Here is a 56867-nt window from a genome sequence, read left to right on the forward strand (position 1 = left end):
AGGAACCAGGCCGACTGCTCGCCGTTGTCCTCGTCGCCGTGGTAGCCCTGTCCGATCTCGCTGCCGACGTACAGCCGGGACAGCACCTCGCGGACGTTCTTCTGCGCCTTCCAGGGCTGCCCTGCGGCGTTGTACATGTAGTTCGCGTGGTGGGCGACCTGGTTGGAGTGGCCGTACATGCCCATCCGGACGTCCCGCGCCTCCGTCATCTCGTGGATGACGCCGCCGTAGGAACCGACGAAGTCGGGCGAGGCCGTCTCCGGGGTGGCGAAGTACTCGTCGAGCTTGTCCCCGAGGCCGCTACGGCCGCCGTAGAGGTTGGCCAGGCCCCGGCTGTCCTGCGGGGCGGTGAAGGCATAGCCCCAGCCGTTCGTCTCGGTGTAGTCGTAGCCCCACACGCGCGGGTCGAACTTGGAGGACTCGACGCGCCAGTCGCCCTTCTCGTCGCGGCCCTGGAAGAAGCCGGCCTTGGAGTCGAAGAGGTTGACATAGTCCTGGGCGCGGTTGAGGAAGTACTCGGACTCCTCCTTGTAGCGCTTGTCGCCGGTCTTCTTGTACAGGGCCTGGCCCATCTTCGCGATGCCGTAGTCGTTGAGGTAGCCCTCCAGCGCCCACGACAGGCCCTCGTGCGTCTCGGTGCTCGTGTACCCGAGGAAGGGCGAGGTCGCCATGCCCTTGCGGCCGACACCGGACGACGGGGGTACGACGGTCGCGTTCTTCACGGCCGCGTCGTACGCCGACTTCGCGTCGAAGCCGACCCCCTTCACGTACGCGTCCGCGAAGGCCACGTCCGAGGACGTGCCGGTCATCAGGTCCGCGTAGCCGGGGGAGGACCAGCGGGACGTCCAGCCGCCGTCCTTGTACTGCTGCACGAAGCCGTCGACCATCTCACCCGCCTGGCTCGGCGTGAGGAGCGAGTACGCCGGCCAGGTCGTCCGGTAGGTGTCCCAGAAGCCGTTGTTGACGTACACCTTGCCGTCCACGATCTTCGCGCCGGTGTGCGTCGGGGTGTCCGGATTCGGCATCGGGGAGAACGGCGACGCGTACTGGTACTTCGAGCCGACCTTCTCGAAGCCGGAGTTGGGGTACAGGTACAGCCGGTACAGGCTGGAGTACAGCGTGGTCAGCTGGTCCTGGGTCGCGCCCTCCACCTCGACCTTGCCGAGGAGCTTGTCCCACTGGCGCTGGGCGCGTGACTTCACCGTCTCGAAGGAGGCGCCGTCGACCTCCTGGCGCAGGTTGTCCTTCGCCTGGTCGACGCTGATCAGCGAGGTGGCGAGGCGGAGGGTCACGGTGCGGTCGTCACCGGCGTCGAAGCGCAGATGCCCCTTCACGCCGCTGGAGGACCCCTCGGTGACGGGCTTGTCGAACACGCCGTGGATGAAGAGGCGGGTGGCGCCCGTGGACAGCCCGGACTTCACGTCCGAGTAGCCGCTGAAGGTCCCGCTCTCCTTGTCGAGCGTGAGCCCCGCCTGGTCCGTCACGTTGTCGAAGAGGACGCTCGCGTCGTCGCCCGGGTAGGTGAAGCGCAGCACCGCCGCATGGTCGGTCGGCGCCATCTCCGCCTTGAGCCCGTTCTCGAACCGCACCCCGTAGTAGTACGGCCGCGCGGTCTCGTTCTCGTGCCGGAAGGCCAGCTCGCGCGCCTCGCGTCCGGTGTCCGGGGTGCCGGAGGCGGCCGACGGCATCACCTGGAACGTCTGCCGGTCACCCATCCAGGGGCTGGGCTCATGGCTGGCGCTGAACGCCTGGATCGTCGGCAGGTTGTCGTCGTTGTTCGCGCGGGCGTAGTCGTACAGCCAGCTCAGCGAGCCTGCGTTCGTCACCGGCGTCCAGAAGTTGAAGCCGTGCGGGACCGCGGTCGCCGGGAAGTTGTTGCCGCGCGAGAAGCCGCCGCTGGAGAGGGTGCCGCGGGTGGTGAGCGCGTAGTCCGACTTGTGGGCCTTCGGCTTCTCCGGCGCGACGGACTTCAGGGTGATGTCGTCCAGCCAGCCCCGGAACTTCGCCGGGCCCTTGGGGGAGTCGTACGCCACGAGTATCCGGTCGACCGTCCTGCCCGCCGCGACCGACCCGATCCGTGAGGCGACGGCGTTCCACTGGTTGACGTACAGCACCTTGGCCGCGCCCTGTCCGCGCGGGGAGAGCGGGAAGCCGTGCTGGTCGGTGGCGCCGAGCTCGCTGAGGTGGCTGCCGTCGGTGAAGACCAGGTCGACCGAGACGTTCGTGGCGTCGTAGTCGCGGTCGCCGTCCGCCATCGACGGGAAGACGCGGTACGACAGCCGGGTGTCGCGGCCGACCGCCACGTTCACGTCGTAGACCTTGTTGTACGAGTACGCCCGCCCGTCCGCCGTGTGCCGGCCGGCGTAGCGCAGCGCCCGCTTGCCGGTGAAGCCGGCGCCCGCCTTCGCGGTCGGGGAGCCGCTCGGGCCGCGGTCGACGAGCGAGAGCATGTCCTGCGGGACGGGACCGTCGCTGCCGCCCGTGGAGAACTGGACGTCGGCGAGCTGGAGGATGTCGGAGGCGCCGTTGTTCTGGGTGATTTCCAGCCGGAAGTGCTGGTATTCGGCCGGTTCCGAGAGGTCGTAGGTCTTTGTCTGGAACCGCTCGTTGAACGTCTCGCCGGAGCGGGTGTCGAGGGTCTTCCAGTCCTTGCCGTCCGTGGAGCCCTTCAGGGTCCAGTCCCGCGGGTCCCGTTCGGCGTAGTCGTTGGCCGAGGTGAGCGCGTATTTCGCGATTTTTATCGGTTTGTCAAGGTCGAATTCCACCCATCCGGTGGATTCGAAGACCAGCCACTTACTGCTCGACTCCCCGTCGGAGAGGTTCTCCTTGACCTCGCCGCCACCGGTGTTCTCGCCGCTGGCCCGGACATCGGTGACGTGGTCGGTCACATTGCCCGGAATGCCACTGCTGTAGCCGCCGTCGACGCCCGAGGCGCGCTTGTCGCCGTCCGGGGTGGTGTCGACGGTATTGAGCCAGTCGGGTGCCGGATCGTCCGCCTCGAACGAGGAGGCGAAACTCCGGTCGGCCGTCGCGGGGGCCTCGGGCAGGGCGACCGCCACGCCCTGCGAGCCCACGGTCAAAGCAAAGGCGGTCGCCGACACGACCGCCGTACCCCATCTGTGCCGAGCTCTCTGCTGCATAAGCCGGTACCCTCCCTGCGCACGGGACAACGTTGTCAACTTCGCTGCGCAAGGATCAGTTGTGGCTCAAGTGCCGGGTATTGTCAAGGGTGTTGGGTGCGGCATACGGGGCCTATGTCGCGGATTATTCCGGGCAACCTGCGCACAGGCCGCTCATATTTCTGCGAGGTCTCAACTCGGAAAAGACCATCGGCCAACCTTGCATTCGATCTTGCTCCGCTGGCGGGAAGTGGACTATACCTGTCGGCACTTCACATGATTCCGCACTTCCTGCACAACCCAGCGTGACCCGACCGCGGTGCCGGGGAGGATCCGGTTCACCGCCTGAGTCCTGGAGAAGGCGAGGACTTGAGCATGGGATCCACTTCCGGCGAGAACCCTGAGAACAACGGCTCCGCAAGCGTGGGGCGTCGCGATCTGATCAGGCGGTCCGCCGCCCTCGGTCTGATCTCCGTACCGACCATGAGTTTCCTCTCCGCGTGTGCCACCGGCGGTGGCGGCAGCGACGAGGAGAGCAAGGCCCCGGGCGGCGCGAAGTCCGCCACCAACCCCCTGGGGGTCAAGGAGGGCACCGCGCTGGAGGCGTTCATCTTCAAGGGCGGCCTGGGCGACCAGTACGCCAAGGACGCCGAGGCCGACTACAAGGCCAAGTACAAGGCCGAGGTCAAGCACACCGGCACCCAGCAGGTCGGCCCGAAGCTGACCCCGCGCTTCGCCGGCGGCAACCCGCCGGACGTCATCGACAACTCCGGCGCCGACCACCTGGACATGAACAAGCTGTCCACGCAGGGCCAGCTCCAGGACCTCAAGGCGCTGCTGGACGCGCCCTCGCTGGACGACGCGAGCAAGAAGATCTCGGACGTCATCCACCCGAGCACCATCGAGAAGGGCAAGCACGGCGAGACCTTCGACGTGCTCTACTACGCCTTCACCATCTACGGCACCTGGTACTCACAGAAGGCCCTCGACGACAACGGCTGGGAGTACCCCAAGACCCTCGACGAGATGGTCAAGCTCTGCGGCGAGATCAAGAAGAAGGGCATCGCGCCCTGGACGTACGCCGGAAAGTATCCGTACTACGTCCACTTCAACCTGTTCGCGCAGATCGCGAAGATCGGTGGCATGGAGGGCTGGATCGCCATCGACAACCTGGAGCCGAACGCCTGGACCAGCAACGACGCGGTCAAGCAGGTCGTCGAGCACTACGAGGAGCTGGCCGCCAAGAAGTACTTCCTCCAGGGCAGCCAGGGCCTGACGCACATTCAGTCGCAGACCGCCTGGAACAAGGGCAAGGCCGTCTTCATCCCCAACGGCTCCTGGGTGGAGAACGAGGCCGCTCCGACCACGCCCAAGGACTTCGGGATGTCCGTCGGCGCCCTGTTCGACGGCTCCGCCGGCGACAAGCTGCCGAACGGCACCCTGCGCGCCGAGCCCAGCGAGCCGTACATCGTGTCCGCCAAGGGCAAGAACCCGGCCGGCGGCATGGAGCTGCTGCGCATCATGCTCTCCAAGAAGCACGCGCAGAACTTCGCCACCAAGGTCAAGTCGCTCACCTGTGTGGTCGACGCGACCGAGGGCATGACTCTCTCGCCGGGCCTCGCCTCGGCGAGCAAGGCGTTCAAGGACGCCGGCGACAACATCATCAGTCTCCAGCTCCAGGAGTGGTACCCCTCGCTCACCGACGAGAAGATCGGCGGTCTCACCGGGCAGCTGCTCACCGGTGAGCTGAAGGCGGCCGACTGGATCAAGAAGACGCAGGAATACGCCGACGCCGTCCGGAAGGACGACTCGGTGAAGAAGTTCAAGCGCGAGAGTTAAGAGTCCGGTCCGGCACAGCGGCACTCGAAGGGGAAGGGGCCGGGAAGCTCCATGCAACACGGCAAATACCGATTCATCGTGGGCTTCCTGGCCCTGCCCGTCATCGTGTACGCGGTCTTTGTGATCTCACCGTTCGTCCAGGCGTTCCAGATCTCGCTGACCGACTGGTCGGGCCTGGTCGGCACGGCGAAGTTCGTCGGCCTCGAGAACTTCGAAAAGCTCTGGCACAACGAGGACTTCTGGAACGCGCTGTGGCACAACGTCTACATGCTGATCGCGGTGCCGATCGTGACGCTGGCACTCGGCCTGTTCTTCGCCTTCATGCTGAATGTCGGCGGAAAGCGGCGTAAGAACGAAGTCATCACCGGTGTCGCCGGATCGAAGTTCTACCGTTTCGTCTTCTTCTTCCCGCAGGTCATCTCCATCACCATCATCGCCGTCATCTGGTTCAACATCTACAACCCGGACCCGCAGGACGGCATGCTCAACTCCCTGCTGGGCGCGGTCGGTCTGGACGGCTGGCAGAACGCCTGGCTGGGCGAGAAGAGCCTCGCCCTGCTGTGCATCATGGCGGTGATGATCTGGTCCCACGTCGGCTTCTACGTCGTGCTGTTCTCGGCGGCGATGGCCTCCATCCCGCGGGACATCTACGAGGCGGCGCTGCTCGACGGCGCGGGCCGCTTCCCCACCTTCTTCAGGATCACCCTGCCGCTGCTGTGGGACACCGTGCAGACCGGCTGGGTGTACATGGGCATCATCGCGCTGGACGGCTTCGCCCTGGTGCAGATCATGTCGGTCAACATGGGCGGCCCCGACGGCGCCACGGACGTCATGCCGCTGCGCCTGTATCTGACGGCGTTCCGCGACAGCCAGTTCGGCTACGCGTCCGCGATGGGCGTCGCGATGCTCATCGTCACCATGACGTTCGCAGTGCTCACCCTGCGCTTCGCGCGGCGTGAGCGGATCGAGTTCTAGGGGTACGGGGCGATGACGACCGACACGAACACCGGCACGGTCACCAAGACGGACGAGGCGGACCGTCCGAGCCTCACCAAGAAGCTCGGCGCGACCGACGGCCGCAGCTCCGAGGGCGGCATCCTGCACGTCTTCTCGCACGGCATGCTCGTCCTGTGGGCGCTGATGGTCGGCGTGCCGCTGCTGTGGGTGCTGTGGAGCTCCTTCAAGACGAGCAACGGCATCCTGTCGGACCCGTGGGGGCTGCCGACCTCGTTGCACTTCGAGAACTGGGCCAACGCCTGGAACAAGGCGAACATGGGCCAGTACTTCCTCAACACCGCGATCGTGGTGGGCGGTTCGGTGGTCGGCACCATGGTGCTGGGTTCGATGGCCGCCTATGTGCTGGCCCGCTTCACCTTCCCGGGCAACCGGTTCATCTACTTCATGTTCGTGGCCGGCATGTCCTTCCCGGTGTTCATGCTGGTCATCCCGCTGTTCTTCGTGCTGCGGGACTTCCCCGGCAGCTCGCTGCTGGCGACGTACCACGGGCTGATCCTCGTCTACATCGCCTATTCGCTGCCGTTCACGGTCTTCTTCATGACCGCGTTCTTCCGCACCCTGCCGACCTCGGTCGCGGAGGCGGCGCTGATCGACGGGGCATCGCACACGCGAACGTTCTTCCAGGTGATGCTGCCGATGGCCAAGCCGGGTCTGATCAGCATCGGCATCTTCAACTTCCTGGGGCAGTGGAACCAGTACCTGCTGCCGATGGTCCTCAACCAGAACGAGGACAAGTACGTGCTCACCCAGGGCCTGGCCATGATCGCGCTGCAGCAGGGCTACGAGAACGACTGGGGCGCCCTGATGGCCGGCATGATGATCGCGATGCTGCCGGTGCTGATCGTCTACTTCATCTTCCAACGACAGGTGCAGGCGGGCCTGACGGCCGGTGCGCTGAAGTAAACGCTCTCTGTTGGCCCCACCGTAAGCACCACATCACCCCACGTCACACGTGAGCCGTCCCACACCGGGGCGGCTCGCGCGTGCGTGTGCACATTCCCGGATCCGGTTCAACCTCTTGACGGGAGGCAACCCGAACGGCTCAGCTTAGAGTTCACTAGTTGGACACGGACGGGGCCTCATCGAAGCGGTCCCGCGCGCAGGAGGTCGTCGTGGAGACTCCGGGGTCGCAGTCGTCGCTGCACCGAGCCAACCTGGAGCGGGTCGTCCGGGCCGTCCGGCTTGCCGGATCGCTCACCCAGGCGGAGATCGCCAGGACCACGGGTCTGTCGGCGGCGACGGTCTCCAATATCGTCCGCGAGCTCAAGGACGGCGGCACGGTCGAGGTCACACCCACCTCGGCGGGCGGCCGACGGGCCCGCAGCGTCTCCCTGAGCGGGGATGCCGGGATCGTCATAGGAGTCGACTTCGGGCATACGCATTTGCGCGTCGCGGTCGGGAACCTCGCCCACCAGGTGCTGGCCGAGGAGGCCGAGCCGCTGGACGTCGACGCCTCCTCGACGCAGGGCTTCGACCGGGCCGAGCAGCTGGTCAACCGGCTGATCGCGGCGACCGGCGTCGACCGGTCCAAGATCGCCGGGGTGGGTCTCGGCGTGCCCGGCCCGATCGACGTGGAGTCCGGCACCCTCGGCTCGACCGCCATCCTGCCCGGCTGGACCGGCACCAAGCCCGCCGAGGAGCTGCGCGGCCGGCTCGGCGTGCCTGTGCACGTGGACAACGACGCCAACCTGGGCGCCCTGGGCGAGCTGGTCTGGGGCAGCGGACGGGGCGTGCGGGACCTGGCGTACATCAAGGTCGCCAGCGGTGTCGGCGCGGGCCTTGTGATCAGCGGCAAGATCTACCGGGGCCCGGGCGGCACAGCGGGTGAAATCGGGCATATTACTCTGGATGAATCCGGCCCGGTCTGCCGCTGCGGAAACCGGGGCTGCCTGGAGACCTTCGCGGCCGCGCGCTACGTGCTTCCGCTGCTCCAGTCCAGCCACGGCACCGACCTCACCATGGAGGGCGTCGTACGGCTGGCCAGGGACGGAGACCCGGGCTGCCGCCGCGTGATCGCCGACGTCGGCCGTCATATCGGCAGTGGAGTCGCGAATCTCTGCAACCTCCTGAACCCGAGCCGCGTGGTCCTCGGCGGTGATCTCGCCGAGGCCGGTGAGCTGGTCCTGGGGCCGATCCGGGAGTCCGTCGGCCGCTACGCCATTCCCAGCGCCGCGCGCCAACTGTCCGTTCTCCCCGGGGCACTTGGCGGTCGTGCGGAAGTGCTGGGAGCCCTCGCGCTCGCGCTCAGCGAGATGGGGGATTCAACCCTTTTGGACAGCACGCTGCATGCGGCCACGCCTGCCTTCACTTAGAGAACGTATGGCACCGTTGCCAACCCGTTAAGGATTTACTTCTTGACGTCGCACGTGTGGCCGAGTTGACTTCCAGCCACCTCGGCCGCAATGTCGCGGCCTCGTCAGGGAGGTTTCTGAAGTGAACACGCGTATGCGTCGTGCCGCCGTTGCCATTGCCGCTGGTGCGATGGCCATCTCGCTGGCTGCCTGTGGCAGCGCCGAGGAAGCCGGCGGCGACAACGACTCCACCGCCTCCGCCGCCAAGGGCGACGACATCAAGGTCGGTCTCCTGCTCCCGGAGAACCAGACCGCGCGCTACGAGAAGTTCGACCGGCCCCTGATCCAGCAGAAGATCAAGGAGCTGACGAACGGCAAGGCCACCGTCGACTACAACAACGCCAAGCAGGACGCCAACCTGCAGGCCCAGCAGGTCGACACCATGATCACCAACAAGGTGGACGTCCTCATCCTGGACGCCGTCGACGCCAAGGCGATCAAGAACTCCGTGCAGAAGGCCGTCGACGCCGGCATCAAGGTCGTCGCCTACGACCGCCTGGCCGAGGGCCCGATCAGCGCCTACACCTCGTTCGACAACGTGGCTGTCGGCAAGACCCAGGGCGAGGCCCTGCTGACGGCGCTGGGTGACAAGGCGACCAAGGACTCCAAGGTCGTCATGATCAACGGCTCGGTCACCGACCCGAACGCCGCGCAGTTCAAGGAAGGCGCCCACTCCGCGCTCGACGGCAAGGTCACCATCGCCAAGGAGTACGACACCAAGGAGTGGAAGCCGGAGAACGCCAACTCCGAGATGGAGGCGGCGATCTCGGCGGTCGGCAAGAACAACATCGCCGGCGTCTACTCCGCCAACGACGGCATGGCCGGCGGTATCATCACCGCGCTCAAGGCCGCGGGCATCAACGTCCCGGTCACCGGTCAGGACGCCGAGCTGGCCGCCGTGCAGCGCATCGTCGTCGACGAGCAGTACATGAGCGTCTACAAGCCGTACGCCCCCGAGGCCAACGCCGCAGCCGAGATGGCCGTCGCGCTCGCCCAGGGCAAGTCGCTCGACTCCATCGCCAAGGACAAGGTCGACAGCGGCAGCGAGAAGGGCATCCCGTCCGTGCTCGTGCCCGTCACCTCGCTGACGAAGGAGAACATCAACGACACCGTCATCAAGGACGGCGTCTACACCGCCGCCGAGATCTGCACCGGCAAGTACAAGGCCGCCTGCGACAAGCTCGGCATCAAGTAAGCAGCCTCAGGTCCCTTTCCAGGTGCGGGAATTCGTCCTTGAATTCCCGCACGGGACATGACTGCTCCAGACTCCTCCGGCGCCCCGCGTATACGTCAGCCCCGCAAGCTCGGCGCGGGGCGCCGGACGGAACCCCCCAAAACTCTTCTCTGTACAACCCTTCCGCCGGGTCAGGCGGCGAAGGAGATGGTTCACGTGTCCGCTACGCCCGTGCTGGCGTTGCGCGGGGTCTCCAAGCGGTTCGGTGCCGTTCAGGCGCTCACCGACGTAGAGCTTGAGGTCCACGCCGGTGAAGTGGTCGCCCTGGTGGGCGACAACGGCGCCGGAAAGTCCACGCTGGTCAAGACGATCGCCGGCGTGCACCCCATCGATGAGGGCGTCATCGAGTGGGACGGCAAGGCCGTCTCGATCAACCGGCCGCACGACGCCCAGAGCCTGGGCATCGCGACGGTCTACCAGGACCTCGCGCTGTGCGACAACATCGACGTCGTCGGCAACCTCTTCCTGGGCCGCGAGCTGAAGAAGCGCGGTGTCCTCGACGAGGTCGAGATGGAGCGCCGCTCGCTCGAGCTGCTCCAGACGCTGTCGATCCGCATTCCCAGCGTGCGTATCCCGATCGCCTCGCTCTCCGGCGGTCAGCGCCAGACCGTGGCCATCGCCCGCTCCATGCTCGGCGAGCCCAAGCTGGTCATCCTCGACGAGCCCACCGCCGCCCTCGGCGTCGAGCAGACCGCCCAGGTCCTCGACCTGGTCGAGCGGCTGCGCGAGCGCGGGCACGCCGTGATCCTCATCAGCCACAACATGGCCGACGTCAAGGCCGTCGCGGACAAGGTCGCCGTGCTGCGGCTCGGCCGCAACAACGGCGTCTTCGAGGTCAAGACGACCTCGCAGGAGGAGATCATCTCCGCCATCACCGGCGCCACCGAGAACGCCGTGACCCGCCGTGCGGCGCGCACGAACGGGGAGGTTTCCAAGTGAGCATCGACAAGACCTCCACGACGTCGCAGGACCACGAGGTCCTCAACACCGAGGCCGCCGCGGCCGCGGTGACCGCCGTCGACCCCCGCCTGCTGGTGCAGGAGCAGGGTCTGGCCGGCTACCTCACCGAGTTCCGGCGCAAGCTGAAGGCCGGTGAGCTGGGCTCCCTGCCGGTCATCCTCGGCCTGGTCGCCATCTGCGTGATCTTCCAGAGCCTCAACTCGGCCTTCCTGTCGGCTCAGAACATCAGCGACATCACCGTCACGATGGTCGGCACCGGCATGATCTCCGTCGGCATCGTCTTCGTGCTGCTGCTCGGCGAGATCGACCTGTCCGTCGGCTCGGTCAGCGGCGCGTCCAGCGCCCTCGCGGCCGTCCTCGCGGTCAACCAGGGCTGGCCCGAGTGGGCGGCCGTGCTCTTCGCCGTCGCGGCGGGTGCCGTCATCGGCGCGGCGCACGGTTTCTTCTTCGCGGTGCTGGGCGCCCCGGCGTTCGCCGTCACGCTGGCGGGTCTGCTGTTCTGGCTCGGCTTCATGCTCCAGACACTGGGCGAGAACGGCACGATCAACCTCGACAGCGACGGTCTGATCGGCAAGCTGACGACGTACTTCTTCACGGACGTGGCGGCCGCGTACGGCCTGGCGGCCGTGGTGACCGCGGTGTTCTTCATCACCTCGTTCCTGGGCAACCGCCGCCGTCAGGCCGCGGGCATCCCGTTCCGCCCGATGAGCGACACGATCATGCGGACGGTACTGCTGGGCATCGTGTCCTTCGCCGCGGCGGTCATGTACAACCAGTACAAGGGCCTGCCGCTGGCCACGGTGATCTTCCTGGTGTTCCTGGTGGGCACGGACTTCCTGCTGCGGCGTACCTCGTACGGCCGGAAGGTCTTCGCGCTCGGTGGCAGCGTCGAGGCCTCGCGTCGTGCGGGCATCAACGTCACCATGGTGCGGATCACCGTGTTCGCGATCTCGGGCGGCTTCGCCGCGATCGGTGGTCTGTTCCTGGCCTCGAAGATCGCCTCCGCCAACCAGAGCGCCGGTACCGGTGACCTGCTGATGAACGCCATCGCGGCGGCCGTCATCGGTGGTACGTCCCTGTTCGGTGGACGTGGCCGCACCTGGAACGCGCTGCTCGGTGTGCTGGTGATCGTCTCGATCCAGTACGGCCTGCAGCTGGAGTCCATCGCCGAGCCGGTGAAGTACATGATCACCGCCGGTGTCCTGCTCACGACGGTCGTGATCGACTCGATCACCCGTAAGACGCAGAAGACCGCGGGTCGCGCGTAGCACCCCGCGCGCACAGGTCCTGTGCCCGGCACCAATGGCGGTGCCGGGCACAGTCATGTCGTAGGAACGGCACAAATTGGGTACAGCCGATCGCATGACCCGCGACGGGTGGGCCGGGAACCTTCCGCCTGAGCGGAACATTAGACTCGACAAGCCCGGCAACAGCTCTACTGCAAGGAGGCACGGGTGCCGCTGCTGACCCGCATCACGGGACCGCGCGATCTGGACCGGCTCAGCCCTGAGCAGCTGGACCAGCTGGCCGAGGAGATCCGGACCTTCCTCGTCGAGGCGGTTTCCAAGACCGGCGGCCACCTCGGCCCCAACCTCGGTGTGGTGGAGCTGACCATCGCCCTGCACCGGGTCTTCGACTCGCCCAAGGACAAGGTGCTCTGGGACACCGGCCACCAGTCCTACGTCCACAAGCTGCTCACCGGCCGTCAGGACTTCAGCCGGCTGAAGATGAAGGGCGGCCTGTCCGGCTACCCCTCGCAGGCCGAGTCCGAGCACGACGTCATCGAGAACAGCCACGCGTCCACGGTCCTCGGCTGGGCCGACGGCCTCGCCAAAGCCAACCAGCTGCGCAAACGCGACGACCATGTCGTCGCCGTCATCGGTGACGGCGCGCTGACCGGCGGTATGGCCTGGGAGGCGCTGAACAACATCGCCGAGGCCAAGGACCGTCCCCTCGTCATCGTCGTCAACGACAACGAGCGGTCGTACGCGCCCACCATCGGCGGCCTCGCGAACCACCTGGCGACCCTGCGCACGACCGACGGCTACGAGCGCTTCCTGACCCGCACCAAGGAGATCCTCGACCGCACCCCGGTCGTCGGCAGGCCCCTCTACGAGACCCTGCACGGGGCCAAGAAGGGCCTCAAGGACTTCATCGCGCCGCAGGGCATGTTCGAGGACCTCGGGCTGAAGTACGTCGGGCCGATCGACGGACACGACATCGAGGCGCTGGAGTCGGCTCTCGCGCGCGCCAAGCGCTTCGGCGGGCCGGTCATCGTGCACTGCCTCACCGAGAAGGGCCGCGGCTACCAGCCCGCCCTCCAGGACGAGGCAGACCGCTTCCACGGCATCGGTCCGATCCACCCCGACACCGGCCTGCCCGTCAAGGCCTCCGGCGCCGACTGGACGTCGGTCTTCGGCGACGAGATGGTCGAGCTCGGCAAGGAGCGCGAGGACATCGTCGCCATCACGGCCGCGATGCTGCAGCCCGTCGGTCTGAAGAAGTTCGCGGACACCTTCCCGGACCGCATCTACGACGTCGGCATCGCCGAGCAGCACGGCGCCGTCTCCGCGGCGGGCCTGGCGACGGGCGGCGTCCACCCCGTCTTCGCCGTCTACGCCACCTTCCTCAACCGCGCCTTCGACCAGGTCCTGATGGACGTCGCGCTGCACAAGTGCGGGGTCACCTTCGTGCTCGACCGGGCCGGCGTGACCGGCACCGACGGCGCCTCCCACAACGGCATGTGGGACATGTCGATCCTTCAGGTCGTGCCCGGGCTGCGGCTCGCCGCCCCGCGCGACGCCGACCAGGTGCGCGCGCAGCTGCGCGAGGCCGTCCAGGTCAAGGACGCGCCGACCGTGGTCCGCTTCTCCAAGGGCGCCGTCGGCCCCGCCGTACCCGCCGTGGGGCGCGTGGGAGGCATGGACGTGCTGCGCGAGCCCGGCACCGACACCCCGGACGTGCTGCTCGTCTCCGTCGGCGCCCTCGCGCCGATGTGCCTGGAGATCGCCGGCCTGCTCGACAAGCAGGGCATCTCCACCACCGTGGTCGACCCGCGCTGGGTCAAGCCCGTCGACGAGGCCATGGCCCCGCTCGCCGAGCGGCACCGCGTGGTCGTCACCGTGGAGGACAACTCCCGCGTCGGCGGCGTCGGCTCGGCCGTCGCGCAGGCCCTTCGCGACGCGGGCGTCGACGTCCCGCTGCGTGACTTCGGCATCCCGCCGCGCTTCCTCGACCACGCGTCCCGCGCCGAGGTCCTGACCGAGATCGGCCTCACCGCGCCCGACATCGCCCGCCAGGTCACCGGGCTGGTCTCCAAGCTGGACGGCCGCTTCGACCGTGCGACGGCCGACGACGCGGTGGAGCCCGCCCGGGACTGACCACACGGGTACGGCCGGATGGGCCGGTTCCGCCACCCGTGCCGGTGGCGGAACCGGCCCATCTGTATGAATCCCCCCGCGCCGGGGCAGGCGTACCACACCCCCTCTCGATCATGTCGAGGACGACAAGTGTGGGAGGTACGACCGTGAGCAGCACACTCTTCCGGACGAAGAGAGTAGAGCAGTCCATCCTCGATACCGAGGAGCCAGAGCACGCGCTCAAGAAGTCCTTGTCCGCGCTGGATCTGACCGTTTTCGGTGTCGGTGTCATCATCGGCACCGGCATCTTCGTCCTCACCGGCACCGTGGCCAAGGACAACGCCGGGCCGGCGGTGGCCCTGGCGTTCGTCGTGTCCGGCGTCGCCTGCGCGCTGGCCGCGCTCTGCTATGCCGAGTTCGCGTCCACGCTTCCGGTCGCCGGGTCGGCGTACACGTTCTCGTACGCCTCCCTCGGTGAACTGCCCGCCTGGATCATCGGCTGGGACCTGGTCCTGGAGTTCGCGCTCGGGACGGCGGTGGTGGCAGTCGGCTGGTCCGGCTACATCCAGTCGCTCATGGACAACGCGGGCTGGACGATGCCCGACGTCCTCGGCAGCCGGGAGGGTGCCGACGCCTTCGGCTTCGACATCCTCGCCGCCGCGCTCGTCCTCGTCCTCACCTTCATCCTCGTCCTCGGCATGAAGCTTTCCGCGCGGATCACGTCCCTGGTCGTCGCCATCAAGCTGGCCGTCGTCCTGACCGTGATCATCGCCGGTGCGTTCCTGATCGACGCCGACAACTACGACCCGTTCATCCCGAAGACCCAGACGGTGGACGCCGCCAGCAATCTCGACGCCCCGCTGATCCAGCTCATGTTCGGCTGGGCCCCGTCCAACTTCGGCGTGATGGGCATCTTCACCGCCGCGTCCGTCGTGTTCTTCGCCTTCATCGGCTTCGACGTCGTGGCCACGGCGGCCGAGGAGACCAAGAACCCGCAGCGCGACATGCCACGCGGCATCATCGGCTCACTCGTGATCTGCACGACGCTGTACGTCCTCGTGTCGATCGTGGTCACGGGCATGCAGCACTACAGCCGGTTGTCCGTGGACGCGCCGCTCGCCGACGCGTTCAAGGACACCGGGCATCCCTGGTTCGCGGGCTTCATCAGTTTCGGCGCCGCGGTCGGCCTGACGACGGTCTGCATGATCCTGCTACTCGGCCAGACCCGTGTCTTCTTCGCGATGAGCCGGGACGGGCTGCTGCCGCGCTTCTTCTCGCACGTCCACCCCCGGTTCAAGACCCCGCACCGGCCGACCATCCTGCTCGGCGTGGTCATCGCGGTCCTGGCCGGCTTCACCCCGCTGACCGAACTCGCCGCGCTGGTGAACATCGGCACGCTGTTCGCCTTCGTGGTCGTGGCCATCGGCGTGATCATCCTCCGCAAGACCCGCCCCGACCTGCACCGGGCCTTCCGCACCCCGTGGGTGCCGGTCCTCCCGATCCTGTCGGTGTTCGCCTCGCTGTGGCTGATGATCAACCTGCCGGCCGAGACATGGGTCCGGTTCGCCATCTGGATGGCCATCGGCGCCGTCGTGTACTTCCTCTACGGCCGCTCCCACAGCCGCCTCGGACGCCACGAGGAGACGACCGCGGCCGAAGTGGAGAAGGGGCAGCCCGGGGACACCGCCTAGGCGGAACCGACGACTGCAGGGGCCGCGTACGGCAGCCGGTTACGGCCGGACCGAGCGCGGCCCTGCCACGTCCGCCCCCAACTCGGACACCCGCCGCCGCAGTTCCCGATCCGCGGTCACCACCAGGCAGCGCCGTCCGTCCGCCCGCGCGACCAGCTCGACCATGTGGTCGTCACCGCTCCCGGCAGCGGACTCCACCCGCACCCCCGGCATGCTCTCCACACCCCGAGCGGCACCCTCGACGACGAGCACGATCTCCACGGGCCCCGGACGCCCCGGCACCCCGTCCGCGGCCAGCCGGTCGCGCAGCCGCTCCGCGGCCCCCCGCCGGTCCCGCCACCACCCGTCGGGCACCGACCCGACGACGTTCGCGGCGTCGACGATCACGAGCAGGGGTACGTCGTCGGGCAGCGGGACGTCTTCGGTCGGGGGGACGTCGTCAGTCATGGGGCAAGCCTCGCACGGCTCACTCCGAGGCCCTGTCCTCCTCGAAACTGGCGAAGTAGGCCGCCGCCATGTCCTCGTCCCCGTGCCCCTGCGCAGCGGCCCGCTCGAACCGCTCCGCGCTCGCCACGGCCACATCCAGACGTACGCCGTGCCGCTCGCCCGCCGCCACGATGAGCCGCGCGTCCTTCGCCGCCGTGGCCACCGCGAACTGGGCCGGGGTCAGCCCCCCGTTCAGCACCAGGCCGGTCTTGGCCCGCAGATACCCCATGTCGAGCGGCCCCCCGTCGATCACCTCGAAGAAGCGCTCCGGATCCACACCGAGGGCCTTGGACAGCGCCAGCACCTCGCCGGCCGCGTTCGTCACCGCGAGCACCCAGCTGTTGGCGACCAGCTTCAGCCGCGTCGCACTGCCGGCCCCGCCGTCCTCTCCGGTCCATACCGTACGGGCGCCGACGGCGTCGAACACCGGCGTCACCGTCTCGCGCCCCTTGACGGGCCCCGCCGCCAGCACGGTGAGCTGACCGGCCTCGGCCGGCCGGCGGGTGCCGAGCACCGGGGCGTCGTAGAAGACCAGGCCGTGGTCGCGGGCGAACGCGGCGAGGCCGGCGACCCCCTCGAGCCCGGCGGTCGTCGACTGCACCCACACGGCACCGGAGCCCAGCGCGGGCGCCGCGTCCCGCATGACGTCCAGCGTCGCGGGACCGTCGTACAGCATGGTCAGGACGACGTCGGCGCCCCGGACCGCCTCGGCGGGGGTGTCGGTGACGAGGGCGCCGTCGGCGGCCAGGGGCTCGGCCTTGGTGCGGGTGCGGTTCCAGGCGCGGACGGTGTGCCCCGCCTTGACGAGGTTGCGGGCCATCGCGGCGCCCATGATTCCGGTACCCAGGACGCTCACGGTGAGCTTGTCGGTCATGACGTCGACTTCCTGTTCTCGTGCGGACGTTGCTGTGATCCAGCTTGCCCGGGGCCGGGGCACGCCGTCCGCACGCCCCCGAATAGAGTGAACCGGTGAACGGCGACTGGCTCATCCGCGGCCGCGACGGCCGCCTCAGTGTCTATCTGCCGACCGACGACGCCGTCCTGTGCCGGGCGGAACTCGGACCGGGCGGCCCCTGGGAACCCCCGCGTCGGCTCGGCGGCGAGCAGAAGCTGCGCCCCGGCCCCGCGGTCGGCCAGGGCGCCGACTGCTACGCCCATCTGGCCGCCTGGCGGCCCACCAAGCCGGGCGAGGCGGGCCTGGTGCACTCCACACACTTCCGCCCGCGCCTCGCCGCGCTGGACTGGATCCCCATCGGCCACCCGAACCGGACCGGCGACCGCACGGGCATGCCCGCCGTCACGGTCGACGCGCAGGGGCGCTGCCATGTCTTCGTCCGCAACAAGGGGGGCGGGGTGAGCATGCTCGGCCAGAAGGCGGTGGGCGGCTGGGGCCCGTGGCGTGACCTCAAGGGGCGCGAGGTGGACGAGCGGCTGGCCGCCGTGACGGGGGAGTCCGGGCTCGTCGAGCTGTACGCGGCCGTCCCCGGAGCCATCCTGCACTGGCGGCAGGAGAGTCCGGGCGCCGTCCCGGCCCTGGAGGAGGCGCTGGAGACCCCGGTACGCCCGGGCACGCTCCGCGCCCTCGCGACCTCCGCCGAGCACACCACGCTCTTCTACGCGGACGACTCCGGCGACCTGTGCGCCTGGCGCCCCGGCACCAAGCCGGTCACCTTGCTGGCGTCCGCCGGTCCCGGCCCGGTCTCCGTGATCCGCTGCGAACTCGACGGCCACGACTGCACGTTGCTCGCCCAGCGCTCGGCGAGCGGGCGTGTCGCCTTCGCCGCGTATCCGACGGAACAGGAGTCGGCGGGGGCGTGGTGGACGGAGTCGGGACCGCAGCTCGCGGCGGACGCGGTGGTGGCACTGGCGCTGGACGAGGACGAGCGGGTGGCGGCGGCAACGATGTCGCCCTCGACCGGGCAGCTGCTGATCACCCGACGCAAGGAGGAGCCCGGGCTGGCGCTGGAGGCCTGGCGAGAAGTCTGACTCCCCGGAAGGCGTGACCCCCACCCCACTCGAAGAGCCCCCACCCACGCGAAAGGGCCCCTGCCGGAGCAGGGGCCCTTACTGGCGTACCAGTCGCGTTACGCCGGAACCGACGCCACGCCCGGCGCCAGGAACTTCTTGCCGTTCACGCGCTCGGAGACACCCTCGCGGTCCAGGTACGGCGTGATACCGCCCAGGTGGAAGGGCCAGCCGGCGCCCGTGATCAGGCACAGGTCGATGTCCTGGGCCTCGGCGACGACGCCCTCGTCGAGCATGAGCCCGATCTCCTGGGCGACGGCGTCGAGGACGCGCTCGCGGACCTGCTCCTCGGTGAGGACGGAGTCGCCCTGCTTCAGCAGCGCGGCGACCTCCGGGTCCAGCTCCGGCTTCCCGCTGTCGTACACGTAGAAGCCGCGCTTGCCCGCCTTGACGACGGCCGCGAGGTTCGGGGAGACCGTGAAGCGGTCCGGGAAGGACCGGTTGAGGGTCTCGGAGACGTGCAGACCGATCGCGGGACCGACCAGCTCGAGCAGCACCAGCGGCGACATCGGCAGACCGAGCGGCTCGATGGCCTTCTCGGCGACCTCGACCGGCGTGCCCTCGTCGATGACGTTCTGGATCTCGCCCATGAAGCGGGTGAGGATGCGGTTCACGACGAACGCCGGGGCGTCCTTCGTCAGGACCGCGGTCTTCTTCAGCTTCTTGGCGACGGCGAAGGCCGTGGCCAGCGAGGCGTCGTCCGTCTTCTCGCCACGGACGATCTCCAGGAGCGGCAGGACCGCGACCGGGTTGAAGAAGTGGAAGCCGACGACCCGCTCGGGGTTCTTCAGCTTCGACGCCATCTCGGAGACCGAGAGGGAGGAGGTGTTGGTGGCGAAGATCGCGTGCGCCGGGGCGACCGCCTCGACCTCCGCGAACACCCGCTGCTTGACGCCGATCTCCTCGAAGACCGCCTCGATGATGAAGTCGGCGTCCGCGAAGCCCTCGGCCTTGTCCAGGACACCGCTCACCAGCGCCTTGAGGCGGTTGGCCTTGTCCTGGTTGATCCGGCCCTTGCCGAGCAGCTTCTCGATCTCGGCGTGGACGTAGCCCACACCCTTGTCGACGCGCTCCTGGTCGATGTCGGTCAGCACGACCGGCACCTCCAGGCGGCGCAGGAAGAGCAGGGCGAGCTGCGAGGCCATCAGGCCGGCGCCGACGACACCGACCTTGGTGACCGGGCGGGCCAGGTTCTTGTCCGGGGCGCCGGCCGGGCGCTTGCCGCGCTTCTGCACCAGGTTGAAGGCGTAGATGCCGGCGCGCAGTTCGCCACCCATGATCAGGTCGGCGAGCGCCTTGTCCTCGGCGTCGTAGCCCTGCTGCAGGTCGCCGTTCTTGGCGGCGGCGATGATGTCGAGGGCGCGGTAGGCGGCCGGAGCGGCCCCGTGCACCTTGGAGTCCGCGATGAAACGGCCCTTGGCGACGGCCTGGTCCCAAGCCTCACCGCGGTCGATCACCGGGCGCTCGACCTCGACGTCGCCCTTCAGTACCTCGGCGGTCCAGATCAGCGACTGCTCCAGGAAGTCGGCGCCCTCGAAGATGGCGTCGGCGATGCCCAGGTCGAAGACCTGCTGGCCCTTGAGCTGCTTGTTCTGGTTGAGGCTGTTCTCGATGATCACCGAGACGGCCTTGTCGGCGCCGATCAGGTTCGGCAGGATCGTGCAGCCGCCCCAGCCGGGAACCAGGCCAAGGAAGACCTCGGGGAGCGAGAAGGCCGGGAGCGCCTTGGAGACAGTCCGGTACTTGCAGTGCAGACCGACCTCGACGCCTCCGCCCATCGCGGCGCCGTTGTAGTACGCGAAGGTCGGGACCGCGATACCGGCGAGGCGCTTGAAGACCTCGTGGCCGCCCTTGCCGATGGCGAGCGCGTCCTTGTGCTCCTTGAGGAGCTCGACGCCCTTGAGGTCGGCGCCGACGGCGAAGATGAACGGCTTGCCGGTGATGCCGACGCCGACGATGTCGCCGGCCGCGGCCTCCGCCTCGACCTGGTCGATGGCGGTGTCGAGGTTGGCCAGCGACTGCGGGCCGAAGGTGGTCGGCTTGGTGTGGTCGAAGCCGTTGTCCAGCGTGATCAGGGCGAAGCGTCCGGCGCCGAACGGCAGGTCGAGGTGGCGTACGTGCGCCTGGGTGACGACCTCGTCCGGGAACAGCTCGGCCGCACCCTTCAAAAGCTCAGCGGTGCTCACTTGCTGCCTCCGTCGAAGTTCGGGTTCTCCCAGATGACCGTCGCGCCCATGCCGAAGCCGACGCACATGGTGGTCAGGCCGTAGCGGACCTCAGGCTGCTCCTCGAACTGGCGGGCGAGCTGCGTCATCAGACGCACACCCGACGAGGCCAGCGGGTGACCGTACGCGATGGCGCCGCCGTACTGGTTGACGCGCGCGTCGTCGTCGGCGATGCCGTAGTGCTCCAGGAAGGCCAGGACCTGGACGGCGAAGGCCTCGTTGATCTCGAACAGACCGATGTCGGAGATGCTCAGCCCTGCCTGGGCGAGAGCCTTCTCCGTGGCCGGGATCGGGCCGTAGCCCATGACCTCCGGCTCCACACCCGCGAAGGAGTAGGAGACCAGACGCATCTTCACCGGGAGGTTGTTCTCGCGGGCGAAGTCCTCGGACGCGATGAGCGAGGCGGTGGCACCGTCGTTGAGACCGGCGGCGTTGCCCGCGGTCACGCGGCCGTGGACGCGGAACGGCGTCTTCAGACCGGTCAGGTTCTCCATCGTCGTGCCCGGGCGCATCGGCTCGTCGGCGGTGACCAGACCCCAGCCGGTCTCACCGGCCTCCGGGTTGGTGCGGCGCACCGAGATCGGCACCAGGTCCTGCTGGATCTTGCCGTTGGCGTACGCCTTGGCGGCCTTCTCCTGCGAGCGCACGGCGTACTCGTCGGCGCGCTGCTTGGTGATCGTCGGGTACCGGTCGTGCAGGTTCTCGGCGGTCATGCCCATGAAGAGGGCGGACTCGTCGACCAGCTTCTCACTCACGAACCGCGGGTTCGGGTCCACGCCCTCGCCCATGGGGTGACGGCCCATGTGCTCGACACCACCGGCGATGGCGATGTCGTACGCACCGAAGGCCACCGAACCGGCGACCGAGGTGACGGCGGTCAGGGCGCCGGCGCACATACGGTCGATGGAGTAGCCGGGCACCGACTGCGGGAGGCCCGCGAGGATGCCGGCCGTGCGGCCGATGGTGAGGCCCTGGTCACCGATCTGCGTGGTCGCGGCGATGGCGACCTCGTCGATCTCCTTCGGGTCGAGACCGGGGTTGCGGCGCAGCAGCTCCCGGATCGCCTTCACGACGAGGTCGTCGGCGCGGGTCTCGTGGTAGATGCCCTTCGGGCCCGCCTTGCCGAACGGGGTGCGGACGCCGTCGACGAAGACGACATCCCTGACGGTACGAGGCACGATGGCTCTCCTCCAGAGGTGCGGGATCTGCACTGCTGCGCTGCGCAAGCGCTGAGCGCGCGCTCAGGACTCATGCTACTTATGAGTAACGTAGCTGCACAGTCCTGGAGGAGGGAGCGGCGAAGGTCACATCCCGGAGGTCCTCCACATGCCGGCAGAGGATCTTGGCGCGATCTCGACGTAGCTGTTCCGCTTCAAGGGCCCGTTCGGCGCCCACCGGGACACGATCTCGGCAGGAGCGGTTACTGGTGATCCTGCCGACGCCGATCGTCCTTTGGGTGAGGCGCCGCTAGGCGGACAGAGCAGCGACCAACACCGGCGTGACCTGCTCAACCTGCCAGGCCCGAGCCCCGTAACCGGCCAGCGCGTCCGCAACCGACCCGGCGTCGACGACCTTCGGAGGCTCCCAGCAGACCCGCCGCACGGTGTCCGGGGTGATCAGGTTCTCCTGCGGCATGTTGAGCTGCTCGGCCAGCGCGGACACGGCGGCCCGAGCCGCGGTGAGCCGAGCCGCGGCAGCAGGGTCCTTGTCGGCCCAGGCCCGGGGCGGCGGCGGCCCCGTCACCGGCTGCCCCGGCGTCGGCAACTGCGACTCGGTCAAGGACTTCGCGTGATCGACGGCGGCCTGCCACTGCTCCAGCTGCCGCCGGCCCATGCGATGCCCGAACCCGTTCAGCGCGGTGAGAGCGTGCACATTGCCCGGTAGGGCGAGCGCGGCCTCCACGATGGCCGCGTCCGACAGCACCTTGCCCGGCGACACGTCCCGCTTCTGAGCGATCCGGTCCCGCGTCTGCCACAGCTCGCGCACGACGCCCAGCTGCCGACGCCGCCGCACCTTGTGCATCCCGGACGTCCGCCGCCACGGATCCTTGCGCGGCTCCGCAGGCGGCGCGGCCGCGATCGCCTCGAACTCCTGCCGCGCCCACTCCAGCTTCCCCTGCCGGTCCAGCTCCTTCTCCAGCGCGTCACGCAGATCCACGAGGAGCTCGACGTCCAGCGCCGCGTACCGCAGCCACGGCTCGGGAAGCGGCCGCGTCGACCAGTCGACGGCCGAGTGCCCCTTCTCCAGGACGAACCCGAGCACGCTCTCGACCATCGCGCCGAGGCCGACTCTGGGGAACCCGGCGAGCCGCCCGGCCAGCTCGGTGTCGAACAGCAGGGTGGGCACCATGCCTATCTCGCGCAGACAGGGCAGATCCTGGGTGGCCGCGTGCAGGTCCCACTCGACGCCGGACAGCGCCTCGCCGAGTCCCGACAGATCGGGACAGGCCACGGGGTCGATCAGCGCGGACCCGGCGCCCGCGCGGCGCAGCTGCACGAGATACGCACGCTGGCCGTATCTGTACCCGGACGCGCGTTCGGCGTCGACGGCCACGGGGCCGGAGCCGGCGGCGAAGGCGGCGATCACTTCGGCGAGCGCGACCTCGTCGGCGATCACGGGCGGAATGCCCTCGCGGGGCTCCAGCAAGGGGATCGGCGCCTCCGTAACAGAAGACCCGTTGTCTTCCGGAGGGGCGCCTCCGGTGGTTCGCAGTGAACTGTCTGCTGCGGTCTCTTGGGCGTCGGTCACATGTCAAGGGTATCTGTGTATGGACAGCGCCCGCCGACGGAACGTTCCGTCGGCGGGCGCCTGAGGGTCGTAAACCAGTCAGCCACGTGAAGGTTCCGGTCCACGACAGATAGGGGACGCGGGCGGGATCAGCGGCCGATCCCGTTCACGTCAGTGAATGATCAAGTGTTCATGGATGTCAGTGGATGATGCCCGTCCGCAGGGCCACGGCGACCATTCCGGCGCGGTCACCGGTGCCGAGCTTGCGGGCGATGCGGGCGAGGTGGCTCTTGACGGTCAGTGCGGACAGGCCCATCGAGACGCCGATCGCCTTGTTCGACTGGCCCTCCGCCACCAGCCGCAGCACCTCGACCTCGCGACCGGACAGCTCGCGGTAGCCGCCCGGGTGGCTCGGGGCACCCGGGTGGCGACGGTGCATACGGGCGGCGGCGGCGCCGATGGGGGCGGCGCCGGGCCGGGTGGGGAGCCCGACGTTGGTGCGGGTGCCGGTGACGACGTAACCCTTCACGCCGCCGGCGAGGGCGTTGCGAACGGCGCCGATGTCGTCGGCGGCGGAGAGGGCGAGGCCGTTGGGCCAACCCGCGGCGCGGGTCTCGGACAGGAGGGTGAGGCCGGATCCGTCGGGCAGGTGGACGTCGGCGACACAGATGTCGCGGGGGTTGCCGATGCGGGGACGAGCCTCCGCGATGGACGAGGCCTCGATGACGTCGCGCACACCGAGCGCCCAGAGATGACGGGTGACGGTGGAGCGGACGCGGGGATCGGCCACGACCACCATGGCGGTCGGCTTGTTCGGGCGGTAGGCGACCAGGCTTGCGGGCTGCTCGAGGAGAACGGACACCAGGCCTCCTGGGGTGCGGGGACGGCTTTCAAGGTCACAGTCGTCTTCGGCACCAAACCCATGGCCCTTTAGGGAAAGATCACGATTTAGTGAGTAACAATCGGGGCAATTCAGACACACGGTCGATCGACTGGCGAGGAAATCGGCTCGATCAAGGGCGGTTCCTGACCGAAAGTGGCCGTATCGACAAAGTGACGGTCAAGTCGGTGGCAGTCACCGCGCGTGGTGATCACAACGAGGAGCCGTCACAGCAAGTGACGGCCACAGGGTCGGCAGTGGTGATGGGGTCGGCGTCAGCGGGACTGCGGGTCCCGCCGCTGAGGCAGTGTCACCACCGACGCGTCGCCCGGGCCCGCCGGGGGCAGCCCCGCGACCTGGGCGAGCAGATCGCACCAGGACGCCAGGTGGGCCGCGGTGTCCGGGACGCCGCCCAGGCCCTCGCGCGGCGTCCAGGAGGCGCGGATCTCGATCTGCGAGGACGCCGGACGCTCGGACAGCCCGCCGAAGTAGTGGGAGCTCGCCCGCGTGACGGTGCCGCTCGGCTCGCCGTACGACAGCCCGCGCGCCTGGAGCGCGCCGGTCAGCCAGGACCAGCACACGTCGGGCAGCAGCGGGTCGACGGCCATCTCCGCCTCCAGCTCCGCCCGCACCAGGGTCACCAGCCGGAAGGTACCCCGCCAGGCGTCATGGCCCGCCGGGTCGTGCAGCAGCACCAGCCGGCCGTCGGCCAGGTCGTGGTCGCCGTCGACGACGGTGGCCTCCAGCGCGTACGCGTACGGAGCCAGGCGCTGGGGCGCCTTGGTCTGCTCGACCTCGATCTGCGGCCGCAACCGGCTGCTGCGCAGGGCCTCGACCGCGGCGCGGAACGCCGGTGGAGCCGTACTGCTCGAATGCCGGTCCGCCTCCCCTTTGTCCCTCGCCTCATCCATTCCGCCACTGCCGTCCGACAGTCTTCCCTGAGCCGCAGCCATGCCGGGAAGATTAAGGGGAACCGGGGCTTCGTGCAGGGAGGGACACCCGGACAACACGGCAACCCCAGCGCCGGGCCTGTTGCGGCCGTGCGAGACTTGCCCCCGTGAGTGCCAACCAGACGCCGCCGACCGCCACGTACGATTCCGCCTTCCTCAAGGCGTGCAGGCGCGAGCCCGTGCCGCACACGCCCGTGTGGTTCATGCGGCAGGCCGGGCGCTCCCTGCCGGAGTACCGCAAGGTCCGCGAGGGCATCCCGATGCTCGAGTCCTGCATGCGGCCCGAGCTGGTCACCGAGATCACCCTGCAGCCCGTACGCAGGCACAACGTGGACGCGGCGATCTACTTCAGCGACATCGTCGTCCCGCTGAAGGCCATCGGCATCGACCTCGACATCAAGCCCGGCGTCGGCCCGGTCGTCGAGCGTCCCATCCGCACTCGCGCCGACCTGGCCCAACTGCGTGACCTCACCCCCGAGGACGTCTCCTACGTCACCGAGGCCATCGGCCTGCTCACCCGCGAGCTCGGAGCCACTCCGCTCATCGGATTCGCCGGCGCGCCTTTCACTCTTGCGAGTTACCTCGTCGAGGGCGGTCCGTCCCGCACGTACGAGAATGCCAAGGCGATGATGTACGGCGACCCGGAACTCTGGGCCGACCTGCTCGACCGCCTCGCGGACATCACGGCCGCCTTCCTCAAGGTGCAGATCGAGGCCGGCGCCTCCGCGGTCCAGCTGTTCGACTCGTGGGCCGGCGCGCTCGCCCCCGCGGACTATCTGCGCTCGGTGATGCCCGCCTCCTCGAAGGTCTTCAAGGCAGTCGAGTCCTACGGCGTCCCGCGCATCCACTTCGGTGTCGGCACCGGTGAGCTGCTGAAGCTCATGGGCGAGGCCGGCGCGGACGTCGTCGGCGTCGACTGGCGCGTCCCGCTCGACGAGGCCGCACGCCGCGTCGGACCCGGCAAGGCGCTCCAGGGCAACCTCGACCCGACCGTCCTGTTCGCCGGGACCGAGGCCGTCGAGGCCAAGACCCGCGAGGTCCTCGACACGGCCGCCGGACTGGAGGGCCATGTCTTCAACCTCGGCCACGGCGTCATGCCGTCCACGGACCCGGACGCGCTGACCCGGCTCGTCGATTACGTCCACACGCAGACGGCTCGCTAGCGGGCGCTCACCACGTGTGGGGCCGCGCTCTCCTGCCGAACAGCAGACCGCGCGGCTCCGGCGGCGGTGGTGTCCCCGGCTTGAGCGGCCAGGCGAGCGCCATGCCGGCCAGAAATCCGACGATGTGCGCCGCATAGGCCACGGTTCCCGCGTCGGAAACGCCGTCGCCGTTGGAGTACACCGCCTGCAGCACGAACCAGAACCCGAGCACCAGCCAGGCGGGCAGCCGTAGCGGCAGGAAGATCAGGAACGGCACGAGGACCCACACTCTGGCCTTCGGATACAGCGCCAGGTAGGCGCCCAGGACGCCCGCGATGGCCCCGGAGGCGCCGATGAGTGGTTCGGCGGAGTCGTCGTTGAGGAGCGCGAAGCCGTACGACGCCGCGTATCCGCAGACGACGTAGAAGAGGAAGTACCGCACGTGGCCCATGCGGTCCTCGATGTTGTTGCCGAAGATCAGCAGGAACAGCATGTTGCCCAGCAGGTGCAGCCAGCCGCCGTGCAGGAACATGGCCGTGAAGACCGACAGCGCCGGGGACTTGTCGTAGCCGGGCGGGCCGATCACGCAGCCCGGGCCCCGCGGGCCGACGGCTACCTCGCCGGTCGGTACCACTCCCGGCAGCTGACCGTGGATCAACTCCCTTGGCACCGCCGCGTACTGGTCCAGGAACGCGTGCAGATGGCACAGCTGGGACAGGCTGCTCTCGCCGGCCACGGCGCCGGCTGTGCCGGGCGTGGACAGGAAGACGAGGACGTTCGCGGCGATCAGTGCGTATGTCACCCAGGGGGTGCGGCGCACCGGGTTCACGTCATGGACGGGGATGACCACGAGGTGTATCTGCCCCGGATGTGTGCCGTGAATCGGTGAACGGGGCCGCCCCTGCGCGCGTATGACTCGGCAACCGCCCGCGGCACGGGGAAGGCGGGTCGCGGGGTCTACGTGAGGAACAGGCGATGAACGACCGAGTTACTCCTCCGATTCACGCGTTGCCCGACGGCGAGGCCGAGATCGCGGTGGTGGTGCGGCTGCCGTGGGAAGACGTGGCTCGGCTGGGGCAGGAGGCCGGGCGGCTTGCTTCGCAGATGCAGCGGCCGGTGACGCTGGACGAGGCCGTCAGCCATCGGTTGAGGTCGGTTCGGCCGGGGGCCGCGCATGCGAAGCCGGCGGGGGAGCAGCCCGCTGCCGCGATGCCGCCGAGTGTGAGTGCGTCTGTTTCTTCATTGCCGTCCCGCCCGCCGGCTGAGCAGGCTCGGCAGGCCATTGAGCGGATCAACGGCAGCGCGTAAGCGCCTCAGGGGCGGGGGTGGTTCGGCGGCTGCGGGATCGTCGTGGCTGGTCGCGCCCACGCGGCGGAGCCGCATATCGATACAGCCCCGCGCCCCTTTGGGCGTTGCCCGCGCCGCCTGTTAAGAGGGTCCGGCGTTGACCGCCTTCGCTGCCTTGCGGGCAGCCACCAGGACCGGGTCCCAGACCGGGGAGAACGGGGGCGCGTATCCCAGGTCCAGGGACACCATCTGTTCCACCGTCATGCCGGCCGTCAGGGCCACCGCCGCGATGTCGACCCGCTTGCCCGCGCCCTCGCGGCCGACGATCTGCACGCCCAGGAGGCGGCCCGTGCGGCGTTCGGCGAGCATCTTGACCGTCATCAGCGCGGAGTTCGGGTAGTAGCCCGCGCGGCTCGTCGATTCGATCGTGGCCGTGACGTACTGCAGGCCCGCCCTGCGGGCGTCCTTCTCGCGCAGGCCCGTGCGGGCGATCTCCAGGTCGCAGACCTTGCTGACGGCCGTGCCGACGACGCCGGGGAAGGTGGCGTAGCCGCCGGCGGCGTTCGTGCCGATGACCTGGCCGTGCTTGTTGGCGTGGGTGCCGAGGGCGATGTGGCGTTCCCGGCCGGAGACCAGGTCGAGGACCTCCACGCAGTCGCCGCCCGCCCAGATGTTCTCGTGGCCTCGTACCCGCATGGCGAGGTCGGTCAGGAGGCCGCCGTGGTCGCCGAGGGGGAGCCCGGCGGCCCGCGCGAGAGTCGTCTCGGGGCGGACGCCGATGCCGAGGACGACCACGTCCGCCAGGTACTCGGCGTCCTGCGTGGCCACCGCCCGGACCCGGCCGTCCTCGCCGGTGCGGATCTTGGTGACCTCGGTGTCGTTGACCATGGTGATGCCCAGGCCCTCCATGGCCCCGTGCACCAGACGGCCCATGTCCGCGTCGAGCGTGGACATGGGTTCGCTGCCCCGGTTGACGACCGTGACCTCGTAGCCGCGGTTGATCAGCGCCTCGGCCATCTCGACGCCGATGTAACCGGCGCCGACGACCACCGCGCGCCGGCCACGCGTGCGTTCCAGCGTGTCGATCAGGGCCTGGCCGTCGTCGAGGGTCTGCACACCGTGGACACCGGGAGCGTCGGCGCCCGGCATGTCGGGGCGGATCGGGCGGGCGCCGGTCGCGATCACGAGTTTGTCGTACGACGTCCAGGACTCCGCGCCGGAGTCGACGTCACGCGCGTGTACCCGGCCGCCGGCCACGTCGATCTCCGTGACCTCGGTCCGCATGCGCAGGTCGATGTCCCGCGCGCGGTGCTCCTCGGCCGTACGGGCGATCAACTGGTCGCGCTCCGGGACGTCGCCGCCCACCCAGTACGGGATGCCACAGGCGGAGAAGGAGGTGAAGTGGCCGCGTTCGAACGCCACGATCTCCAGCTCCTCGGCGCTCTTCAGACGCCGTGCCTGCGACGCCGCGGACATCCCCGCGGCGTCGCCTCCGATGACGACCAGTCGTTCTCGCGTTCCCGACCCACCACTCGCAGCGCTCATGTTCATGCGAACACGCTACGAGCGCCGGGCATTTCAGTCCCGCTCGCCGCCCTGTTCGGCGCCGCTCTCGTCCCCCGCGCGCGTGCTCCCCGGTGCCGGGCGGGCCGACGGCAGCGGCCCCAGGGCGCTCGTCGCGGGCGCGGTCGCCGGGCGGCGGGGCATCCGGGGCCGCAGGACCTTCAGCCACAGCAACACGAGCAGTGCCGCCACCGCGGCGAACGGCAGCACGGCGCCGAACGCCACTGCGAGCCAGCGCAGCATCGTCACGAACGCGCCCCAGCCGCCCGCGAGCGCGTCCAGGAAGCCGGGGTCGTCGTCCTTCGGCGCTGCCTTCTTCACCGGCGTCTCCGACAGGGAGAGGGTGATCGTGGCCAGGCTCGTGCGGTCCTTCAGCGACGCCTGCTGAGCCAGCAGCGCCTCCAGGTCGGCCTGGCGGGAACTCAGCTCGCCCTCCAGCGTGACCACGTCGCTGAGCTTGGTCGCCCGGTCCATCAGCTCGCGGATGCGGGCCACGCTGGCGCGCTGCGACGTGATGCGGCTCTCCACGTCCACGACCTGGTCGGTGACGTCCTGCGCCTTGGCACTGCGTTCGATCAGCTTGCCGGCGCCCTCCAGATCGGCGAGGACCTCGGCGTACTTGTCGACGGGCACGCGCAGGACGACGCGGGTGCGCTCGTGGCCCTTCCCGTCGCTGGTCGTCGTCTCGTTGCCGACGTAGCCACCCGCGTTCTCGATGCTGGTGCGGGCCTCGTCGAGGGCCTTCGGTACGTCCTTGACCTGCACGGTCAGCGAGGCCGTACGGATGATGTGGCTCGCTGTGGCCTTGGGCGGCGCGGTCGCCCGGTCCGCGCCGGAGCCGCTGCCCTCGCCGGAGCCGCTGGCCGGGGCGCCCGCGTCCGCGCTCGCCTGGAGCTCCTCCTTGGCGGCCCCGCCCCCGGCGGCGCTGCTGTCGGATCCCCCGTCGGCCGTGCCGCTGCACCCGGTGAGTGCGAGGGCGGCGGCCAGCAGGAGGCCGGTCAGGACCTGAACGGGTCGTACCGGTGGTGCGGATCGTGCGGATCGTCGTGCGCGCATGTGGGCGTACCCCCGAGTGTTGTCGTGGCGGCTGATGCTCCTTCGACGCCGGGGCCCGGCCGAACGTTGGCGGGAAACGGTCCCGATGCGGTCACGGTCGGGACTCGTACGGGACACCGGGGCGCGGACGGGTTGTCAGTGGGGTCTGAGAGGCTGGGGACATGCGCGAAGTGGAGACTCGTAGGGGTGCGGGCCGGGTCGTCGTCATCGGCGGCGGGATCGCCGGTCTGGCGGCCGCCCACCGGCTGCTGGCCGGCGGCGGACGCGTGACCGTGCTGGAGGCGTCCGACCGGGTCGGCGGCAAGCTGCTGCCCGGCGAGATCGCGGGCGCGCGCGTGGACTTCGGCGCCGAGTCGATGCTGGCCCGCCGCCCGGAGGCCGTCGCCCTCGCCCGCGAGGTGGGGCTCGCCGACCGTCTCCGGCCGCCCGCCACCGCGACGGCCTCGATCTGGACCCGCGGCGCCCTGCGTCCGATGCCCAAGGGACATGTGATGGGCGTCCCCGGCACGGCCGCCGCCCTGGCCGGCGTCCTGTCCGACGAGGGGCTGGCCCGCATCGAGCGCGACGCCGACCTGCCCCGCACCGAGGTCGGCGACGACGCGGCCGTCGGCGAGTACGTGGCGGCACGCCTCGGCCGTGAAGTCGTCGACCGCCTGGTCGAGCCCCTGCTGGGCGGCGTGTACGCGGGCGACGCGTACCGCATCTCGATGCGCTCGGCCGTGCCGCAGCTCTACCAGGCGGCGAAGACGCACGACTCCCTCACCGAGGCCGTCCGCGAGATCCAGGCCAAGGCCGCCGCCGGCCGGCAGACCGGGCCGGTGTTCATGGGCATCGAGGGCGGCGTGGGCCGACTCCCGCTCGCCGTCGCGGAGTCGGTGCGCGCGCGGGGCGGCGAGATCGTGACCGGGGCACCGGTGACGGAGCTGCGCCGCGAGGCGACCGAAGGGTGGCGTGTCGTCGCCGGTGACCGTGTGCTGCACGCCGACGCGGTCGTCGTCGCCGTACCCGCGCCGGCCGCCGCCGGCCTCCTGCGCGCCGAGGCCCCCGAGGCCGCCGCCGAGCTGGACGGCATCGAGTACGCCTCCATGGCCCTCGTCACCCTTGCCTACCGCCGCGCCGACACCGATCTCCCGGCGGGCAGCGGCTTCCTCGTGCCGCCGGTCGACGGGCGCACCATCAAGGCGTCGACGTTCGCCTCCCAGAAGTGGGGCTGGATCGCCGACGAGAACCCGGACACGGTCGTGCTGCGCACCTCCGTCGGGCGGTACGGCGAGACGGAGATCCTGGGGCAGGACGACGACCACCTCGTCGACGTCTCCCGCCGGGACCTCCGGGCGGCGACGGGCCTGGACGCCACCCCCCTGGAAACCCGCGTCACCCGCTGGACCGACGGCCTGCCCCAGTACCCGGTCGGCCACCACGCACGCGTGGCCCGCGTCCGCGAGCACGTCGCCAAGGTGCCGGGCCTCGCGGTGTGCGGCGCTCAGTACGACGGCGTGGGCATCCCCGCATGCATCGCGAGCGCGTACGCGGCGGTGGACCAGCTGGAGGGCGACCTGGGATCAAAAGGTGCAGCGCGAAGCGCTTCGGTTGAGGGTGGTGGTGGGCGACGGGCGGGCATGGAGGAGCTCACCGCCAACCCGGTGCAGAGTCTGCACGGCGGAGCGGGAGAATAAGGGACATGAGTGACGACGCCTCCACCACCGAGTCCGGCAGGATCCCGAACAAGGGCAAGCTGGCCAAGGACCTCAACGAGGTCATCCGCTACACCCTCTGGTCCGTCTTCAAGCTGAAGGACGTGCTCCCCGAGGACCGCGCGGGGTACGCCGACGAGGTCCAGGAGCTGTTCGACCAGCTCGCCGCCAAGGACGTGACGATCCGCGGCACCTACGACGTGTCCGGGCTGCGCGCCGACGCCGACGTCATGATCTGGTGGCACGCCGAGACCAGCGACCAGCTGCAGGAGGCGTACAACCTCTTCCGCCGCACCAGGCTGGGCCGCGCCCTGGAGCCGGTCTGGTCGAACATGGCGCTGCACCGCCCCGCCGAGTTCAACCGCTCGCACATCCCGGCGTTCCTCGCCGACGAGACGCCCCGTGACTACGTCAGCGTCTACCCCTTCGTGCGCTCCTACGACTGGTACCTGCTGCCCGACGAGGACCGCCGCCGCATGCTCGCCGACCACGGCAAGATGGCCCGCGGCTACCCGGACGTGCGCGCCAACACCGTCGCCTCGTTCTCGCTGGGCGACTACGAGTGGATCCTGGCCTTCGAGGCCGACGAGCTGTACCGCATCGTCGACCTCATGCGCCACCTGCGCGCCTCGGAGGCCCGCATGCACGTCCGCGAAGAGGTGCCGTTCTACACGGGACGCCGCAAGAGCGTGGCCGAGCTGGTGGCCGGGCTCGCCTGATCAGTGCGGGAGCCGGGCGGTGGCCTGCTGAGGCCGGCCGCCCGGCTTCGCCGCGGTGTGCCGGCTCAGCTTCTTCGCCTTGCTCTCGCCCGGCCGCGCCGGCTTGGGCTCGGGGTGTCCCTCGCAGGCCGCGCGCCGGGCCGGGAGGCGGCCCTCCAGCAGGTAGGCGTCGACGTGGCCGTTGACGCAGGCGTTCGGGCCGTACGCGATGCCGTGCGTGCCGGAGTCCCGCTCGGTCACCAGCACCGAGCCCGACAGCCGCCGGTGCATCTCCAGCGCCCCGTCGTACGGCGTGGCGGCGTCCCGCTCGGCGGCCAGGATCAGGATCGGCGGCAGCTCACCCCGCCCGGTCCGCACATCGAGCGGCTCCTGCCGGGGCGCCTGCCAGTAGGCGCACGGCAGGTTCATCCACGCGTTGTCCCAGGTCTCGAACGGCGCCACGCGCGCGAGCCGCGTGTTGTCCCGGTCCCAGACCGCCCAGTCCGTCGGCCAGGGCGCGTCGTTGCACTCCACGGCCGTGTAGACCGCGCTCGAGTTCTCGTCCTCGGCCGCCGCATCCGTCACCGGAGCGGCCAGCTCGACCAGCGGCTTCGGGTCGCCCTTCACATACGCCGACAGCGCCTTCGCGCGCGACGGCCAGTAGTCGTCGTAGTACCCGGCCTGCAGGAACGCCTCCTGCAGCTGCCCCGTCCCGACCTTCCCGCCCGCCGGCTCCTCGGCCAGCCGCGCCCGCACCTTCTCGTAGCTGCGCAGCACCTCCTCGGACGTGGCACCGAGGCCGTACACGTCGTCGTGCTCGGCGACCCACTCCCGGAAGTCCGCCCACCGCTCCTCGAACGCGGCCGACTGGGCGAGGTTGCTGCGGTACCAGATCTGCGCGGGGTCCGGGTTCACCGCCGAGTCGAACACCATCCGCCGCACGTGCGAGGGGAAGAGCGTCGCGTACACCGCCCCGAAGTAGGTGCCGTACGAGGCCCCCATGAACGTCAGCTTCGGCTCGCCCAGCGCGGCCCGCAGGACGTCCAGGTCACGGGCGTTGTTGAGGGAGTTGTAGTGCTGCAGCGCGCTGCCCGTGCGCTGCGCGCAGCCCTGTGCGTACGCCTTCGCCCGGGCGACGCGCTCCTTCTTGTACGACTCCGAGGGGTGCGTCGGCGTCTGCACCGGCCCCTTGACGGACTGCGTGGGGTCCTGGCAGGACAGCGGCGCCGACGGCGACACCCCGCGCGGGGCGTAGCCGACCAGGTCGTACGCCGCCGCCAGCCGCTTCCACTTGGGCAGCAGGCCGATCAGCGGGAAGTGCAGTCCGGAGGCGCCTGGCCCGCCCGGGTTGTAGACCAGGGCGCCCTGCCCAGGCACCCGGCGCTTGCTGTTGTGCGGGTCCTTGTGCGTGGCCCGCACCCGGCTGACGGCCAGCTTGATCTGCTTGCCTTCTGGACGGGCGTAGTCGAGGGGGACCGACACCGTGCCGCACTGCATCTTGCCCGGCAGGTCATGCTCCTTGGCGCAGGTGCCGAAGGTGATGCCGGCCTCCTCGGCGCGCGCGGCGGCCACCGTCGTGCCGTGCTGCTCGGCCGTGCCCGGGGCGGCCCCGGTGCTGCCGGCCGGAGCGGCGGAGAGGGTCGTCAGGAGCAGAGCCCCGGCGACCGAGTAGAGGGCGGCAGCTCTCATGGCGTATCCCTTCGGTGCACGGCAGCAACAAAAGGGATATTTCGTTCGTCTGTTGATGAAGGCAAGCACCACCCGGCCGGTGTCGGCCTCAATGCCCCCTATGCGTCACCGAGCCCCTTGGGCTGTCGCTCGCCGCCGTCAGTCGTGCCGGTGGAACGCGTGGTGGTGCGGCTCGCGGTGTGCGAAGGCCGCGCGCAGGTCCGGCTCGCCTATCGCGCGTACGCCCCGCAGGGCGACGGAAGTGAGGTACGTACGGTCGTCCCCGCCCCGGGAGTGCCGGACCAGGGCGCTCAGCAGCCGCTGCCCGGCCGGGGAGGCCCACTGCGCGTACGGGTGGATCTCGATCCGGGCGATGGTGAGGCAGCTCAGGGTGAGCACGAAGGGGAGTGCGAACCAGAGCGCGATCAGGTGGGTCGGCATGTCCGACTGGGCCGGCGCCAGCAGGGCCACCGCGCCCAGCGCCAGCACGGCGGCTGCGGCCAGCTGCACCTGCCGGATCGCGGCCGCGATCCCGCTGCGCGCCCCGTCGGGTACGGCGAGGCCCGCGCTGACCAGCCGGTCGGCGAGGCTGCCGACCGCGTCGGCGGCGGCCGCGGCGTCCCGCACCGGCTCGATGCGGGACTGGCCCTCCGGCCCGATGGCGCCTATCACCGAGCGCTCCATCTCGTCCCGGCCGCGCGGATCGACGACCGTCGCCCAGCCGGTGTGCGCGAGCAGCAGGCGCTGCTGTCGCGCCATGGAGACGAGGGTCAGATCGGCGACCCGCCGCGGGCCGCCAGAGAGGAACGCGGCCTCGTACAGCGTCAGATCGTGTCCCTGGCCCGTGGTTGCCTCTTTCACGTCCGAGGCCGCGGCGTGCACGGCGGCCAGGCACAGGCGCGTGCAGGCCGTGCCGGCGACGGCCCAGGCGAGCAGCAGGAGAAGGACCCAGAACATGCCGCGTTTCTATGCCAAAGGCCCAGTGAAACGCCATGCCTTGTTCACAATGCGGACCGAGAGTTGCCGGGATGTGACGTTCCGGATAGGGCGTCGCGGACGTCAGGACCCTTGCGGGCGGGGGCTGGTCGCGGCCGGCGGCAGGGTGTATGTGGGTGACGGTGACTGGGGCGGGCTCATCGGGACGGCCGGTGCGGGGTCGTCGGTCGGCCCGGGCGGGGCGGGGGAGGGCGTCAGCGGAGGGATGCTGTCGGCGACCATGTCCCGGGCCACGGCGTCGTAGTCGACATAGCCGGTCGCCTCCAGAACCGTGATGTGGTCCAGCACCGTGGTGTTGGCGTCGTCGGCGAGCTTGCGGACGAGGGAGTTGCGCGTACTGGCCCGCACCTGGGCGACGACGGAGAACACCTTGCCGTGCGCCAGGCGCAGGATGTTCGCGAACTGCCGGTCGTACTCGACGCTCTGGGCCGAGCTCAGGGTGTCCAGCCACTCCTGCTGCTGCTCGGTGGGCTCGTTCGGCAGCGCGAGGCTGAGCTTGGCGGCGACGTCGCGCACGCGCTCGTCGAGGAACGTGTGCCCCTCGATGAGGTGCTGACCGGCGGTCCGTACGGCCGGAGTCGTGCCCTTCTGCTGCGCCTGTTCGCCGGCGGGCAGCTCCCACAGTCCGGCCAGCCGGACCTTCGTGACGAAGTCGCGGTCCAGCGCGGACAGCGGCCCGTACCCGGTCGAGACGGTCTCGGCGTTGAGCACGTCCAGGCCGGTCCCGGACCGGTCGGCGTACGACCAGACCGGGAAGACCATCGCCAGCAGGGTCGCCGTCAGGCCCGTGATGATGAGCCCGGTGCCGCTGAAGATGCCCCGGCCGTTGATGCGGGGTTGCGATCGCATGGTGCCTCCATGTGCGGCACCGCACGTTAGTGCGCTTCGGGGGTGGGTTGGCATATTACTTCGACGCCCGAGGTGCCGTGCCCGGCACCCCGCACCCCCGCCTCCCCTAGCGCCGCAGCAGCACGCGTCGCGTGGCGCGGGCCAGTCGTACCCCCGGCCGTCGCGACCGCGGCCTCGGGCCCGAGCGCTCCAGCCACCACTCCTGCAACTCCGCCCGCACCCGGGCGTCTTCGAGCCGGCCCTCGGCCAGCAGGTACCCGGCGAAGTCCAGGGCGTCGCGCCGGTAGCCGTCGGTCATCGGGTGCCCGTGGCTGTAGCCGAGGAAGGCCCGTCGATAGCCGTTCCCGAGAATCACCGGCAACTCGGGCGCGACCTTCGCCACGACGTCGGCCCGCTTACCGGCGAGCGCCCGCGCCTGCACGCCGAGCCGCACCCGGTCGAACCCCTCCGGCACCGGCGTCCCGGCGACGAGCGCGGACAGCAGCGCGGCCTGCGCGAGGGCCAGCCGCTGACGGGCGGGTTCCGTGACAGCCTCGGCACGCGCCGTCCCCTCCTCCAGCCCCGGCGCCCTTTCCCCGTCCCCCGGTGGCGTGTCGACGGCCGTCCTCGCCGGGTGGGTGGTGCCGACGGGTTGTGTCTTCGGCGGAGGGGACTCGGTACCTGCCCTCTCGGCCGCGCCCGCGCCTCGCGCCCCCTCCAGCGAGACCGCCCTCGGCACCTGGGCCGCCCGCTCCGACGCCCCCTTTTCCAACGCCCCCCGAATCGCCCCCAGCTCCCCCTCCAGCTCCCCCGGTTCCGGAAAGTTCTCGTCGCGTTCCAGCAGAACCCCCGGCGGGTTCACGCGGGAGGCGAGGTCCGTCAGGATGTCGAGGACCGGCTGGGGGACGGCGTGGGCGTGGCTGTCGTGCCAGACACCGTCGCGTTCGAAGCCGCCCGCCACATGGACGTACGCGATGGCCTCCAGCGGAAGTTCGGCGAGGGCCTTGGCGGGGTCCTCGCCGCGGTTGACGTGGTTGGTGTGGAGGTTGGCCACGTCGATGAGCAGACGCACCCCCGTGCGGTCGGCCAGCTCGTACAGGAACTGCCCCTCCGTCATCTCCTCGCCCGGCCAGGAGATGAGGGCCGCGATGTTCTCCACGGCCAGCGGCACGGGCAGCGCGTCCTGCGCGATACGGACGTGCTCGCACAGCACGTCGAGGGCGTCCCGGGTGCGGGGGACCGGCAGGAGGTGCCCCGCCTCCAGGCGCGGCGACGCCGTCAGCGGTCCTCCCGCCCGTACGAACGCGATGTGCTCGGTGACCAGCGGCGCCCCCAGCGCCTCCACCCGCTCGGCGAGCGCGGCCAGCCGCCCGGCGTCGGGCCGCTCCGCACCGCCGAGGCCGAGCGAGACGCCGTGCGGGATCACGGTCACGCCGCGCTCCCGCAGCCGTACCAAAGACTCCGGAAGATGCCCGGGGCAGACGTTCTCGGCGACGGCCTCGACCCAGTCGATGCCCGGCATGCGCTCCACGGCGTCCGCGATTTCCGGACGCCACCCGATCCCCGTACCCAGTCGCTCCATCGTCCCCTCCTCGGCCTCTCCCGTACCCGCTGTCCCGTCTCCTCGGACGTGCCGGATGTGACGGGGGTATGGCCCCTCAGGGCGCGCCCGAACCCCTGGGCCGACACCTTCAGAGCAACATTTGAGGTTGGACGGCCGGGACCCGCGTCCCGCTCCCCGCACCGGGCAAGCGGCCTCTGCAAGGTCGTACGCGCCGCACGCCGACGACGTTCAAATGTCCGGCGACCCAATCCGGGAGCCGGTGAACGACCGTCGGAAGTGAGCCTGACCGTGCAGCCGGTTGAGATCTCCGAGGTTCTGAACCGTCCGCTCCGCCAGGAGCTCCTGGCCCGCGACCTGATCGGCCTGGAGATCGTCGTGTGCACCACGACGAACGCCCCGAAACTGCCGGCCCTGCGCCACAACCCGGCGGTCGCCCTGACGATCGACACCGAGGTGCACCCGCCCAAGATCCTGCTCATCCGCGGCCGGGCCGAGCCGGACGTCGTCGAGGAACTGATACGGCGGCGCGAGGAGCCCGAGTAGGCCTGAACACGGCACGCCCGGCCATCGGTTGGTCGCTCAGGTACCGAGACTCCGGACGGTCTCCGCCACCAGACGCTCGCCCCCGGGGGCGTACCACGACGTGTGCGACGACAGCTTGGCGACCGCCGTGCCCAGCCACTCGGGATCACCGAGCCGGTGCAGCGCCTTCGCCTCGGTGAGCTGGTCGAACAGGGCCTTCAGCACGACGACGTGGCCGCCCGTGTAGCGGCGTTCGTGATGGGTGTACCGCACCTTCCACAGGTCGTAGGGATGGCGCACGATGCCGTACAGGGAGCAGCCGTAGCGGCCCAGGTCGGCGCCGGGTGCGAACCCTCCGGCGAAGCCCGCGAAGGCCGTGGTCTGCCACTTGCGGAAGGCCACTCGCACCCGCAGTTCCAGGAACTGCGACCACGGGACCACGAGCAGCGGCGCCGGCTCGCCGCGCCGGCAGTGTTCCAGGCCCTCGGGGGTCAGCACGACACTCAGGCCCTCCTTGCGCGTCGGGTCCCCGATCACCCACCGGTCCCCGATCGGCTCCAGCGGTCCCAAGTACTGCCCCATGGCTTCTCCCCTCAGCCCTCACGCCGATCAGGTAGCCCTGACGCGCATCCGGCAACCGCTCCAGAACGCCCGCGTCCTACCGCAACGCCGGATGGTCGGCGACCACCGTGCACGACCCGGGTGCGATCTCCGTGAACCCCGCGTCGCGCACCAACGGCAGCCCCCTGGTCGTCAGCTCGGGCCAGCGTCCCGGATCCGCGGTCCGTACGGCGAGCGGGAACCCCGCGTCGCGCCAGGCGGCCTGCTCCTCGTCCGACAGCTCCCACCAGGCGAGTTGCGCCGCGTGCCCGGTCTGCGCCATCGCCTTGCCGGCCGACATGTCGAGGTCGGGGTTCAGCCAGAGCACGGGCGCCGACGGGTCGGCGTCCGCGGGCGGCTCCGGATCGTCGAGGTCGGTGCCGGAGACCTGGAGCTTCGCCAGCTCCTTGGGCCACCCGTCCAAGGGCACGGGCGGGAAGACCCGCACCTCGGCCGACTTGCCGGTGACGGTGATGCCCGGCAGCCCTTCCGCCCGCCGCCACTCGGCGCCGCGGGCCCGCCGCACGACCTTCCGGATCCGGGCGTCCTGCCAGTCCCGCATGGCCTCGGCCCACTCGCCGTCGCCGACGGAGCGCTCGTCGTCGAGGATCACCAGGACGGCGCGGGCGGAGGTTTCGAGGGCGTCGGTGCGAGCGGGTGGAGCGTCCCGCTCGATCCGCACGACGAGAGGCAGGACGAACTGCGGGGCGTCATCGCGAGCACTGGGCTCTGACCGGAAGGGGCTGTCGCCGGTGGACGTCGGATCTTGGCTCACGACAACACCCTAAGGGGCCCGGGACCGTGCCGATTTTGCAGGTCCGCCGGGTGGGCGCGAGCAGCGCCGACTCGGCCGCACGGGCCATGCGACAGGATGTCCTCCATGCAACGTGATCTTCGTCTGGACAACGTGGGCCGCCGCTACGGCCTGCGCGGCCCATGGGTCTTACGCGGCGTCCATCTCACCGTGCCGCCCGGCAACCTCATCCGCGTCGAAGGACCCAACGGCACCGGCAAGTCCACCCTCCTGCGCCTCCTGGCCGGCATCGACGCCCCGACCGAGGGCCGCATCACCGGCCGCCCCCGCACCGCCTACGTCCCCGAACGCTTCCCCACGGCCCTCCCCTTCACCGCTGTCGGCTACCTCACCCATCTCGGCAGGGTGCACGGCCTCTCCCGTGCCGCGGCCACCCGGGCCGCCCTCGAGTGGCTCGACCGCTTCGGTGCCGCCTCGTACGCCCGGATGCCGATGGCGCAGCTGTCGAAGGGCAGCAGCCAGAAGGTCGCCGTCGTACAGGCCCTCCTCGCCGATCCGGAACTGCTCGTCCTGGACGAGGCGTGGACCGGCCTCGACGCCGACGCCCGCGCGGAACTGGAGCGGGCCGTCGCCGAGCGCACCGCGGGCGGCACCGCCGTGGTCTTCGTGGACCACGACCCGAGCCGTCTGGCGGGGGCGCCCGACGCGACGTACACCGTGCGGGACACGGGCCTCGACCTGCGTACGCAAGGGACGCCCTCGCAACCCACCGGCCCGCACGTGATCGTCGTCGTGCAGGGCCCGCGGGGCGGACAGCTCCCCGCCGAAGCGCCCCGCACGGTCATATCCGCCGAGGAACCCACGCCCGGCACCCACCGCCTCACCGTCCCCGCGTCCCATTCGGACGTCCTCCTGCGCGCCCTGCTGACGGCCCGCCCGCCCTGGCATGTGGTGAGCGTGAGACCGGAGACGACCGCCGAAACCGAGAGCCGCCGATGACCGCCCTTCTCAGCTACCAGACCGCCCTGCTGGCCCGTTCACAGCGCTGGCTGCCGCCGTTCATCCTGTACGCCGTGTTCCTCGGGGTCGGTGTGTCGGGCGGTCAGCCGGTGCTCGACTCGCTCGGCTACACGGCCGCGGCCCTGCTGCCCGTCGCCGCCTGGCTGGTGCGGATCTGCGTCACCAACGAGCCGCCCGCCGCCCGCAGTTGTGTGTCCGCGGCGGTCGGGCCGGGGCGGGCGCATCTCGCCGCGCTGCTGGTCGCGCTGACCGCCGCGGCGGTCGTGGGTACGGTCGCGACTGTCGTCGTGACGCTGATCAGCGACCCGGTGAGCGCGGATCACCAGACGCGTGTGCCGCGGCTGCCGGCGGGCGCGGCCGGGCTGCTGGCCACGCTGGCCTGCGCCCTGCTCGGCACGGCCGTCGGCGCCCTCACCACCTGGCCGTTGCTGCGCTCCACCGGGCGCGCGGTCCCCACGATGCTGCTCGCGGCGCTGCTGTCGGTGGTCGTGACCGGCTCCCCGGCGCAGGCGGCGGTCAGCGGCCTGGTCACCGGCTCCCGCTCGGGCACGGTCCCCATGCCCCTGCTGCCGTTGGCCGCGGCGGCCCTGCTCACCGCGGCGGCGATCGCCGTGGCCTGCGCGCTCACGTCCCGCAGATCACCCTGAACAGTCGGGTCAGCCTGAACAGGCGGTGCGCTGCGCTTCCTGCCACTCACAGACCGGGCAGAGCGTGATCCCCTTGTACGACTCCGGGTACTCCGTCGGCTCCCGGCACAGCACGCACTCGGCGTACGGCGGCCCGTCGGCCTTGGGCGGCCTGGTCGCGTCGATCAGGCAGTAGTCGGTCGTGGCCTGTTCCTCGCTCATACGTCCAGCGTACGAGCATCAGGCCCGTCCGCCGGCCGCCCCGATCAGCTCGGACACCTTCACGAACCGAAAGCCCCTGTCGCGCAGCTCGGGTACGACGCTGCGGACCACTCGCTCGGTCGTCGGAGCGGCACTGAGCGTGCAGTGCAGGACGACCACGGACCCCGCCCGCACCCCGTCCAGCACCTCCTGGGCGACGGCCCGGGCGTCCGTCGCGAACGCGTCCCCGCTCACCACGTCCCACTGCACGGCGGTGACCCCGACCGGGCTGAGCGCCTTCAGAGCGCGCCGGTCGTAACAGCCGCCGGGAAACCGGAAGTACGGCATCGCGTCACGGATTCCCACCTTCCGCAACGCCGCGTACGCCCGCTCCACATCCACCCGCATCCGCTCCTCGCCGACCGTCGGCAGTCCGTAGCAGTCCTTGGTGAACGCGTAGTGGCTGTAGGAGTGGTTGGCGACCTCGAACAGCGGGTTCCGCCCGATGGCCCGGGCCTGACTCGGGTACTCCTCGGCCCATCGCCCCGTCATGAACACGGTCGCCGGCACCTTCAGCTCCCGCAGCGCCGCGACCAGTCCCGGATTGTCGAACCGTTCCCCCCGCGCTGCCCGGGGCCCCTGGTCCGCGGTCATGTCGGCGTCGAAGGTGAGCGCGACGGCCTTGTCCCGGCCGCGTGGGCCGTGCTCGAAGACGGGCGTCAGACCGGCGGGGCCGGGGGCGAGGGTCGGCGGCCCGGCCATGGGGGAGACGCGGGCGGTGGCGCTGGGCGCCGGCAGGGGAGCCCGGGTCGCCTCGTGGGGCGCACACGCGGCGAGCGCGCTGAGCGCCGCACCCAGAGCGCAGAGGGTGGTGACGCGGCGTACGGATCTGATCACCGCATGAAGATATGAGTATTAAATGACTTATTCGGTGCGCCGATGGGTGCGTCGAGCCCGTATCACCCGCCCGGCGGGCCCGGTCGTCTCAGTCGGCGCGTGTGCAGGAGCCCGTCGGTGCGGCGGCCGGAGGGCGGCACTGGAGGCTGTAGTCGCCCGCGTCGGTGCTCAGGTAGCGGCCCATGCAGGTGCTCGCCGAGGTCCGGCCGCGCTCGGCGCAGAAGGCCAGGGCGGCACGGCCGTCGGCGAAGGGGCCGGGGGCGTAGATCACCCAGTAGCCGGGGCGCAGGGAGGCGTACTCGTCGCTGCGCAGGACGGCCGCCTCCGGCACCGACTGGCGGACGGTGGCGAGCCGCTTGTCCCGGGCCGCGGTGCCCGCGCTGACCGGTTCGGAGTGGAGCTGGGCGATCCAGCGGCCGTCGGTTGTGGCGGGCGTGGTCGGAGGCGTGGAAGTGGGCGTCTTCGTGGTGGGGCTGGGCGAGGGCGTCGGCTCTTGCTTCGCCGGGGTGGGGCTGGACGTCGTGGCAGGAGGGTTCGTGGTGGCGCGGGTCCTGTCGTCGCCCCCTGTGTCGCCGGGGCGCAGGGCGAGCAGGACGAGAGCCGCCGCGGTGGCGATCGCGAGCCCTGCGGTCGCGGCCACCACGAGGGGCCCCCGGCGCCGGGGCTCGGGCATCCGCTGCGGAACCGTGGGCCGGGGAGTGTCGAGCTGTGTCGGGGTCGCAGGCGCGGGCGGCGCGGCGGCGGTCAGCGTCGGCTGTGCCCAGTACGGAGTCGTACCGGCCTCCACCTGCGCCAGCATCGCGTCCAGCCGGGCGGCGTCCGGCCGCGCCGCCGGGTCCCGGACCAGCAGGGCGTCGAGCACCGGAGTCAGCGAGCCCGAGCGGGTCGGCGGCGGGAGAGGCTCATCGAGTACGGCGGCCAGGGTGGCCAGCGTGGTGGGTCGGCGCAGGGGGCTGACGCCCTCCACGCACACGTACAGCACCACGCCCAGCGACCAGAGGTCGGCGGCGGGGTCGTCGTCGCGGCCCCGGATCCGCTCGGGGGCCATGTACTCGGGCGACCCGACGAGCTCGCCGGTCGCCGTGAGGGCCGTCGTGCCCTGCAGGGCGGCGATGCCGAAGTCGGTGAGGACGGCGTCGCCGTCGGGGCGCAGGAGGATATTGGCGGGCTTGACGTCCCGGTGCTGGATGCCCGCCGCGTGCGCGGCCCGCAGCGCGGCGAGCACCTGGCGGCCGACGCGGGCGGCCTCCACCGGAGTCAACGGGCCGTCGTCCAGGCGCCGCTGCAGCGAGACGCCCGGCACCAGCTCCATCACGATCCAGGGATGCGGGTCGGCGGCCACGATCTGGTGGACCGTGACCACATGGGGATGGCTGAGCCGGGCCAGCGCCCGCGCCTCCCGCAGCACCCGCTCGCGCACCACACCGACCGTGTCCGCGTCCGACCGGACCGCCTTGAGCGCGACCTCGCGGTGCAGCACCGTGTCGCGAGCCCGCCACACGGTGCCCATTCCTCCGCTGCCCAGCCGCTCCACCAGCTCGAAACGGCCGTCGACGACATCCCCCGGTGCGTTCATGCCGCACAGGTTAGAGGACGTTCCGGAGAGGAGACCTCCGCTCGTTCGAGGGACGGGGCGCTACCTGCGCCAGGGGCCCGTCACCGCGAACGTCGTCCCCGGTGTGTAGCAGTTGACGTACATCGTCTCGCCGTCCGGCGCGAAGGTGACGCCGGCGAACTCGCCCCACTCGGGCTCCTGCGGCGTGCCCAGGTTCTGCGCGTTGCGCGCCATGGCGTACACCTCCCCGCGCCGTGTCACGCCGAACACGTGCTGGGCGCCGTTGCCGTCCTCGCTCACCATCAGGCCGCCGCTGGGGGCGAGGCAGATGTTGTCCGGGGACTCGCCGGGGAGCTGGAGGTCGGTGTCCGGACCGAAGACGATCACGAGGGTGAGGCGGCGCTCGGTGGGGTCGTAGCGCCAGATCTGGCCGTAGTGGTCCGCCGCCGAGCCCTCCGCGCTGCGGGCGAAGGAGGAGACGAAGTAGACGCAGCGCCCGCCCCAGTAGCAGCCCTCCAGCTTCTGCGCGTGGGTGATGCCCTTCGGGCCGAAGTCCTGGTGGCGGATGGGAGTTTCGGCAGCGAGCGGGTCCGGTACGTCGACCCACTCGATGTTCTCGAAGGTCGCGCCCGTCTCCTGGATCGAGGAGAGGTCGGGTACGCCCGGGACACGCATCGCCTGGAGCCGGCCGCCCGCGCGCAGGGAGCCGAGGCCGCCGTGCGGGGCGTGCGGCAGGAAGCGGTAGAAGAGACCGAAGGGGCGCTCGAAGGCGTCCTCGGTCTCGTAGACGATGCCGCGCCGAGGGTCCACCGCGATCGCCTCGTGCTGGAAGCGGCCCATCGCGGTCAGCGGGACGGCTCCGGAGCGGTGCGGGTTCGCCGGGTCGACCTCGAAGATGAAGCCGTGGTCCTTGGTGTAGCCGTTGGTGCCGGCCCTGTCCTCGGTCTCCTCGCAGGTCAGCCAGGTGCCCCAAGGGGTGGGCCCGCCTGCGCAGTTGACGGCCGTACCGGCGATGGCGACGCGCTCGGACAGGACGCGGTTGCGGGAGTCCAGGGTCAGGGCCGTACAGCCGCCCTTGCCCTGCGGGTCGTAGGTGAGGCCGGGGACCGTCGGGACGGGTACGGCCGCCGTGTTGCGGTTCTCGTGGTTGCGGACCAGGTGGACGCGGCCGCGGGCGCCGGGCAGAGCTGTCATGCCATCGTGGTTGGAGGGGACCGGGCCCTCGCCGGAGCGGAGTTGGTCGCCCTCGCGGGACAGGACCCGGTAGCGGAATCCTTCCGGCAGGTCGAGCAGGCCCTTGGGGTCGGGGACCAGGGGGCCGTATCCGGTGTGGCCGAGGGTCTGCGCGGCGGCGGTGCCTGCGAAGAGCTCCGACAGGGACCCGGCGAAGGTGATGCCGATACCCAGGGCGCCGGAGCGGGCGAGGACCTGACGTCGTGTTGCGGACATGGTGGGGGAAACCTTCCTGCTGGCGGACAGGAACTTGATCCCGCCGTGTCTATCACCTGGCGCGAGTCGCGTGAACCACGCGCGTAGCGTGTGTCACTTCAGAGGCGGTTGCCCAAAGGGTTCTGCGGGCGGTTCTGCGGGGGGTTCGGCAGGAGGCTCGCCTGGAGGTGGTTCCGCGGATTCCTCGACGGCGATCGGCTCGGCAACGGCCTCCGGCTCAGTGGCCGCTCGGTCCGTGTGGTCCTGCGGTGGCTGTGCGCCCCGCTCCAGGAACCGCAGCAACTCCACCGGGATCGGCAGCACCAGCGTGGAGTTCTTCTCCGCCGCCACCGCCATCACCGTCTGCAGCAGCCGCAGTTGGAGGGCGGAGGGCGCGTCGGCCATCTGGTGCGCGGCCTCGGCCAGCTTCTTGGAGGCCTGGAGTTCGGCGTCGGCGTTGATGACCCGGGCCCGACGCTCCCGGTCGGCCTCGGCCTGGCGGGCCATGGACCGCTTCATGGACTCCGGCAGGGACACGTCCTTGATCTCGACGCGGTCGATCTGCACGCCCCAGCCGATCGCCGGACTGTCGAGCATCAGCTCCAGGCCCTGATTGAGCTTCTCGCGGTTGGACAGCAGGTCGTCCAGATCGCTCTTGCCGATGATCGAGCGCAGCGAGGTCTGCGCCATCTGGGAGACGGCGAAGCGGTAGTCCTCGACGTTGATGATCGCGGCCGCCGCGTCCACGACCTGGAAGTACACGACCGCGTCGACCCGCACGGTCACGTTGTCGCGGGTGATGCCCTCCTGGGCGGGCACGGGCATCGTCACGATCTGCATGTTGACCTTGTGGAGCCGGTCCACGGCCGGGAGGATCATCGTGAACCCCGGCTCGCGTACGGCGCCCCGCAGCCGGCCGAGCCGCAGGATCACCCCGCGCTCGTACTGCTTGACGACCCGCGCGGCAGCCGCGACGTACACCAGCCCCGCCGCAGCGACACCTGCGGCCGCACCCAGCAGTTCCTCGACCATGGCGACCTCCTCGCCGAGAGGTCCGATCCGTACGCTCCTGTAACGGTATGTTCTGTAACGATATGCCCGGTGTCCGGTCCGGGGCCATGGACGGCCCCGGACCGGACACCGGGCCAGGGGTCACACCTCACCGGGGGCATCCGCCACCCGGAGTCGTACGCCGGTCAGGCCACCGTGACCCGCACCGGATCCGTGCCGGCCGCACTGTGGCGCTCGGCCCAGTTCTCCAGGGCCGTACGGCAGGCGTGGTCGAGGTGGTGCAGTCCGGACAGGTCCAGCTCGACCGGGCGGTCCTGCGGCAGGGCCTCCAGGCTGTCGAGGATCTTCGGCAGCCTGAGGAAGGTCGCGTTGCCCGACAGGTACGCCTGGATCGGTCCGGCGCCCTTGTCGATGACCTCCAGCTTCACGTGCGAGGCCTCCCAGGCGGTCTTGGCGACCGACAGGGCCAGACCGATCAGGACGCCCTCGAACATGTTCACCGTGACGATCGACAGGGCGGTGACGACGAGGATCAGCGCCTCGCCCCGGTGACCCCGCCACAGGGAGACGATCCCGCGGAACGGGATCAGCTTGAAGCCCGCGTGGACCAGGATGCCCGCCAGCGCGGGGATCGGGATCAGTGCCAGCGTGGCGGGCAGCAGCGCCGCGAACAGCAGCAGCCATACGCCGTGCATGACACGGGACGCCTTCGTCTTCGCGCCCGCCTGGACGTTGGCGGAGCTGCGCACGATGACCGCGGTCATCGGCAGCGCGCCGAGGGCTCCGCAGACCGCGTTGCCCGCGCCCTGCGCCATCAGCTCCTTGTCGTACTGGGTGCGCGGCCCGTCGTGCAGCCGGTCCACGGCCGCGGCGCTGAACAGCGACTCGGCCGACGCGATGAGCGTGAAGGCGACGATCGTGGCGAGCACGCCGACATTCGCGAGCTCACCGAAGGCCGTCAGGGACGGCGGCTGGATCGAGCCCAGCAGGCCCTTGACCTCGACGGTGGCCACGGGCAGCGAGAACACGGCGGCGACCAGCGTCGCCAGACCGACGGCGGCGAGCGGGCCGGGAATCGTGCGCACCTTGGCCGGCAGCCGCTTCCACAGCACCAGGACGGCGATCGTGCCGGCGCCCAGACCGATCGAGGCCAGTGCCCCGGTGTCACCGAGGGCCTCGGCGAGTGCGCCGGGCAGCCCGGCTATCTTCTCCACGCCGGAGGCGGGCGCCTTGGCGTCCGCGACCGAGTAGAGCTGTCCGGCGATGAGCACAAGGCCGATACCGGCCAGCATGCCCTCGACGACGGAGACCGAGATGGCCCGGAACCAGCGCCCCAGCCGCAGGGCGCCCATGAGGAGCTGGAGCGCCCCGGTGGCGAGCACGAGCACACCGAGGACCGGCAGCCCGAACTCCTGGACGGCCTCGAAGACGAGCACCGTCAGACCGGCGGCGGGTCCGGAGACCTGCAGGCTGCTGCCGCGCATCAGGCCGGTGACGATGCCGCCGACGATGCCGGTGACGAGCCCGAGTTCGGCCGGTACTCCGGAGGCGACGGCCACGCCGACGCACAGCGGCAGCGCGACCAGGAAGACGACCAGCGAGGCGGCGAAGTCCTGCCGCAGGTGAGGGTATTTGGTCATCATGCCGATCACAGAGCCTCGAACGCGTCGGTCTCGGCGCTGTGGGCGCGCACGGCGCCCCTGTGCACCTCGTAGTACCAGGCGTGCAAGGTGAGTTGACGCTCCTTCAGTTTCTTCTCGATGAACGGGTACGAGCGCAGCCGCAGCAGCTGCGTCAGCACATGGGCCTGGACGCCTTCGGCGACCTCCGGGTCCTCGGCGGCACCGGTCGGGCGCGGGGTGGCGTGCGAGAGCCAGTCGCGTACGGCCGGTACGGCATCCAGGTCGTCGCCGCGCACGAGTGCGCCGACGGCACCGCAGTGGGAGTGGCCGCAGACCACGATGTCGCTGACGCCGAGGACTTCCACGGCGTATTCGATGGTGGCCGCCTCGCTGGTGGGGTGCTCGGAGGCGTACGGCGGGACGATGTTGCCCGCGGTACGCAGCTCGAAGAGCTCGCCGGGGCGGGCCCCCGTGATCAGGGCCGGAACGACCCGGGAGTCGGAGCAGGTGATGAACAGGACCTGCGGGGACTGCCCTTCGGCCAGCCTGGCGAACTCCTCAGGGCGCTGTCCGAACATACGGGCGTTGTCGATGAGGGGCTGCATGTGTGGTGACTCCTCCTGGCGCGCCTCAATGGCGCGTCGGGGTTTACATGACAGGGGTGGGGGGACTGTTCTGCTGCTCAGCAGCGGAAGATCTGAAGCCCCGCCGGAGTGTGGGACGTCGAGGATCTCGACATGCGCTGGTGCGCGGCGCCGGCTTCGGCCGGCTGGTGCGCGGACGCGGAGTCCCGGGTGAGCAACGGTCGGTCGGGCGCCTGCGGCCCGGAGTCGGCGAAGCGGAGTTGGTCACGGGTGCGCAGTGGACCGGTCGGGTCCCCGTCACCCGACGGGACGCAGTGGCGTGACGTGAGGGTCTCGTCGCGCAGCGCCTTCCCGGAGAGCTTGATTCCGGGTTGGGCCTTGGCCTCTGCCTGACTCGCTGTGTATGCGTGTGCGAAGGCCGCGCCGGGTGCGAAGAACTGGAGGGCGAGCAGGACGGCGGCGAGGATCGAAATCGGGGTCCGGGCCGTCGTACCTCGGAACATGCGCCCCCCTCCAGTCAGTCCACACCTCATGCACGTGCCAACACTTGGTCAACCGTTGGTCAAGAAACACGTTAACCCGGCAACGTTGTTTGCAGGGTTAACTTAACGTTTCGAGCTGAAGAGAGCCTGAAATGCGAGGGTGACTTGGCTTGAACCACCCCTTGACCAGGGGGAGTTACTGGCTTACCAGGCCCTTGGCGTCGCGGGCCAGCGCGGTGAGTCGCGAGATCGCGCGGAAGTACTTCTTGCGGTAGCCGCCCTTGAGCATGTCCTCGCTGAACAGCTGGTCGAACGGCTGTCCGGAGGCCAGCACCGGGACTTCACGGTCGTAGAGCCGGTCCGCGAGCACGACGAGCCGCAGGGCCGTCGACTGGTCGGGAATCGGCTGGACGTCGGTGAGACACACCGCCTTCAGGCCGTCCGCCAGTGCGCCGTAGCGGCTGGGGTGGACGCGGGCGAGGTGCTCCAGCAGATGCGGGAAGTCGTCGAGCGAGGCGCCCTCGGTGGCGTAGGCCGCCTTTGTCACCTGCTCGTCGGAGTACGGCGCGGGAGCCTCGGGCAGGCCGCGGTGGCGGTAGTCCTCGCCGTCGATGCGCAGCGCGCGGAAGTGGGCCGACAGGCCCTGGATCTCGCGCAGGAAGTCGGCCGCCGCGAAGCGGCCCTCGCCGAGCTTGCCGGGCAGGGTGTTGGAGGTGGCGGCGAGCGCGACGCCCGCGTCGACCAGCTTGCCGAGCAGCGTGGACACGAGGACGGTGTCGCCCGGGTCGTCGAGCTCGAACTCGTCGATGCACAGCAGGCGGTGGCCGGACAGGGTCTGCACCGTCTGCTGGAAGCCGAGGGCGCCGACGAGGTTCGTCAGCTCCACGAAGGTGCCGAAGGCCTTGAGGGACGGTTCGGCCGGGGTGGCATGCCAGAGGGAGGCGAGCAGGTGGGTCTTGCCGACGCCGTAGCCGCCGTCGAGGTAGACGCCGCGGGGGCCCGCCGGGGTCTTCGGCGCCTTGGGCCTGCCGAACCCGAGGAAGCCGCGCTTGGCCTTGCCCGCGCCGCTCGCGTGTGCACCGCCGAGTCCGGTCGCGAAGGTCTCCAGGACGCCGACCGCCTCGGTCTGGCTGGGCTGGTTCGGGTCCGGGATGTACGTGCTGAAGCGGACCGAGTCGAAGCGGGGCGGCGGCACCATCTCGGCGACCAGCCGGTCCGCGGGCACGTGCGGCTCGCGGGCGCACAGGGACAGCGGGCTCGCTTCGGCTATCGGGCTCCGCCCGGAGGCGGCGGTGGAGGACGACACGGGTCACCATGCTAAGCGCCGTGCCACACTCCATGACATGCGACGCCTGTTCCCTGTGACCGATGAGACAGCAGCGAGGGCCTCCGGCGTTTCCGCCGGGGACGACGGGGCTGGGGCCGCCGGAGGTGGGCCGGTGGCCGGGGCACCCGATCGGGGTACCGGGGGTGATCCGGGCGTCGGGTTTCCCGGTGGTGATCTCGTCGATCGTGAGTGGAGCCTGGCCGAGCTCGCCGCCGCGTATGCCTATCCCGAGCCGGGTCCCGACGGGCGGCAGCCCTGGCTGCGGGCCAACATGGTGTCCACGCTGGACGGGGCGGCCCAGCACGACGGGCGTTCGCAGCCGATCTCCACGGCGACCGACATGCGGATCTTCGGCACGCTGCGGGCGCTGGCGGACGTGGTGATCGTCGGCGCTGAAACGGTACGCCTCGAGGGGTACCGTCCGGCTCGCGCGCGTGAAGAGTTCGCCCAGGCGCGTGCGGCGGCCGGGCAGGGACCCGCGCCGTCCGTCGCGGTGGTGAGCGCCGGCCTGGACCTCGACTACGGCCTTCCGCTCTTCACCTCGCCCTTGGTGCCGACCCTCATCCTCACGGGGGCCGCCGCTGCCCCGGACCGGGTCGCGGCCGCGGAGAAGGCGGGCGCGCAGGTGGTGATCGCCGGTGACGGCGTCGGCGTGGACCCCGTACGTGCCGTCCAGGCCCTCGCCGAGCTCGGCCACACCCGCCTGCTGACCGAGGGCGGGCCACGGTTGCTCGGGCAGCTGGTGGCCGCCGGAGTCCTCGACGAGCTCTGTCTGACGGTCTCCCCGATGCTCACCGCGGGAGACGCCCAGCGGATCGCCGGCGGGCCGTCGGTGCCGGTTCCGAAACGGTTCGAGCTGGTGTCGTTGCTCGAGGAGAACGGCTTCCTGTTCAGCCGCTACCGGCGGACGTGAGGTTAGTTCGGCTCGGAAATGGGTTCTATGACTGCCGTGCTCCTGAAAACGGCGGAATCCACCGTTCCGTTTAACGTCCGACGGGCACACTAAAACTCGCAGCCCCGTGCGAGCACGGGGCAGGATGGTTTCCGCAGAAGGGGCGCCCGGTGTTCACAAGCGTTTTGATGATCGAGAAGGCCCTGACGTCCGCCGACGTGGAGTTCGTCACCACCTTGCACGGGGACGAGCAGGTCTCGTTCCATGTGCTGCTCCAGCCGCGGGGTGAGCAGGCCGACAGGTTGTTGCGCGCCATCGACGACATCGCGCTCGGCGAACTGGACGAGGCGGTCCGGGAAGGGAACACGCCGGAGGGTCAGGAGGCGCTGAGCACGGGGGAGCGGGCGCTGGAGGTGTCGCTCACGGCTCTGCGTACGGCCGGGGCCGAGGCCGACGGGCGGCTTCTGGAGGACCATCCGCTGGACGCGCTCAGAGCGGTGGTGGAGGAGGTCGGCGCGGACGAGGTGATCGTGTTGACCGACCCGCACTATGTGGAGGAGTTCTTCCATCGGGACTGGGCGTCCAGGGCTCGGCACAAGGTGGGCGTGCCGGTGCTGAAGCTGTTCTCGCACAGCAAGGCGTAGGGCGGCACGGTTCGCGGCGTCCGGTGCGCGAGGTCCGCGGCCCCACCCCATAGGCTGGGGCCTCACCGTCGTATCGCAATCCTGGGAGAACACGCATGGCACCCGGCATTCCCCACGCCATGGACCGACCGCACTTCATCGGCATCGGCGGGGCCGGGATGTCGGGGATCGCGAAGATTCTCGCGCAGCGTGGGGCCAAGGTGGCCGGCAGTGACGCCAAGGAGTCCGGGACCGCCGAGGCGCTGCGGGCCCTCGGCGTGACCGTGCACATCGGACACGCGCCCGGGCACCTCGCCGACGACGCCAGCTGTGTCGTCGTGTCGTCGGCGATCCGGCAGGACAACCCCGAGCTGGCCCGCGCCGCCGAGCTGGGCGTTCCGGTGGTGCACCGGGCCGACGCGCTCGCCTCGCTGATGGACGGGCTGCGTCCGATCGCCGTCGCCGGTACGCACGGCAAGACGACCACGACGTCGATGCTGGCGGTCTCCCTGAGCGAGCTCGGGCTGCGGCCGTCGTACGCCATCGGCGGTGACCTCGACGCCCCCGGCTCGAACGCCCTGCATGGCGACGGCGACATCTTCGTGGCCGAGGCGGACGAATCGGACCGCAGCTTCCACAAGTACGCGCCCGACGTCGCGATCGTCCTGAACGTCGAGCTCGACCACCACGCGAACTACGCGTCGATGGACGAGATCTACGAGTCCTTCGAGACGTTCGCGGACCGCATCACCGAGGGCGGCACGCTGGTGATCTCGTCCGACCAGGACGGGGCGCGGGAGCTGACCCGGCGGGTCTCGGCGCGGGATGTGCGGGTGGTGACGTACGGCGAGGCGGAGGACGCCGACGTACGGGTGCTGTCCGTGCTGGCGCAGGGGCTGAAGAGCCAGGTCACCGTCGTTCTGGACGGCCAGGAGCTCACCTTCACGGTCTCTGTCCCGGGCCGCCACTACGCGCTCAACGCGGTGGCCGCGCTGACCGCCGGCGCGGCGCTCGGCATCCCGGCCGCCGAGCTGGCCCCGGCGCTGGCGGCCTACACGGGCGTCAAGCGGCGGCTGCAGCTGAAGGGCGAGGCCGCGGGCGTCCAGGTCATCGACTCCTACGCCCACCACCCGACCGAGATGACGGCCGACCTGGAGGCGATGCGCGCGGCCGCCGGGGACGCCCGGATCCTGGTCGTCTACCAGCCCCACCTGTTCTCCCGCACGCAGGAGCTCGGCAAGGAGATGGGCGAGGCCCTCGCCCTCGCGGACTCCTCGCTGGTCCTGGACATCTACCCGGCCCGCGAGGACCCGATCCCCGGTGTCACCAGCGAGCTGATCATCGAGGCGGCCCGGGCGGCGGGCGCCGAGGTGACGCCGGTGCGCGACAAGAGCGCGGTGTCCTCGCTGATCGCGGGAATGTCGAAGCCCGGTGATCTCGTTCTCACCATGGGCGCGGGCGATGTCACGGACCTGGGCCCGGTCATTCTGGACCGCCTGTCGAAGTGAGGGGCAAGGACTCATGTCGTACGACATCGAAAAGCCGGACGAGCAGTGGCGCGCGGAGCTGACCCCGGCCGAGTACGCCGTCCTGCGTGAGGCCGCGACGGAGCCCGCCTTCACCGGTGAGTACACCAACACCAAGAAGACGGGCGTCTACTCCTGCCGGGCCTGCGGGGCCGAACTCTTCACCTCCACCACGAAGTTCGAGTCGCACTGCGGCTGGCCGTCCTTCTACGACCCGAAGGACACCGACGCGGTCGAGCTGATCGCGGACCGCTCGCACGGGATGGTGCGCACCGAGGTGCGGTGCGCCCGGTGCGGGTCGCATCTCGGGCACGTCTTCGAGGGCGAGGGTTACGCCACCCCGACCGATCAGCGGTACTGCATCAACAGCATCTCGCTGCGGCTGACGGCGGACGAGGACTGACGCGGACGAGGACTGACGCGGGAGGGGCGCCGCCCGGGCGGCGCCCCGCTGCGCTGGCACGCCGGATGCCGGTGTTCCTAGACTCGAAGGGGACGTCCGGCCCCGGCGGTCAGTTCGGTGAGTCCGGTACGGAAGGCGGTGGCGCTGCATGCCGTACGTCGCTGTGAGTGCGATCAGCCATCCCGGACTGCTGCGCGAGCGGAACGAGGACAGCCTCGTCATCGGGCCGTGGACGCTGTGCGCCACCGTGACCGAGAGTCCGCAGACCCTGGTCTTCCCGCTCGGCACCCCCCTCGTCGTGGCCGTCGCCGACGGGCTCGGCGGGCATCCGGGCGGCGATGTGGCCAGTGCGCTGGTCGCCCGCCGGATGGCCGAGCTCGGCCCTGCCCTGACCAGCGAGGTCGCCGTCCGGGACGCCCTGAACGCCTGCAACCGGGCCGTGTACCAGGCGGCCGGCGGGGACGAGGGCGGCGATCTGGCGGCCATGGGGACGACGATCGCCGGCGTCGTCGTGCAGCCCGACTCGCTGCTGGTGTTCAACGTGGGCGACAGCCAGGTCTACGCGGCCGACGGCGACGGGCTGCGCCAGGTGAGCGTCGACGACAGTCCTCCCCACCCGGCCGGGCGCAGCACCTCACTGGTCACCCAGTGCCTGGGCGGCTCGCCCACCTACCGGGCCGTCCATCCCCATGTCACTGCCGTGCCCCTGTCCCCCGGCGAGCGCTACCTCATCTGCTCGGACGGCCTCACGGACCCGGTGCCCACCGACGTATTGGACGAGGTGCTGCGCGAGCACGACGACGGGCGGGCGGCGTTCGAGCTGTGGAAGGCCGCCATCGAGGCGGGCGGGCCCGACAACATCACGGTCGCGGTGGTGCGGGTGGGGAAGGAGTAGGTCGGCGCGCCGCGTGGGAGTCCCGGTTGCCAAGTGCCGGTTGCCCGTTGTCAGTCCGAGGCCAGGGGATCGCGGTGGTCCGCCTCGTCCAGCTTCCAGTAGCCCTTGGCGTAGGCGTGCTGGCGGTCCAGGCCGAGGTTCTCCATGAGGTGGCGGCGGATCTCCCGTACGGCTCCGGACTCGCCGGCCGCCCACGCGGCGACGCCCTGCTGCGGAACGGCGGCCTTGAGTACGGCGTCCCGCAGGGCCTCGCCCTTGAACTGGCCGGCCTCCCGGTGGACCCATATGACGTCCAGGTCGGCCCGCAGGGGCACCGGGATCTCGGCCTCGGGGCCGGTCACCTCCAGATAGATGGCGCCGCGGGTGCCGGGGGGCAGGTTCTCGGCGATGGTGAGCACCGCGGGTTGGGCGCTCTCGTCACCCGCGAGGAGGTAGAAGTCGGCGCCCGGGACGGGACGGAAGGACCCCTTGGGGCCACCGAACGAGACCTCCTGGCCGGGGAGCACGGCCTCGGCCCAGCGCGCGGCGGGGCCCTTTCCGTGCAGGACGACGTCGACGTCCATCCGTGGCTCCGACGGGGACTGATGGCGGACGGTGTAGGCCCGGCCGACCGTCCGGCCGTCGAGCGGGTCGGTGATGAACAGCTTCACCCACTGCGTCGGTTCGTCGCACCGGAAGGCAGACATCCCGGGCCCTCCCAGGGTGATGCGTGTCATCCGCGGAGCGATCGGGGTGACCGCCTCCACCGTGGCGGTGTAACGGGTTCGGCGTGCGCGGAACATGCGGGGACAGCCTTTCAGAGGGTGGGGCCGGCGGCCGGCGCCCCGTCGGGCGGGGTGCCCTGCCGGCAGGTCAGGACGGTGGCGGCCAGACGCTCGGCGAACAGCGGGTCCGTCGGCCGGCCCGTCATGAAGGCCCGGTGGAAGACGGGACCGGCCAGCAGGTCGAGGAGCCGGTCGGCCTCCTGCCGGGGCAGGGCGCCGGGCGCGTCGCAGGCCAGGGCGTTCCGGAGCCGTGCGCGGGCGTGGCCGCGTCGGCGTTCCAGCACTTGGTTCCGGAGCGTGGACGCGGTCGTTGCGTCCTGGAGGGCGTGGCCGATCAGCACGAACAGGACGCGGCCCGTGTCGGACCGTGTGAAGACCCGGTTCAGATGCGTCACATGCCCCGTCAGGACTTCCTGCGCGGATTCCGTCCCGGGCGGCCGGGACGTGACGTCGTCCGGCAGGTCCTCCTCCAGGACGTCCAGCAGGATGTCGATCTTCGATCTCCACCAGCGGTAGATCGTCTGCTTGGAGACGCCCGCCCGCTCGGCGATCGAACCGACCGTCACGGCCTGGAACCCGCTGTCGACCAGCAGGTCGTCGGCGGCTCGCAGGACGGCGACGCGGGCGGCCTCACTGCGCCTCGGACCGTTCCTGGTGCGGCGTGGTGCGTCTATGGCGGCTCTCCTCGATCGTCGATCGGTGCGAGCTAGACTAGACGCAACGGTGCGTGTAGTCAAAGTCGAAGTGGTGGAGGGGCCCGCTTCTCCCCGGGCGGGGGAGGCGCAGGGAGAAGCGGGAGTCTGGCTGCGGCGCCGGTCCTCAGCTCCGCACGGACACCGCGTCCTGTGCGGCGTCGGCCGGCTGTTCGCAGGTGAACAGCAGCCGCGTGCGCATTCGGTACACCGTCGCGCCCTCCTGGTTGTCCGCCTCGACGAGGAAGCGGATCGTGCCCGTGCCCGGACGCCTGGGATGCGGTGCGGCCTCCTCCACGGTGGCCCGGCCGCGCAGTTCGTCGCCGGGGCGTACCGGACCGAGGAACCTGACCTCGTCCATGCCGTAGGACCCCTGGCAGGCGGAGTCCGCGAGCAGGGTGCGCACGAACTGCCCCATGATCACGGCACCGGTGTGCCAGCCGCTGGCCACCAGGCCACCGAAGGCGGAGCGCCGGGCCGCCTCCGGGTCCAGGTGGAACGGCATGGGGTCCCAGGTGCGCGCGTAGCCGATGATGTCCTCGCTGGTCAGCCGCGTGGCCCCCAACTCGTGGGTGGCGCCTGCGGGGAAGTGCTCGAAGTACCGCACAGTGACTGTCCTCCGGATCGGAACTCGGTGGGCCGGGACGTGCCCGACGGGCGGGCGGAGACGGGTTCCTGGTGGGGGTGGCTCAGCCGGCGCTTCTCGGCGCTGTGCCACTCGGCGATCCGGAAGGCCAGGTCCATCGACTGCGCCCGGTTCAGCCGGGGATCGCAGGCCGTCTCGTACCGCAGGTGCAGATCGTCGGAGAGGACCTCCCGGCTGCCGCCCAGGCACTCGGTGACGTCCTCGCCCGTCAGCTCCACATGGACGCCGCCGGGATGGGTGCCCAGCGCCCGGTGCACCTCCAGGAAGCCGGTGACCTCGTCCAGGACGTCGTCGAAGCGCCGCGTCTTGTGGCCGCTGGGTGCGGTGCAGGTGTTGCCGTGCATGGGGTCGCACGCCCAGACCACCCGGGCGCCCTGCGCGCGTACCGCCTCGACCAGCGCGGGCAACCGGTCGCGCACCAGGCCGCGTCCCATCCGG

At 70.5% G+C, this 56867-nt stretch carries 52 protein-coding genes (2 of these 52 only partly in view); 22 read left to right on the plus strand and 30 right to left on the minus strand.

Annotation, left to right across the window (positions count from 1 at the left end; all coding sequences use genetic code 11):
* Nucleotides 1–3140, minus strand: the 5' portion of a protein-coding gene (locus ACZ7M7_RS22565) for a GH92 family glycosyl hydrolase (RefSeq protein WP_472119636.1). Its footprint begins 661 nt before the window's first position; 3140 of the gene's 3801 nt are visible here — the first part of the coding sequence; the start codon lies at nucleotides 3138–3140; the stop codon falls past the left edge of the window.
* A 354-nt stretch (nucleotides 3141–3494) separates the two neighbouring features.
* On the opposite strand from ACZ7M7_RS22565, the gene ngcE reads away from it, so the two are divergent.
* The 9 genes from ngcE to ACZ7M7_RS22610 all read left to right on the plus strand — a co-directional run bounded on the left by ngcE (nucleotide 3495) and on the right by ACZ7M7_RS22610 (nucleotide 15570).
* Entirely contained in the window at nucleotides 3495–4958 is a 1464-nt protein-coding gene (ngcE, locus tag ACZ7M7_RS22570; protein WP_383604414.1) for an N-acetylglucosamine/diacetylchitobiose ABC transporter substrate-binding protein, read from the plus strand.
* Between the two features lie 51 nt (nucleotides 4959–5009).
* The gene (locus tag ACZ7M7_RS22575) at nucleotides 5010–5933 is read left to right on the plus strand and encodes a carbohydrate ABC transporter permease (protein ID WP_472119639.1); all 924 of its coding nucleotides are present in this window, start codon (nucleotides 5010–5012) and stop codon (nucleotides 5931–5933) included.
* A gap of 12 nt (nucleotides 5934–5945) precedes the next feature.
* Entirely contained in the window at nucleotides 5946–6878 is a 933-nt protein-coding gene (locus tag ACZ7M7_RS22580) for a carbohydrate ABC transporter permease (protein ID WP_472119642.1), read from the plus strand.
* A gap of 209 nt (nucleotides 6879–7087) precedes the next feature.
* Nucleotides 7088–8287, plus strand: a complete 1200-nt coding sequence (locus ACZ7M7_RS22585; RefSeq protein WP_427839475.1) for an ROK family transcriptional regulator — start codon at nucleotides 7088–7090, stop codon at nucleotides 8285–8287.
* Between the two features lie 133 nt (nucleotides 8288–8420).
* The gene (locus tag ACZ7M7_RS22590) at nucleotides 8421–9521 is read left to right on the plus strand and encodes a substrate-binding domain-containing protein (protein WP_383604975.1); all 1101 of its coding nucleotides are present in this window, start codon (nucleotides 8421–8423) and stop codon (nucleotides 9519–9521) included.
* 186 nt (nucleotides 9522–9707) lie between these two features.
* Nucleotides 9708–10499, plus strand: a complete 792-nt coding sequence (locus tag ACZ7M7_RS22595) for an ATP-binding cassette domain-containing protein (RefSeq protein ID WP_383604402.1) — start codon at nucleotides 9708–9710, stop codon at nucleotides 10497–10499.
* Nucleotides 10496–11788 carry a sugar ABC transporter permease gene (locus tag ACZ7M7_RS22600; RefSeq protein ID WP_383604399.1) on the plus strand — a complete coding sequence of 431 codons (1293 nt, stop codon included), beginning with the start codon at nucleotides 10496–10498 and terminating at the stop codon, nucleotides 11786–11788. Before ACZ7M7_RS22595 ends, ACZ7M7_RS22600 begins: the two co-directional genes overlap by 4 nt.
* Before the next feature lie 186 nt (nucleotides 11789–11974).
* Nucleotides 11975–13900 (plus strand): 1-deoxy-D-xylulose-5-phosphate synthase, encoded by a 1926-nt coding sequence (gene dxs, locus ACZ7M7_RS22605; protein ID WP_427839473.1) that lies wholly within the window; start codon nucleotides 11975–11977, stop codon nucleotides 13898–13900.
* 146 nt (nucleotides 13901–14046) lie between these two features.
* Complete coding sequence (locus ACZ7M7_RS22610; RefSeq protein WP_472119648.1) at nucleotides 14047–15570, plus strand: amino acid permease; 1524 nt, start codon at nucleotides 14047–14049, stop codon at nucleotides 15568–15570.
* Between the two features lie 39 nt (nucleotides 15571–15609).
* Here ACZ7M7_RS22610 and ACZ7M7_RS22615 read toward each other — a convergent pair whose 3' ends face one another.
* Nucleotides 15610–15981 (minus strand): PIN domain-containing protein, encoded by a 372-nt coding sequence (locus ACZ7M7_RS22615; protein WP_472120245.1) that lies wholly within the window; start codon nucleotides 15979–15981, stop codon nucleotides 15610–15612.
* Between the two features lie 55 nt (nucleotides 15982–16036).
* Entirely contained in the window at nucleotides 16037–16930 is an 894-nt protein-coding gene (locus tag ACZ7M7_RS22620; RefSeq protein WP_472119651.1) for an NAD(P)-dependent oxidoreductase, read from the minus strand.
* Between the two features lie 95 nt (nucleotides 16931–17025).
* On the opposite strand from ACZ7M7_RS22620, the gene ACZ7M7_RS22625 reads away from it, so the two are divergent.
* Nucleotides 17026–18042: a hypothetical protein gene (locus ACZ7M7_RS22625; protein WP_472119654.1), complete on the plus strand. Its 1017-nt coding sequence runs from the start codon at nucleotides 17026–17028 to the stop codon at nucleotides 18040–18042.
* Nucleotides 18043–18140: 98 nt separating this feature from the next.
* On the opposite strand, the gene ACZ7M7_RS22630 is transcribed toward ACZ7M7_RS22625, so the two are convergent.
* The 5 genes from ACZ7M7_RS22630 to ACZ7M7_RS22650 form a co-directional block, all read right to left on the minus strand.
* Nucleotides 18141–20267: a 3-hydroxyacyl-CoA dehydrogenase NAD-binding domain-containing protein gene (locus tag ACZ7M7_RS22630; RefSeq protein ID WP_472119657.1), complete on the minus strand. Its 2127-nt coding sequence runs from the start codon at nucleotides 20265–20267 to the stop codon at nucleotides 18141–18143.
* Nucleotides 20264–21484 carry a thiolase family protein gene (locus ACZ7M7_RS22635; protein WP_383623189.1) on the minus strand — a complete coding sequence of 407 codons (1221 nt, stop codon included), beginning with the start codon at nucleotides 21482–21484 and terminating at the stop codon, nucleotides 20264–20266. The genes ACZ7M7_RS22630 and ACZ7M7_RS22635 overlap by 4 nt, the downstream gene beginning before the upstream one ends.
* Before the next feature lie 289 nt (nucleotides 21485–21773).
* Nucleotides 21774–23054 (minus strand): HRDC domain-containing protein, encoded by a 1281-nt coding sequence (locus ACZ7M7_RS22640; protein WP_383604379.1) that lies wholly within the window; start codon nucleotides 23052–23054, stop codon nucleotides 21774–21776.
* 178 nt (nucleotides 23055–23232) lie between these two features.
* The gene (locus tag ACZ7M7_RS22645; protein WP_003997051.1) at nucleotides 23233–23895 is read right to left on the minus strand and encodes a response regulator transcription factor; all 663 of its coding nucleotides are present in this window, start codon (nucleotides 23893–23895) and stop codon (nucleotides 23233–23235) included.
* A 293-nt stretch (nucleotides 23896–24188) separates the two neighbouring features.
* Nucleotides 24189–24866 (minus strand): DUF3000 domain-containing protein, encoded by a 678-nt coding sequence (locus ACZ7M7_RS22650; RefSeq protein WP_383604376.1) that lies wholly within the window; start codon nucleotides 24864–24866, stop codon nucleotides 24189–24191.
* 104 nt (nucleotides 24867–24970) lie between these two features.
* On the opposite strand from ACZ7M7_RS22650, the gene hemE reads away from it, so the two are divergent.
* On the plus strand, nucleotides 24971–26026 hold the full coding sequence (gene hemE, locus ACZ7M7_RS22655; RefSeq protein WP_472119663.1) for a uroporphyrinogen decarboxylase: 1056 nt from the start codon (nucleotides 24971–24973) through the stop codon (nucleotides 26024–26026).
* 7 nt (nucleotides 26027–26033) lie between these two features.
* Here hemE and ACZ7M7_RS22660 read toward each other — a convergent pair whose 3' ends face one another.
* On the minus strand, nucleotides 26034–26855 hold the full coding sequence (locus ACZ7M7_RS22660) for a rhomboid family intramembrane serine protease (RefSeq protein ID WP_383623182.1): 822 nt from the start codon (nucleotides 26853–26855) through the stop codon (nucleotides 26034–26036).
* Between the two features lie 125 nt (nucleotides 26856–26980).
* Between ACZ7M7_RS22660 and ACZ7M7_RS22665 the strand changes: the two genes are divergently transcribed.
* On the plus strand, nucleotides 26981–27313 hold the full coding sequence (locus tag ACZ7M7_RS22665) for a hypothetical protein (RefSeq protein ID WP_328422104.1): 333 nt from the start codon (nucleotides 26981–26983) through the stop codon (nucleotides 27311–27313).
* Nucleotides 27314–27433: 120 nt separating this feature from the next.
* Here ACZ7M7_RS22665 and ACZ7M7_RS22670 read toward each other — a convergent pair whose 3' ends face one another.
* Together ACZ7M7_RS22670 and ACZ7M7_RS22675 are read right to left on the minus strand one after the other, a co-directional pair.
* Nucleotides 27434–28843, minus strand: a complete 1410-nt coding sequence (locus ACZ7M7_RS22670; protein ID WP_472119667.1) for an FAD-dependent oxidoreductase — start codon at nucleotides 28841–28843, stop codon at nucleotides 27434–27436.
* A gap of 27 nt (nucleotides 28844–28870) precedes the next feature.
* Entirely contained in the window at nucleotides 28871–29911 is a 1041-nt protein-coding gene (locus tag ACZ7M7_RS22675) for a DUF4349 domain-containing protein (RefSeq protein WP_472119670.1), read from the minus strand.
* 161 nt (nucleotides 29912–30072) lie between these two features.
* Between ACZ7M7_RS22675 and hemG the strand changes: the two genes are divergently transcribed.
* Together hemG and hemQ are read left to right on the plus strand one after the other, a co-directional pair.
* On the plus strand, nucleotides 30073–31587 hold the full coding sequence (gene hemG / locus ACZ7M7_RS22680; RefSeq protein WP_472119673.1) for a protoporphyrinogen oxidase: 1515 nt from the start codon (nucleotides 30073–30075) through the stop codon (nucleotides 31585–31587).
* Nucleotides 31588–31592: 5 nt separating this feature from the next.
* Nucleotides 31593–32324: a hydrogen peroxide-dependent heme synthase gene (hemQ, locus tag ACZ7M7_RS22685; protein WP_328878560.1), complete on the plus strand. Its 732-nt coding sequence runs from the start codon at nucleotides 31593–31595 to the stop codon at nucleotides 32322–32324.
* On the opposite strand, the gene ACZ7M7_RS22690 is transcribed toward hemQ, so the two are convergent.
* The 4 genes from ACZ7M7_RS22690 to ACZ7M7_RS22705 form a co-directional block, all read right to left on the minus strand.
* A complete protein-coding gene (locus ACZ7M7_RS22690; RefSeq protein ID WP_472119676.1) occupies nucleotides 32325–33992 on the minus strand; it encodes an alpha/beta hydrolase in 1668 nt (555 codons plus the stop codon).
* 138 nt (nucleotides 33993–34130) lie between these two features.
* Nucleotides 34131–34928: a TIGR04222 domain-containing membrane protein gene (locus ACZ7M7_RS22695; RefSeq protein WP_383604357.1), complete on the minus strand. Its 798-nt coding sequence runs from the start codon at nucleotides 34926–34928 to the stop codon at nucleotides 34131–34133.
* Between the two features lie 102 nt (nucleotides 34929–35030).
* Complete coding sequence (locus tag ACZ7M7_RS22700) at nucleotides 35031–35816, minus strand: DUF4142 domain-containing protein (protein WP_383623169.1); 786 nt, start codon at nucleotides 35814–35816, stop codon at nucleotides 35031–35033.
* 106 nt (nucleotides 35817–35922) lie between these two features.
* A complete protein-coding gene (locus ACZ7M7_RS22705; protein ID WP_472119680.1) occupies nucleotides 35923–37377 on the minus strand; it encodes an MbnB/TglH/ChrH family RiPP precursor modification enzyme in 1455 nt (484 codons plus the stop codon).
* 270 nt (nucleotides 37378–37647) lie between these two features.
* Here ACZ7M7_RS22705 and ACZ7M7_RS22710 point away from each other — a divergent pair, with 270 nt between their 5' ends.
* Nucleotides 37648–37902 carry a pyridoxamine 5'-phosphate oxidase family protein gene (locus ACZ7M7_RS22710; protein WP_472119683.1) on the plus strand — a complete coding sequence of 85 codons (255 nt, stop codon included), beginning with the start codon at nucleotides 37648–37650 and terminating at the stop codon, nucleotides 37900–37902.
* Nucleotides 37903–37938: 36 nt separating this feature from the next.
* On the opposite strand, the gene ACZ7M7_RS22715 is transcribed toward ACZ7M7_RS22710, so the two are convergent.
* Together ACZ7M7_RS22715 and ACZ7M7_RS22720 are read right to left on the minus strand one after the other, a co-directional pair.
* Complete coding sequence (locus tag ACZ7M7_RS22715) at nucleotides 37939–38463, minus strand: hypothetical protein (protein WP_383604345.1); 525 nt, start codon at nucleotides 38461–38463, stop codon at nucleotides 37939–37941.
* 76 nt (nucleotides 38464–38539) lie between these two features.
* A complete protein-coding gene (locus ACZ7M7_RS22720) occupies nucleotides 38540–39256 on the minus strand; it encodes an aminoacyl-tRNA hydrolase (RefSeq protein ID WP_472119686.1) in 717 nt (238 codons plus the stop codon).
* 105 nt (nucleotides 39257–39361) lie between these two features.
* On the opposite strand from ACZ7M7_RS22720, the gene ACZ7M7_RS22725 reads away from it, so the two are divergent.
* Both ACZ7M7_RS22725 and ACZ7M7_RS22730 read left to right on the plus strand, forming a co-directional pair.
* Complete coding sequence (locus ACZ7M7_RS22725; protein WP_451172303.1) at nucleotides 39362–40234, plus strand: ABC transporter ATP-binding protein; 873 nt, start codon at nucleotides 39362–39364, stop codon at nucleotides 40232–40234.
* The gene (locus ACZ7M7_RS22730) at nucleotides 40231–40902 is read left to right on the plus strand and encodes an ABC transporter (RefSeq protein ID WP_383604336.1); all 672 of its coding nucleotides are present in this window, start codon (nucleotides 40231–40233) and stop codon (nucleotides 40900–40902) included. Before ACZ7M7_RS22725 ends, ACZ7M7_RS22730 begins: the two co-directional genes overlap by 4 nt.
* 9 nt (nucleotides 40903–40911) lie before the next feature.
* Here ACZ7M7_RS22730 and ACZ7M7_RS22735 read toward each other — a convergent pair whose 3' ends face one another.
* The 9 genes from ACZ7M7_RS22735 to zapE all read right to left on the minus strand — a co-directional run bounded on the left by ACZ7M7_RS22735 (nucleotide 40912) and on the right by zapE (nucleotide 49967).
* Complete coding sequence (locus ACZ7M7_RS22735; protein ID WP_328422081.1) at nucleotides 40912–41103, minus strand: hypothetical protein; 192 nt, start codon at nucleotides 41101–41103, stop codon at nucleotides 40912–40914.
* Nucleotides 41104–41121: 18 nt separating this feature from the next.
* Complete coding sequence (locus tag ACZ7M7_RS22740) at nucleotides 41122–41979, minus strand: polysaccharide deacetylase family protein (protein ID WP_472119691.1); 858 nt, start codon at nucleotides 41977–41979, stop codon at nucleotides 41122–41124.
* 88 nt (nucleotides 41980–42067) lie between these two features.
* Nucleotides 42068–43555, minus strand: coding sequence for a serine/threonine-protein kinase (locus tag ACZ7M7_RS22745; protein ID WP_472119693.1), 1488 nt, complete (start codon nucleotides 43553–43555; stop codon nucleotides 42068–42070).
* 60 nt (nucleotides 43556–43615) lie between these two features.
* A complete protein-coding gene (locus tag ACZ7M7_RS22750) occupies nucleotides 43616–44983 on the minus strand; it encodes a PhoX family protein (protein WP_383604326.1) in 1368 nt (455 codons plus the stop codon).
* Nucleotides 44984–45076: 93 nt separating this feature from the next.
* A complete protein-coding gene (locus ACZ7M7_RS22755; RefSeq protein WP_472119698.1) occupies nucleotides 45077–45994 on the minus strand; it encodes a slipin family protein in 918 nt (305 codons plus the stop codon).
* 164 nt (nucleotides 45995–46158) lie between these two features.
* Nucleotides 46159–47616, minus strand: a complete 1458-nt coding sequence (locus ACZ7M7_RS22760; protein ID WP_472119701.1) for a SulP family inorganic anion transporter — start codon at nucleotides 47614–47616, stop codon at nucleotides 46159–46161.
* 5 nt (nucleotides 47617–47621) lie between these two features.
* Nucleotides 47622–48200 carry a carbonic anhydrase gene (locus tag ACZ7M7_RS22765; RefSeq protein WP_383604319.1) on the minus strand — a complete coding sequence of 193 codons (579 nt, stop codon included), beginning with the start codon at nucleotides 48198–48200 and terminating at the stop codon, nucleotides 47622–47624.
* Nucleotides 48201–48277: 77 nt separating this feature from the next.
* Entirely contained in the window at nucleotides 48278–48682 is a 405-nt protein-coding gene (locus tag ACZ7M7_RS22770) for a hypothetical protein (protein WP_472119706.1), read from the minus strand.
* Between the two features lie 175 nt (nucleotides 48683–48857).
* Nucleotides 48858–49967 carry a cell division protein ZapE gene (zapE, locus tag ACZ7M7_RS22775; protein ID WP_383604314.1) on the minus strand — a complete coding sequence of 370 codons (1110 nt, stop codon included), beginning with the start codon at nucleotides 49965–49967 and terminating at the stop codon, nucleotides 48858–48860.
* Nucleotides 49968–50004: 37 nt separating this feature from the next.
* On the opposite strand from zapE, the gene ACZ7M7_RS22780 reads away from it, so the two are divergent.
* The 5 genes from ACZ7M7_RS22780 to ACZ7M7_RS22800 all read left to right on the plus strand — a co-directional run bounded on the left by ACZ7M7_RS22780 (nucleotide 50005) and on the right by ACZ7M7_RS22800 (nucleotide 54327).
* Nucleotides 50005–50901 carry a pyrimidine reductase family protein gene (locus ACZ7M7_RS22780; protein WP_472119709.1) on the plus strand — a complete coding sequence of 299 codons (897 nt, stop codon included), beginning with the start codon at nucleotides 50005–50007 and terminating at the stop codon, nucleotides 50899–50901.
* Between the two features lie 149 nt (nucleotides 50902–51050).
* A complete protein-coding gene (locus ACZ7M7_RS22785) occupies nucleotides 51051–51524 on the plus strand; it encodes an indole-3-glycerol phosphate synthase (RefSeq protein WP_383604307.1) in 474 nt (157 codons plus the stop codon).
* 95 nt (nucleotides 51525–51619) lie between these two features.
* Nucleotides 51620–53011, plus strand: a complete 1392-nt coding sequence (murC, locus tag ACZ7M7_RS22790; RefSeq protein ID WP_472119712.1) for a UDP-N-acetylmuramate--L-alanine ligase — start codon at nucleotides 51620–51622, stop codon at nucleotides 53009–53011.
* Nucleotides 53012–53024: 13 nt separating this feature from the next.
* A complete protein-coding gene (msrB, locus tag ACZ7M7_RS22795; RefSeq protein WP_383604301.1) occupies nucleotides 53025–53432 on the plus strand; it encodes a peptide-methionine (R)-S-oxide reductase MsrB in 408 nt (135 codons plus the stop codon).
* A 148-nt stretch (nucleotides 53433–53580) separates the two neighbouring features.
* Nucleotides 53581–54327 carry a PP2C family protein-serine/threonine phosphatase gene (locus tag ACZ7M7_RS22800; protein WP_472119716.1) on the plus strand — a complete coding sequence of 249 codons (747 nt, stop codon included), beginning with the start codon at nucleotides 53581–53583 and terminating at the stop codon, nucleotides 54325–54327.
* Between the two features lie 50 nt (nucleotides 54328–54377).
* On the opposite strand, the gene ACZ7M7_RS22805 is transcribed toward ACZ7M7_RS22800, so the two are convergent.
* From ACZ7M7_RS22805 to ACZ7M7_RS22820, 4 genes are all read right to left on the minus strand, one after another.
* On the minus strand, nucleotides 54378–55109 hold the full coding sequence (locus ACZ7M7_RS22805; RefSeq protein WP_472119719.1) for a siderophore-interacting protein: 732 nt from the start codon (nucleotides 55107–55109) through the stop codon (nucleotides 54378–54380).
* A 14-nt stretch (nucleotides 55110–55123) separates the two neighbouring features.
* Nucleotides 55124–55765 carry a TetR/AcrR family transcriptional regulator gene (locus ACZ7M7_RS22810; protein ID WP_472120247.1) on the minus strand — a complete coding sequence of 214 codons (642 nt, stop codon included), beginning with the start codon at nucleotides 55763–55765 and terminating at the stop codon, nucleotides 55124–55126.
* A gap of 145 nt (nucleotides 55766–55910) precedes the next feature.
* Nucleotides 55911–56390 carry a MaoC/PaaZ C-terminal domain-containing protein gene (locus ACZ7M7_RS22815; protein ID WP_472119722.1) on the minus strand — a complete coding sequence of 160 codons (480 nt, stop codon included), beginning with the start codon at nucleotides 56388–56390 and terminating at the stop codon, nucleotides 55911–55913.
* Nucleotides 56330–56867: the 3' end of a class II 3-deoxy-7-phosphoheptulonate synthase gene (locus tag ACZ7M7_RS22820; RefSeq protein WP_472119725.1), read on the minus strand. 1076 nt of this gene lie beyond the right edge of the window; only the last 538 of its 1614 coding nucleotides appear in the window; its start codon lies beyond the right edge, outside the window — the gene reads right to left on this strand; the stop codon is at nucleotides 56330–56332. Before ACZ7M7_RS22820 ends, ACZ7M7_RS22815 begins: the two co-directional genes overlap by 61 nt.

The organism is Streptomyces sp. NPDC111606, assembly GCF_055656945.1.

Excerpts from the sequence above, each read along its gene's own strand:
- ngcE (WP_383604414.1), top strand. The coding sequence starts at position 3,495 with ATGGGATCCACTTCCGGCGAGAACCCTGAGAACAACGGCTCCGCAAGC.
- ACZ7M7_RS22575 (WP_472119639.1), top strand. The coding sequence starts at position 5,010 with ATGCAACACGGCAAATACCGATTCATCGTGGGCTTCCTGGCCCTGCCC.
- ACZ7M7_RS22580 (WP_472119642.1), top strand. The coding sequence starts at position 5,946 with ATGACGACCGACACGAACACCGGCACGGTCACCAAGACGGACGAGGCG.
- ACZ7M7_RS22590 (WP_383604975.1), top strand. The coding sequence starts at position 8,421 with ATGCGTCGTGCCGCCGTTGCCATTGCCGCTGGTGCGATGGCCATCTCG.
- ACZ7M7_RS22595 (WP_383604402.1), top strand. The coding sequence starts at position 9,708 with ATGGTTCACGTGTCCGCTACGCCCGTGCTGGCGTTGCGCGGGGTCTCC.
- ACZ7M7_RS22620 (WP_472119651.1), bottom strand. The coding sequence starts at position 16,930 with ATGACCGACAAGCTCACCGTGAGCGTCCTGGGTACCGGAATCATGGGC.
- ACZ7M7_RS22650 (WP_383604376.1), bottom strand. The coding sequence starts at position 24,866 with ATGGCTGCGGCTCAGGGAAGACTGTCGGACGGCAGTGGCGGAATGGAT.
- ACZ7M7_RS22665 (WP_328422104.1), top strand. The coding sequence starts at position 26,981 with ATGAACGACCGAGTTACTCCTCCGATTCACGCGTTGCCCGACGGCGAG.
- ACZ7M7_RS22670 (WP_472119667.1), bottom strand. The coding sequence starts at position 28,843 with ATGAACATGAGCGCTGCGAGTGGTGGGTCGGGAACGCGAGAACGACTG.
- ACZ7M7_RS22675 (WP_472119670.1), bottom strand. The coding sequence starts at position 29,911 with ATGCGCGCACGACGATCCGCACGATCCGCACCACCGGTACGACCCGTT.
- hemG (WP_472119673.1), top strand. The coding sequence starts at position 30,073 with ATGCGCGAAGTGGAGACTCGTAGGGGTGCGGGCCGGGTCGTCGTCATC.
- hemQ (WP_328878560.1), top strand. The coding sequence starts at position 31,593 with ATGAGTGACGACGCCTCCACCACCGAGTCCGGCAGGATCCCGAACAAG.
- ACZ7M7_RS22690 (WP_472119676.1), bottom strand. The coding sequence starts at position 33,992 with ATGAGAGCTGCCGCCCTCTACTCGGTCGCCGGGGCTCTGCTCCTGACG.
- ACZ7M7_RS22695 (WP_383604357.1), bottom strand. The coding sequence starts at position 34,928 with ATGTTCTGGGTCCTTCTCCTGCTGCTCGCCTGGGCCGTCGCCGGCACG.
- ACZ7M7_RS22700 (WP_383623169.1), bottom strand. The coding sequence starts at position 35,816 with ATGCGATCGCAACCCCGCATCAACGGCCGGGGCATCTTCAGCGGCACC.
- ACZ7M7_RS22705 (WP_472119680.1), bottom strand. The coding sequence starts at position 37,377 with ATGGAGCGACTGGGTACGGGGATCGGGTGGCGTCCGGAAATCGCGGAC.
- ACZ7M7_RS22715 (WP_383604345.1), bottom strand. The coding sequence starts at position 38,463 with ATGGGGCAGTACTTGGGACCGCTGGAGCCGATCGGGGACCGGTGGGTG.
- ACZ7M7_RS22725 (WP_451172303.1), top strand. The coding sequence starts at position 39,362 with ATGCAACGTGATCTTCGTCTGGACAACGTGGGCCGCCGCTACGGCCTG.
- ACZ7M7_RS22730 (WP_383604336.1), top strand. The coding sequence starts at position 40,231 with ATGACCGCCCTTCTCAGCTACCAGACCGCCCTGCTGGCCCGTTCACAG.
- ACZ7M7_RS22735 (WP_328422081.1), bottom strand. The coding sequence starts at position 41,103 with ATGAGCGAGGAACAGGCCACGACCGACTACTGCCTGATCGACGCGACC.
- ACZ7M7_RS22745 (WP_472119693.1), bottom strand. The coding sequence starts at position 43,555 with ATGAACGCACCGGGGGATGTCGTCGACGGCCGTTTCGAGCTGGTGGAG.
- ACZ7M7_RS22750 (WP_383604326.1), bottom strand. The coding sequence starts at position 44,983 with ATGTCCGCAACACGACGTCAGGTCCTCGCCCGCTCCGGCGCCCTGGGT.
- ACZ7M7_RS22755 (WP_472119698.1), bottom strand. The coding sequence starts at position 45,994 with ATGGTCGAGGAACTGCTGGGTGCGGCCGCAGGTGTCGCTGCGGCGGGG.
- ACZ7M7_RS22760 (WP_472119701.1), bottom strand. The coding sequence starts at position 47,616 with ATGATGACCAAATACCCTCACCTGCGGCAGGACTTCGCCGCCTCGCTG.
- ACZ7M7_RS22765 (WP_383604319.1), bottom strand. The coding sequence starts at position 48,200 with ATGCAGCCCCTCATCGACAACGCCCGTATGTTCGGACAGCGCCCTGAG.
- ACZ7M7_RS22770 (WP_472119706.1), bottom strand. The coding sequence starts at position 48,682 with ATGTTCCGAGGTACGACGGCCCGGACCCCGATTTCGATCCTCGCCGCC.
- ACZ7M7_RS22780 (WP_472119709.1), top strand. The coding sequence starts at position 50,005 with ATGCGACGCCTGTTCCCTGTGACCGATGAGACAGCAGCGAGGGCCTCC.
- murC (WP_472119712.1), top strand. The coding sequence starts at position 51,620 with ATGGCACCCGGCATTCCCCACGCCATGGACCGACCGCACTTCATCGGC.
- msrB (WP_383604301.1), top strand. The coding sequence starts at position 53,025 with ATGTCGTACGACATCGAAAAGCCGGACGAGCAGTGGCGCGCGGAGCTG.
- ACZ7M7_RS22800 (WP_472119716.1), top strand. The coding sequence starts at position 53,581 with ATGCCGTACGTCGCTGTGAGTGCGATCAGCCATCCCGGACTGCTGCGC.
- ACZ7M7_RS22805 (WP_472119719.1), bottom strand. The coding sequence starts at position 55,109 with ATGTTCCGCGCACGCCGAACCCGTTACACCGCCACGGTGGAGGCGGTC.